55 protein-coding genes (1 of these 55 only partly in view) are annotated in these 57,671 nt (G+C 47.9%); 49 read left to right on the top strand and 6 right to left on the bottom strand.

Going from position 1 to position 57,671, the window contains the following annotated elements; genetic code table 11:
• The 3 genes from DESRU_RS15120 to DESRU_RS15110 all read left to right on the top strand — a co-directional run.
• On the top strand, positions 1-1,759 hold the 3' portion of the coding sequence (locus DESRU_RS15120) for a GAF domain-containing sensor histidine kinase (RefSeq protein ID WP_238446310.1). 215 nt of this gene lie to the left of the window's left edge; 1,759 of the gene's 1,974 nt are visible here — the last part of the coding sequence; its start codon lies beyond the left edge, outside the window; it ends in the stop codon at positions 1,757-1,759.
• A gap of 1 nt (position 1,760) precedes the next feature.
• On the top strand, positions 1,761-2,402 hold the full coding sequence (locus DESRU_RS15115; RefSeq protein ID WP_013842954.1) for a response regulator transcription factor: 642 nt from the start codon (positions 1,761-1,763) through the stop codon (positions 2,400-2,402).
• Between the two features lie 467 nt (positions 2,403-2,869).
• A complete protein-coding gene (locus DESRU_RS15110; protein WP_013842953.1) occupies positions 2,870-3,928 on the top strand; it encodes an NAD(P)-dependent alcohol dehydrogenase in 1,059 nt (352 codons plus the stop codon).
• A 318-nt stretch (positions 3,929-4,246) separates the two neighbouring features.
• Here the strand turns inward: DESRU_RS15110 and DESRU_RS15105 are convergent, their stop codons facing one another.
• Positions 4,247-4,471 (bottom strand): DUF1657 domain-containing protein, encoded by a 225-nt coding sequence (locus DESRU_RS15105; protein ID WP_013842952.1) that lies wholly within the window; start codon positions 4,469-4,471, stop codon positions 4,247-4,249.
• Between the two features lie 242 nt (positions 4,472-4,713).
• Here DESRU_RS15105 and DESRU_RS20970 point away from each other — a divergent pair, with 242 nt between their 5' ends.
• On the top strand, positions 4,714-4,872 hold the full coding sequence (locus tag DESRU_RS20970) for a hypothetical protein (RefSeq protein ID WP_013842951.1): 159 nt from the start codon (positions 4,714-4,716) through the stop codon (positions 4,870-4,872).
• Between the two features lie 76 nt (positions 4,873-4,948).
• Here the strand turns inward: DESRU_RS20970 and DESRU_RS15100 are convergent, their stop codons facing one another.
• Positions 4,949-5,194 (bottom strand): hypothetical protein, encoded by a 246-nt coding sequence (locus DESRU_RS15100; protein ID WP_013842950.1) that lies wholly within the window; start codon positions 5,192-5,194, stop codon positions 4,949-4,951.
• Positions 5,195-5,333: 139 nt separating this feature from the next.
• Between DESRU_RS15100 and DESRU_RS15095 the strand changes: the two genes are divergently transcribed.
• From DESRU_RS15095 to DESRU_RS15085, 3 genes are read left to right on the top strand one after another with little or no spacing between them, the layout of a single operon-like run.
• Positions 5,334-6,314: an acyl-CoA dehydratase activase-related protein gene (locus DESRU_RS15095; protein WP_013842949.1), complete on the top strand. Its 981-nt coding sequence runs from the start codon at positions 5,334-5,336 to the stop codon at positions 6,312-6,314.
• The gene (locus tag DESRU_RS15090; protein WP_013842948.1) at positions 6,311-7,411 is read left to right on the top strand and encodes a hypothetical protein; all 1,101 of its coding nucleotides are present in this window, start codon (positions 6,311-6,313) and stop codon (positions 7,409-7,411) included. Before DESRU_RS15095 ends, DESRU_RS15090 begins: the two co-directional genes overlap by 4 nt.
• Positions 7,411-8,397, top strand: a complete 987-nt coding sequence (locus DESRU_RS15085; RefSeq protein WP_013842947.1) for an acyl-CoA dehydratase activase — start codon at positions 7,411-7,413, stop codon at positions 8,395-8,397. Before DESRU_RS15090 ends, DESRU_RS15085 begins: the two co-directional genes overlap by 1 nt.
• Before the next feature lie 79 nt (positions 8,398-8,476).
• Here the strand turns inward: DESRU_RS15085 and DESRU_RS20610 are convergent, their stop codons facing one another.
• Both DESRU_RS20610 and DESRU_RS20605 read right to left on the bottom strand, forming a co-directional pair.
• Complete coding sequence (locus tag DESRU_RS20610; RefSeq protein ID WP_238446445.1) at positions 8,477-9,322, bottom strand: IS3 family transposase; 846 nt, start codon at positions 9,320-9,322, stop codon at positions 8,477-8,479.
• Positions 9,323-9,354: 32 nt separating this feature from the next.
• Positions 9,355-10,086, bottom strand: coding sequence for a helix-turn-helix domain-containing protein (locus tag DESRU_RS20605; RefSeq protein WP_143758798.1), 732 nt, complete (start codon positions 10,084-10,086; stop codon positions 9,355-9,357).
• 190 nt (positions 10,087-10,276) lie between these two features.
• Between DESRU_RS20605 and DESRU_RS15070 the strand changes: the two genes are divergently transcribed.
• From DESRU_RS15070 to aroH, 21 genes are all read left to right on the top strand, one after another.
• Positions 10,277-12,439, top strand: a complete 2,163-nt coding sequence (locus tag DESRU_RS15070) for a Tex family protein (protein ID WP_013842944.1) — start codon at positions 10,277-10,279, stop codon at positions 12,437-12,439.
• Between the two features lie 160 nt (positions 12,440-12,599).
• A complete protein-coding gene (locus DESRU_RS15065) occupies positions 12,600-12,857 on the top strand; it encodes a hypothetical protein (protein WP_013842943.1) in 258 nt (85 codons plus the stop codon).
• 113 nt (positions 12,858-12,970) lie between these two features.
• A complete protein-coding gene (locus DESRU_RS15060) occupies positions 12,971-13,138 on the top strand; it encodes a hypothetical protein (protein ID WP_013842942.1) in 168 nt (55 codons plus the stop codon).
• Positions 13,139-13,384: 246 nt separating this feature from the next.
• The gene (gene lysA, locus DESRU_RS15055) at positions 13,385-14,725 is read left to right on the top strand and encodes a diaminopimelate decarboxylase (protein ID WP_013842941.1); all 1,341 of its coding nucleotides are present in this window, start codon (positions 13,385-13,387) and stop codon (positions 14,723-14,725) included.
• Positions 14,726-15,012: 287 nt separating this feature from the next.
• Complete coding sequence (locus tag DESRU_RS15050; RefSeq protein WP_041275822.1) at positions 15,013-17,745, top strand: CBS domain-containing protein; 2,733 nt, start codon at positions 15,013-15,015, stop codon at positions 17,743-17,745.
• Positions 17,738-18,358 carry a site-2 protease family protein gene (locus tag DESRU_RS15045; protein WP_013842939.1) on the top strand — a complete coding sequence of 207 codons (621 nt, stop codon included), beginning with the start codon at positions 17,738-17,740 and terminating at the stop codon, positions 18,356-18,358. Before DESRU_RS15050 ends, DESRU_RS15045 begins: the two co-directional genes overlap by 8 nt.
• 22 nt (positions 18,359-18,380) lie before the next feature.
• Complete coding sequence (gene trpS / locus DESRU_RS15040) at positions 18,381-19,370, top strand: tryptophan--tRNA ligase (RefSeq protein ID WP_013842938.1); 990 nt, start codon at positions 18,381-18,383, stop codon at positions 19,368-19,370.
• A 202-nt stretch (positions 19,371-19,572) separates the two neighbouring features.
• Positions 19,573-20,328, top strand: coding sequence for a segregation and condensation protein A (locus DESRU_RS15035; RefSeq protein ID WP_013842937.1), 756 nt, complete (start codon positions 19,573-19,575; stop codon positions 20,326-20,328).
• Positions 20,325-20,870, top strand: coding sequence for an SMC-Scp complex subunit ScpB (gene scpB / locus DESRU_RS15030; protein ID WP_013842936.1), 546 nt, complete (start codon positions 20,325-20,327; stop codon positions 20,868-20,870). Before DESRU_RS15035 ends, scpB begins: the two co-directional genes overlap by 4 nt.
• A 133-nt stretch (positions 20,871-21,003) precedes the next feature.
• Entirely contained in the window at positions 21,004-21,861 is an 858-nt protein-coding gene (locus tag DESRU_RS15025; RefSeq protein WP_013842935.1) for a Gmad2 immunoglobulin-like domain-containing protein, read from the top strand.
• A 255-nt stretch (positions 21,862-22,116) separates the two neighbouring features.
• Entirely contained in the window at positions 22,117-22,812 is a 696-nt protein-coding gene (locus DESRU_RS15020) for a DUF2953 domain-containing protein (protein WP_238446309.1), read from the top strand.
• On the top strand, positions 22,748-23,170 hold the full coding sequence (gene ytfJ, locus DESRU_RS15015) for a GerW family sporulation protein (protein ID WP_081462026.1): 423 nt from the start codon (positions 22,748-22,750) through the stop codon (positions 23,168-23,170). The genes DESRU_RS15020 and ytfJ overlap by 65 nt, the downstream gene beginning before the upstream one ends.
• A 125-nt stretch (positions 23,171-23,295) precedes the next feature.
• The gene (locus DESRU_RS15010) at positions 23,296-25,044 is read left to right on the top strand and encodes an ATP-binding protein (protein WP_013842932.1); all 1,749 of its coding nucleotides are present in this window, start codon (positions 23,296-23,298) and stop codon (positions 25,042-25,044) included.
• Between the two features lie 52 nt (positions 25,045-25,096).
• Positions 25,097-25,687: a nucleoside recognition domain-containing protein gene (locus DESRU_RS15005; RefSeq protein WP_013842931.1), complete on the top strand. Its 591-nt coding sequence runs from the start codon at positions 25,097-25,099 to the stop codon at positions 25,685-25,687.
• Positions 25,688-25,691: 4 nt separating this feature from the next.
• Positions 25,692-26,222, top strand: a complete 531-nt coding sequence (locus DESRU_RS15000; RefSeq protein WP_013842930.1) for a spore maturation protein — start codon at positions 25,692-25,694, stop codon at positions 26,220-26,222.
• Between the two features lie 235 nt (positions 26,223-26,457).
• Complete coding sequence (locus DESRU_RS14995; RefSeq protein ID WP_013842929.1) at positions 26,458-27,333, top strand: pseudouridine synthase; 876 nt, start codon at positions 26,458-26,460, stop codon at positions 27,331-27,333.
• A gap of 71 nt (positions 27,334-27,404) precedes the next feature.
• A complete protein-coding gene (locus DESRU_RS14990) occupies positions 27,405-27,644 on the top strand; it encodes a hypothetical protein (protein ID WP_013842928.1) in 240 nt (79 codons plus the stop codon).
• A 65-nt stretch (positions 27,645-27,709) separates the two neighbouring features.
• Positions 27,710-28,168, top strand: a complete 459-nt coding sequence (locus DESRU_RS14985; protein ID WP_013842927.1) for a hypothetical protein — start codon at positions 27,710-27,712, stop codon at positions 28,166-28,168.
• A 56-nt stretch (positions 28,169-28,224) separates the two neighbouring features.
• Positions 28,225-28,692, top strand: coding sequence for a hypothetical protein (locus DESRU_RS14980; protein ID WP_013842926.1), 468 nt, complete (start codon positions 28,225-28,227; stop codon positions 28,690-28,692).
• A 111-nt stretch (positions 28,693-28,803) separates the two neighbouring features.
• On the top strand, positions 28,804-29,226 hold the full coding sequence (locus tag DESRU_RS14975) for a HutP family protein (RefSeq protein WP_013842925.1): 423 nt from the start codon (positions 28,804-28,806) through the stop codon (positions 29,224-29,226).
• 17 nt (positions 29,227-29,243) lie between these two features.
• A complete protein-coding gene (gene aroH, locus DESRU_RS14970) occupies positions 29,244-29,612 on the top strand; it encodes a chorismate mutase (protein ID WP_013842924.1) in 369 nt (122 codons plus the stop codon).
• Between the two features lie 798 nt (positions 29,613-30,410).
• Here aroH and DESRU_RS14965 read toward each other — a convergent pair.
• The gene (locus DESRU_RS14965; protein ID WP_013842921.1) at positions 30,411-31,595 is read right to left on the bottom strand and encodes a pyridoxal phosphate-dependent aminotransferase; all 1,185 of its coding nucleotides are present in this window, start codon (positions 31,593-31,595) and stop codon (positions 30,411-30,413) included.
• Positions 31,596-31,903: 308 nt separating this feature from the next.
• Between DESRU_RS14965 and aroF the strand changes: the two genes are divergently transcribed.
• The 15 genes from aroF (at position 31,904) to DESRU_RS14890 (ending at position 49,513) form a co-directional block, all read left to right on the top strand.
• Complete coding sequence (gene aroF / locus DESRU_RS14960) at positions 31,904-32,926, top strand: 3-deoxy-7-phosphoheptulonate synthase (protein WP_013842920.1); 1,023 nt, start codon at positions 31,904-31,906, stop codon at positions 32,924-32,926.
• 219 nt (positions 32,927-33,145) lie between these two features.
• A complete protein-coding gene (locus DESRU_RS14955) occupies positions 33,146-34,021 on the top strand; it encodes a prephenate dehydrogenase (RefSeq protein WP_013842919.1) in 876 nt (291 codons plus the stop codon).
• A 4-nt stretch (positions 34,022-34,025) separates the two neighbouring features.
• The gene (gene aroA, locus DESRU_RS14950; protein WP_013842918.1) at positions 34,026-35,315 is read left to right on the top strand and encodes a 3-phosphoshikimate 1-carboxyvinyltransferase; all 1,290 of its coding nucleotides are present in this window, start codon (positions 34,026-34,028) and stop codon (positions 35,313-35,315) included.
• A 114-nt stretch (positions 35,316-35,429) separates the two neighbouring features.
• Positions 35,430-36,110, top strand: a complete 681-nt coding sequence (gene cmk, locus DESRU_RS14945; RefSeq protein WP_013842917.1) for a (d)CMP kinase — start codon at positions 35,430-35,432, stop codon at positions 36,108-36,110.
• Between the two features lie 9 nt (positions 36,111-36,119).
• Positions 36,120-36,701, top strand: a complete 582-nt coding sequence (locus DESRU_RS14940; protein WP_013842916.1) for a lysophospholipid acyltransferase family protein — start codon at positions 36,120-36,122, stop codon at positions 36,699-36,701.
• A 39-nt stretch (positions 36,702-36,740) separates the two neighbouring features.
• Entirely contained in the window at positions 36,741-38,756 is a 2,016-nt protein-coding gene (locus DESRU_RS14935) for a bifunctional 4-hydroxy-3-methylbut-2-enyl diphosphate reductase/30S ribosomal protein S1 (RefSeq protein ID WP_013842915.1), read from the top strand.
• A gap of 318 nt (positions 38,757-39,074) precedes the next feature.
• The gene (locus DESRU_RS14930; protein WP_013842914.1) at positions 39,075-39,926 is read left to right on the top strand and encodes a hypothetical protein; all 852 of its coding nucleotides are present in this window, start codon (positions 39,075-39,077) and stop codon (positions 39,924-39,926) included.
• A 15-nt stretch (positions 39,927-39,941) separates the two neighbouring features.
• A complete protein-coding gene (locus tag DESRU_RS14925; protein WP_013842913.1) occupies positions 39,942-41,171 on the top strand; it encodes a hypothetical protein in 1,230 nt (409 codons plus the stop codon).
• A 55-nt stretch (positions 41,172-41,226) separates the two neighbouring features.
• The gene (locus tag DESRU_RS14920) at positions 41,227-42,063 is read left to right on the top strand and encodes a hypothetical protein (protein WP_013842912.1); all 837 of its coding nucleotides are present in this window, start codon (positions 41,227-41,229) and stop codon (positions 42,061-42,063) included.
• A gap of 17 nt (positions 42,064-42,080) precedes the next feature.
• Entirely contained in the window at positions 42,081-47,150 is a 5,070-nt protein-coding gene (locus DESRU_RS14915; RefSeq protein WP_041275450.1) for an RHS repeat-associated core domain-containing protein, read from the top strand.
• Complete coding sequence (locus tag DESRU_RS14910; protein ID WP_013842910.1) at positions 47,147-47,332, top strand: hypothetical protein; 186 nt, start codon at positions 47,147-47,149, stop codon at positions 47,330-47,332. Before DESRU_RS14915 ends, DESRU_RS14910 begins: the two co-directional genes overlap by 4 nt.
• Before the next feature lie 485 nt (positions 47,333-47,817).
• Positions 47,818-48,183 (top strand): hypothetical protein, encoded by a 366-nt coding sequence (locus DESRU_RS14905; protein WP_041275449.1) that lies wholly within the window; start codon positions 47,818-47,820, stop codon positions 48,181-48,183.
• A gap of 17 nt (positions 48,184-48,200) precedes the next feature.
• The gene (locus tag DESRU_RS14900) at positions 48,201-48,557 is read left to right on the top strand and encodes a hypothetical protein (protein ID WP_013842909.1); all 357 of its coding nucleotides are present in this window, start codon (positions 48,201-48,203) and stop codon (positions 48,555-48,557) included.
• A 100-nt stretch (positions 48,558-48,657) separates the two neighbouring features.
• A complete protein-coding gene (locus tag DESRU_RS14895; RefSeq protein WP_013842908.1) occupies positions 48,658-49,002 on the top strand; it encodes a S1 RNA-binding domain-containing protein in 345 nt (114 codons plus the stop codon).
• Between the two features lie 142 nt (positions 49,003-49,144).
• A complete protein-coding gene (locus DESRU_RS14890) occupies positions 49,145-49,513 on the top strand; it encodes a hypothetical protein (RefSeq protein ID WP_013842907.1) in 369 nt (122 codons plus the stop codon).
• 73 nt (positions 49,514-49,586) lie between these two features.
• Here DESRU_RS14890 and DESRU_RS14885 read toward each other — a convergent pair whose 3' ends face one another.
• Positions 49,587-50,915 (bottom strand): YeiH family protein, encoded by a 1,329-nt coding sequence (locus tag DESRU_RS14885; RefSeq protein WP_013842906.1) that lies wholly within the window; start codon positions 50,913-50,915, stop codon positions 49,587-49,589.
• Positions 50,916-51,512: 597 nt separating this feature from the next.
• On the opposite strand from DESRU_RS14885, the gene DESRU_RS14880 reads away from it, so the two are divergent.
• From DESRU_RS14880 to der, 6 genes are all read left to right on the top strand, one after another.
• Positions 51,513-52,292 (top strand): DUF1614 domain-containing protein, encoded by a 780-nt coding sequence (locus DESRU_RS14880; RefSeq protein WP_013842905.1) that lies wholly within the window; start codon positions 51,513-51,515, stop codon positions 52,290-52,292.
• Positions 52,282-53,562: a stage II sporulation protein P gene (spoIIP, locus tag DESRU_RS14875; RefSeq protein ID WP_013842904.1), complete on the top strand. Its 1,281-nt coding sequence runs from the start codon at positions 52,282-52,284 to the stop codon at positions 53,560-53,562. The genes DESRU_RS14880 and spoIIP overlap by 11 nt, the downstream gene beginning before the upstream one ends.
• A 156-nt stretch (positions 53,563-53,718) precedes the next feature.
• Complete coding sequence (locus DESRU_RS14870; RefSeq protein WP_013842903.1) at positions 53,719-54,609, top strand: YIEGIA family protein; 891 nt, start codon at positions 53,719-53,721, stop codon at positions 54,607-54,609.
• A 17-nt stretch (positions 54,610-54,626) separates the two neighbouring features.
• Positions 54,627-54,809, top strand: coding sequence for a capping complex subunit for YIEGIA (locus tag DESRU_RS14865; protein WP_013842902.1), 183 nt, complete (start codon positions 54,627-54,629; stop codon positions 54,807-54,809).
• A gap of 64 nt (positions 54,810-54,873) precedes the next feature.
• The gene (locus DESRU_RS14860; protein WP_013842901.1) at positions 54,874-56,187 is read left to right on the top strand and encodes a DUF512 domain-containing protein; all 1,314 of its coding nucleotides are present in this window, start codon (positions 54,874-54,876) and stop codon (positions 56,185-56,187) included.
• A gap of 108 nt (positions 56,188-56,295) precedes the next feature.
• Positions 56,296-57,618: a ribosome biogenesis GTPase Der gene (der, locus tag DESRU_RS14855; RefSeq protein WP_013842900.1), complete on the top strand. Its 1,323-nt coding sequence runs from the start codon at positions 56,296-56,298 to the stop codon at positions 57,616-57,618.
• Positions 57,619-57,671: the final 53 nt, after the last annotated feature.

Below are 57,671 nucleotides of genomic sequence, written 5' to 3'. Positions count from 1 at the left end.
ATCCCAGAAGGAGATCGAAGAACTCTATGAACTTCTGAAAAAAAAGGCAGATCAGACATTAGCCATTTTGGAAGTATCCAGAGCGGTAAGCAATATCCTGCCCTTTGAACAAATCTTAAAGAAGACCAATCGTTTGCTAACGCAAATTTTAGGACCGGTTAATTGCCACCTGCTGGGGGTTCAAAAGGGCAGTAAAGTCATCTTTGAAACACTGATTTCCGAATCGCCAAGGCAGAATTTCCTGTTCACCGAAGAAAGCATGGAAGAACTATGGAGCCGTTTAGCTTCGCGTAAAGCACCGGTGCGGCTTCCGGAAACCTCCGATGATAAGGGTCACTTGCTGGCGGTACCCCTTATGTCAAGGGGGAATATCAGTGGAATTCTGGTGATTAAGAGGGAGGATTTGGGGCATCCCTTTACCCGGGAGGAGGTGGAGTTATGTGTGGGAATCGCCGGTCCGGTGGCTGTGGCCATTGAAAATCGTGCTTTGGTTGAGACGCTGGAAAAAGAAAGCTTGCGGCTCAAAACCGCTCTATTATCCCTCAAAGGCATGTCCGATAACTTAGCTGTGCTGAATAAGGGGGTTGAACCGCTTCTTTTGGCCATCGGTCAAACCCTGATGCAAATAACCGATGCCAAGTATGCCATGATGATGGCCCATTCAGAAGAGTTTATCAGCATTCATATACCTGAATCCTGTGAGGAAAAAGAAATATTGGATTCATTTTTTTCCAATATGTTAGCCAAGCGGGCGGTGCTTGATTTTTCTCATCCCTATGGCATGCGCCACCTGGCTGTCAAAAGCCAGCCAAACCTTGCTTTTTTAAACCGGCGGTATGGCTTTGAGGACATTATCATTTTTCCCATGATGATTCGGAAGAAAATATTGGGCTGGTTGATACTGTTTTTCTCTAAGTATCAAGGGGATGACGTATGCCAGTCGATTCTGCAAATACTTGGCAATCAAACCGCCATCGCCTTAGAAAATGCCAAATTGTTTGAAGACATGATGAAGCTCAAGGATAAGGCCGAATCCCATTACCGGGTTGCCTGTAGGCAAAAGGAACAGTTGGAGCAAAAAAACCAGGAACTCAAAAATATGTACAATATTCTTTTCCGGGCGCGGGAAGAGCAGGCCATTTCGCTGGAAAGGAGCAGGATCGCAGGGGATTTGCATGATAACGTACTGCAAATACTTTTTGCCATCGGCTTACATTTTGAATGGTGTTTCAATGAACTTTCGTCTGAATCACCGGTATATGCAAAGCTTAAGTTTTTAGAGGACTTAGTACACAAGGCGGTTAAAGAGATTCGTAAAGTGGTAGGCGAATTTGCTTCTATGGAGGCATCCTACAGTCTGCAGGAAAGTATTGAAAGCTTAGTCCGTGACTTAAATCAGGCCGGGTCCGTAAGAATTTATGTGCAAACCTCCGGGACCATGCCTCAACTTCCCGGCGTAGTTAGAAATATTGCTTTTCGTATCGTTCAAGAGGCATTGGTCAATGCTTTAAGACATGCCTCCGCTACGGAAATTAAAATATATTTGTCCTATAAGGATCGAAGAATCGAGATCGCTGTTATGGACAATGGCGTTGGTATCTCCAAAAACTTCATGGAGACGCTGCAGGGAAAAAATAAATTTGGTTTAAAAAATATGATGCAGCGCACCGAATTCATTAATGGAACTTTAAAAATACGAAAGTTAGATCCTAAAGGGACAGAAATTTTTGCTGTAATCCCAGTAGAAGGAGCTGACTGAGATGAAAGCAATTTCCATTATTATTGTGGACGACCACGAAATCGTTCGAGAAGGTCTTAAATTAACCTTGCAAAGGGAGCCTGACTTTGATGTGATAGGGGAGGCCTCGGGAGGCAAGGAATTATTGGAGTTAATAAGAACCAAACAACCCAACGTAATCCTGCTTGATGAACGTATGCCCGAGGAAAGAGGGATTGAAATTTGCAGAACCCTTACTAAGCTATATCCGGAGATCAAAACCATCATTTTAACGGCCTACGCCGAGCAGGAGGATTATATCGTCCAAGCCATGATGGCAGGGGCGAAAGGGTTCCTTATTAAAAACGTGGAGATTTTTGCCTTGCAAAGGGCCATAAGGGCGGTGGTTCGGGGGGAAACCGTCATTGATTCACAGGTTGCTGCCTGTATCGTAAACAAGCTAAAGGATGTACCAAACCAGCATGAAACTCCTTCTCCTTTAACGGAGCAGCAAATCGCCATTGCCCGGTTTGTGGCCAAGGGTTTAACCAACCGGGAAATTGCCGAACAGTTATATCTCAGTGAGAACACCATTAAGTTTCACATACAAAATATCATGCGGAAAATGGAGGTTCATAACCGCATTGTCCTGGTGGCAAAGCTGTTAGAGAAGGGGATTATATAGTGCTAAAGGAATCCAATTGAATATTTTTAATGAATACTCAGGATATACGATATTCTGGGTTTTTTATTTAACTACCCGATCAGGTGGTACTCATTGTATACAGCATACAGGAGAAAACCATCTGTTAGGGTTATTTGTTGCCATGTAATTTTATAGTTTTTGACGGGCCAAGAACCATCTGTTCGTAGACCGGAGAACAACCCGGTAGCAGGGCGACAGGAGCGGGATACTATGGGATAATTATTATAACAGTTGGAAAATTAAGTAAATATTGCCGGTACAGACAAGAAGACATTTTTCACGTTGGTTCTAAGGACATACCCAAGGTCATTGTCAATGATGTGTTGGACAGCAGGAGCATAAGCCTTCATCAAATTGCGCTAAGAGCATTAGAACGGGGGTGGTACACGGGTATAGCTGGTTTAAGTCTCATGAAACTAGATTATAAAATATTTGGAGGTGCTTTAATGAAGGGTTTTGCGATGCTTCGTATCGGTGAGGTGGGGTGGATAGAGACTGCTAAACCGGTGGCCGGCCCCTATGATGCAATTTGCCGTCCTTTAGCTATTGCTCCTTGTACGTCGGATATTCACACGGTTTTTGAAGGTGCCATCGGGGAAAGATACAATATGATTCTAGGCCATGAAGCCGTTGGTGAAGTGGTGGAAGTAGGCAGTGAAGTAAAAGATTTTATCCCAGGGGACCGAGTAGTGGTTCCTGCCATTACCCCGGACTGGCGGACCCTTGAGGCTGCGGCAGGATTTCACCAGCATTCCGGCGGGATGTTGGCCGGTTGGAAATTCTCCAATGTCAAAGACGGTTCCATGGCTGAATTGTTCCATGTGAACGATGCGGATATGAACCTGGCCCTTTTGCCCAATGATATACTCCTTGAGACAGCGGTTATGATTCCCGATATGGTAACCACCGGTCTGCACGGGGCCGAGAATGCAGACATTCAGTTAGGCGCTGCGGTGGCTGTTGTTGGTATTGGCCCGGTAGGATTAATGGGTGTGGCCGGTGCAAAACTTAGTGGCGCAGGCCGGATTATCGCTGTAGGCAGCAGGCCCGTCTGTATAGAAGCGGCCCGCTTCTATGGAGCCACCGATATTGTAAACTACCGAGACGGTGATATTGTTGAGCAGATATTAAAACTGACAGACGGCAAGGGTGTGGATGCAACCATCATTGCCGGAGGAAAACCCGAAGTTATGGCCCAAGCGGTAAAAATAACAAAACCGGGCGGAACCATCTCTAATATTAATTATCATGGGGAAGGGGAATCTTTACCCATTCCGCGCCTTGAGTGGGGTTGCGGCATGGCTCATAAAACGATCAGAGGCGGCTTATGCCCCGGTGGACGTCGTAGAATGGAAATGTTAATTGATCTTGTAAAATATAACCGTCTTGACCCCGGCAAATTAGTAACGCACGTATTTAAAGGGATTGAAAACTGTGAAAAAGCCTTGTTACTAATGAAAGATAAGCCAAAAGATTTAATTAAGCCGGTGGTTTTAGTGGATTAATTGAAAAATAAGATGAAAATTTTCCGGAACTTGCTTCGCAGTGAGGCGCCCTCCTTGCTTATCGGATACTCCAAAAATGGAAGCATACTGAAAAGTTACAAAGAAAAATGAAACCCTCCGTTGCATCCAACGGAGGGTTTCTGAGAGGGTGATTGCGAAGAAGCCGGCTTCTAATTGTATAATATGATTTATAAATCCCGAAGGCTACAATATCGTGGGAAATTTTAGCATAGGAAATAAAAAATTTAATGGATATCTTATATGGAGCTAGAAGAACCGCCTGATCTATAGGAGCAGGCGGTTCTTCGGTGCAGAAGGCTATTGCTGTTGTTGTGGCTGACTTACTTTGTATTGAGGTTCTTCCTTTTCAATGTAATTGACCCGTCCCTGTAAGGATTCGCACATGGATTCAAGCTGTTTGTTCATATCATTGAACATTTGTTTTGCTGTTTGATCCTGTGTGTCCAGCGCAAACATTTTTAAATTTGCCGCAGCTCCTTCAAGGCTGGCCAGCGTTTGGTGCATTTTGCTTCCAACAGTCATGATGGATCCCTCCTGGAATAAATTTTAAAACCATTGTTAGCATTACCACAAATACCTGTTTTATGTTGTTTATTTTTCCAAAGTATGTATCTGGCAAAAGTGGGCAGAAAAGATTGGAGCAAGGGAAGGGGTTATTTGAGATTTAAGCTAATTATTTCAAATAAATCCGTGCAATAATTTGTCCCTTTGTACGGAAGGATAATAGCAGGATCCCAAATCTACTTTGAAGGGGGACTATCATCTTGAAAAACAAAGCTGCTAAGGGGACTTCCGCCAAAACCCCACAGGTTGGGGCCAATGTAAACGGTTCCGCAGGGAAGTACATGATGGAAGAAATGGGTGCTGAACTGGGTGTAACCGAGCAGGGTAAAGCCTCCAAAAAGAATAAGATGAAGTCCTAAGGTGAAAGGGCTGTCTCAAGGTAGGTTGCAAACCTGCCGGAGACAGCCCTTTCATTTATCTTTACAGACTAAAATTTTACTTAGGAATAAACCCGATGGGCTGCCGGCTTTGGGCGGCAGGTTTTAATTTTGCCAAGATGTAAACCTCCTGTTGCTCTGTGGGATGGTAATACATGCTGATAAAGGCATAATCCCGGGTTAACAGCCGGTTGGCTTCCTCGATGCCCAAAACCCGGATCAGTTCAACAACCCGATCCCCACTGCCCACGGAGATACCGCCGGGACTGCCTGAACTGCAGGTAGTACAGCTATTATTCATCATTCTTTTCCTCCTCTAATGTTCATCAAAGAATATATCAAAAAACATTTAGGAATATTATAGCAAATTTGCTTTGGAAAGCATATTCATTTACCATTTTGCCAATACTAGCTTATGAATGTGTTTTTGAAGGAGGGGTATTATGCCGGTCCGGGTCGGGATACCCAGGGCTTTGCTGTATTATTATTATTTTCCTTTATGGAAAAAATTTTTAGAACAACTGGGTGCGGAAGTGGTTGTTTCCGGCCGTACCACCAAAGGTATTTTAACCAGGGGCGTGCAACTTTGTGTTGATGAGGCTTGTTTGCCCATCAAGCTGGCCTTTGGGCATGTGCAGGATCTGGTGGATAAAGGGGTGGACGTCCTCTTTTTGCCCCGCATGGTCAGTGTTGCCCGGAGAGAATATATTTGTCCCAAGTTTCTAGGTTTTCCGGACATGATCCGGCAGAATGTAAGCGACCTGCCTCCTTTGATTGATACGGCGATTAATGTAAGAAACAAAGATCAGGATATTCACCGTTTTATTCATGAGGTGGGAGCTTATTTTGGAAAAGGGTCCTTACAGTCCTGGCTGGCTTACCGCAGCGCCCTGGCTACTCACAGGCAATATGTTGGGCTGCTGGAACAGGGTTTATTGCCTGAGGAAGCCTTGAGCGCCTTAAACGGGAAGACCCCGGCCCCGGGTTCCGGACAGGAGGATCTGACCGTGGCGGTGATTGGTCATCCCTATAATATTTATGATCCCTTTATCAGTATGAATATCATTCACCGGCTCAGAGAATCCGGAGCACGGGTGCTGACCGCGGATCATATCAGTGAGGAAAAGGTGAACCAGGGCGTTGGCAGGCTGCCGAAAAAGCTTTTTTGGACCCTTTCCAGGAGGGTTACCGGCGGGGCCTTGATCTTTGATCATGAACAGTCGGTGGACGGCATCATTCATGTGGCCGCCTTTGCTTGTGGGCCCGATTCCATGACCGGGGAACTCATTGAGCGGTATATCCGGCGAAACGGCAAGGTACCCTTTATGAATATCAACCTGGATGAGCATACCGGTGAAGCCGGAATTGTCACCCGCATGGAAGCCTTTTTGGATATGGTGCGCTGGAGGAGAGCGGTTGTATGAAAGTAACGTTTCCGCATATGGGTTACACTTATGTATCTCTCAAAGGAATGCTGGAATATCTGGGCATCGAAGTGATTGTGCCGCCCCCCTGCAGTAAACGGACGCTGACGCTGGGAGCCAAGCATTCTCCGGAATTTGCCTGTTTGCCTCTGAAGCTAAATATCGGAAATTTTTTAGAGGCTAAAGAATTAGGCGCGGACACCATCATGATGGCCGGTGGCTGCGGACCCTGCCGGTTTGGTTATTATGCCTATGTGGAACATGAAATATTAAAGGATCTGCAGGTGGGCTACAAGCTGGTGGTTATGGAGCCTCCGGAAAGGCATATTGGAGAACTGCTGGGGCGAATCCGGGAAATTACCGGTCAGCGTTCCTGGCTGCAGGTAATTAAGGCCATTCGCTTTGGTTATCTAAAAGCCAAGGCAGTGGATGAAATCGAAAGAATGTCCTATTATACCAGACCCCGGGAGCTAAGGACCGGGGCTACAGACCGGGCGGTGGAGCAAGGCATCCAGGAGATTGATCAGGCCAAAACACCGGAGTCCCTGGCAGCCGCCTTGAATGAAGCCAAGGCGAGGTTTTCCGCCATTTCGGTGGATAGCAACAGAACTGTCTTAAAGGTGGCTTTAATCGGTGAAATTTATACCCTCCTGGAGCCCTTTGCCAATGTCAATATTGAGCGGCATCTGGGCAGGCTGGGGGTGGAAGTGGATCGCTCCATCATGCTGAGCGAATGGATTAATGATCACCTGTTTATGGGCCTGGTAAAGAATGCACGCAGCACCGCGCGATTTAAAAAAGTCGCCCCGCCGTATTTGAACCACTTTGTGGGCGGCCATGGCGAGGAAACCGTCGGCAGCGCCGTCTGGTACGCCCAGGAGGGTTTCCACGGCGCCATTCAGGTTTTGCCCTTTACCTGTATGCCGGAAATTGTGGCCCAGAGCATCTTGCCAAAGGTCAGCGAGGATAAAGGGATGCCTTTAATGACCTTGATTATCGACGAACATGCCGGCGAGGCGGGCCTGGTTACCCGGCTGGAAGCCTTTGTGGATTTGCTTTATAGAAAGAATGAACAGAAGGAGGCTTTATTATCCTAGTGAAAGGGTATCTGGGTATTGACGTAGGATCTGTAAGTACCAATATTATTTTCATGGATGAAGAGACCCGGGTGCACGAAAGTCTGTATTTGCGCACCAACGGCCAGCCGGTGGCCACGGTACAAAAGGGCCTCAGGCAAATTCGCGAAAGGCTGCCCCAAAATACCGTCATCCGTGGTGTGGGGACTACCGGCAGCGGCCGGCAGCTCACCGGAGTGGTGGTGGGCGCCGATGCGGTGAAGAATGAAATTACCGCCCATGCGGTGGCTGCCTCTCATATGGTTCCGGGGGTTCAGACGGTTTTGGAAATCGGCGGACAGGATAGTAAGATCATTATCCTGCGCAACGGCGTGGTGGCGGACTTTGCCATGAACACCGTCTGTGCGGCGGGAACCGGAAGTTTTTTGGACCAGCAGGCCAGTCGTTTAAATATTGCCATTGAGGAATTTGGGGACTTGGCCCTGAAGGGCACCACACCGGTGCGGATTGCCGGACGCTGTGCGGTATTTGCCGAGTCGGACATGATTCACAAACAACAGATGGGTTTTAACCTGGACGATATTCTGGCCGGTCTTTGTGAGGCCCTGGTGCGGAATTATTTAAACAATGTGGGCAAAGGAAAAGAAATTTTAGCCCCGGTGGTTTTCCAGGGCGGGGTTGCAGCCAACGCCGGTATGCGCAAAGCCTTTGAACGGGCTTTGGGCCTGGAGGTTCAGATTCCCAAGCATTTCAACGTCATGGGAGCGGTGGGCTCGGCCCTGCTGGCCAGGGATGCGGTGGCCAAGGGCGTTCCTACCCGTTTTAAGGGCTTTGGCGTGGCGGATATGGAATACCGGGCCGGAACCTTTGAGTGCGACGGGTGTCCCAATCTTTGTGAAGTCCTTGAAATGAGCGAAGCAGGGAATATTATCGCCCGCTGGGGAGATCGCTGCGGCAAGTGGTCCAATGCCCTGGCCGCCGGGGAACTGGCAGGAAACTGCGGGTAAATTGAAAAGGGAAAGAGAAAGGGCTGCGGCAAAATGAACTGCCCCCCGACAAGTAGACAGGACAAAAAATAAAAATAAACTAGGCAGCCTTGGTTCGAACTTCCATCGGACTAAGGCTGTTTAACTTGGCCTGTAACCTCTCATAATTATAAAAATAGATGTAATCATCAATGTCCTTCTTAAGAGCTTCAAAGGTTTGATATTTATGTAGATAATACTTCTCACACTTAAGCGTTCCCCAGAAGCCTTCCATCGGTCCGTTATCAATACACTTGCCAACCCGAGACATACTCTGAGTTAAGCCATAAGCTTCTAGTCGTTTCTTGAAGCCCCAGGAGGTATACTGAAAACCCCGATCACTGTGAATTATGGGTGTGCTGCCGGGTGCCGCTTGAAGAGCCAAGTCCAGGGTCTCGAAAACAAGACGGTTGTTATTCGAATGGCCTAAAACATAGGATACGATGGATTTATCATGTAAATCGAGAATCGCACTGAGATACGCTTTTTGACCCTTTCCGTATTTGAATTCAGTTACATCCGTCAACCACTTTTCATTCGATTCCTCTGCTGTGAACTGGCGGTTTAAAAGATTTTCTGCGATCTGCCCAGGAGTTGATCGAATGTATTTCTTTTTCTTTCTACGGATGACGGATTGAATTCCAGCAAGCTTCATGAGGCGATAGACCCTCTTCGGGTTAATCGACTGATGGGTTTCCCGTCTTAAATTGATGGTTAATTGACGGTACCCATAAATGCCTTCAACCTTCTCGTAGAGCAGGAGCATCGCTTGCATGAGTTGCTGATTTTCTTGTTCGCGAGGACTTACTTTTCGCTTTAACCATTTGTAATAGCCTGAACGTGAAATCTGCGCCATTTCACACAATAAGACTAGACTAAAATGCTCTTCTCCTTGTACCGCTTGAATCGCGTCATAAATCTTCTGATGCCGGATTTGGCTTAAAACCTCCTCCTTTCGAGTTCCTGTAACTTTTTTAACAGGGCATTTTCTGCTCTAAGTCGCTCGTTTTCGTATTCTAGTTTTTTCATAGCAAGCCTTTGCCGATCGGTCTCACTTAATTCTTCCGGTGCTTTTTTCCGTCCCCGTCTATCCTTTAAGGCCTCTTCTCCACCTGCTTCATATTTCTTAACCCATTGATAAACCTGCTGGTATGAAACTTGATATTTCTCTGAGGTGTTTTGGTAATCATGGTTATGAGAAAGACAGTATAGGACCATCTCAATCCGTTCTTGCCAACTGGTAGTGCGCCCTTTAGTCATAGCCTTGGCTCCTTCCGATGGGTAGGATTTAAAACTGCTATGATTATTATACTTGTTAATCCACCTTGCCAGTTGTGTCCGACTTGCTATTTTATACTTATCTATAATTTGATACTGTGAGTATTCGCCCGAAAGGTAATCCTGAACGGCTTGAAGTTTAAGTTCTGGTGAATATTTATTAAAATGGGTTTTTATTTCTAGCCCTTCATATCCGTACAATTCATAACGATGTCGCCATTTAACCAAGGTAGTCACACTAATATCATATTTTTTAGCTATCTCTACACAGGTAGCCTGACCTGTTTCAAGTTCCTGTAGTATTGCTATCTCTGCTGCTTTGTATTGATTTATTTTTGACATTAAAATGCTCCCCTCATGATAGCCGGTTTTTTTATTTAACCTGTCTACCATATGGGGAGCATATCAAAAAAACCGGAATGGTTGAATTGCGCAGCCCTTTATTTTTGACTTTGCGCAGAATTTTTCGCTAGTAAGGGCTTAATGAATCGGCGGAGTATTTCCTTACAGAAGAAGGAAGGTTTTGGCAGGACGTCGAAAAAATTTACCTTACCACAAATAAAAGGACAGGGGAAAGATATGAATGCAGAATGATTCAAGCATGTTCAGGCAAATCGCCCGGGAACTGGCAGTGGGCTTGGGGCAGGTTGAACAAACGGCCCGGCTTTTGGATGAGGGAAACACCATTCCCTTCATTGCCCGCTATCGCAAAGAAGTAACCGGAGAACTGGATGAGGTGCAGATTCGTAAAATAGACGAAAGGCTTACCTCCCTCCGCAACCTGGCGAAACGGAAGGAAGAGGTTATTCATTCCATTGAGGAGCAAGGCAAGCTGACCCTTGAGTTAAAGGAAGCCATTCTGGCTGCGGAAACGGTTACGGCAGTGGAGGACCTGTATCAGCCTTACCGGCCTAAGCGGAAAACCCGGGCCAGCGTGGCCAGGGAACAGGGGTTGGAGCCGCTGGCCCAGTGGCTGCTCACGGTGCAGGAAGGGGCGCTTCCTCTGCAGGAAGCCCAATCTTATATCCAGGCCGACCTGGGTGTGGGCAGTGCCGAAGAGGCCCTGCAGGGGGCCATGGACATTATTGCGGAAATGGTTTCCGATGAGCCGGAAACCCGGGGCTGGGTCCGGGAGATTACCTTTCAGCGGGGGGAATTGGTTACCGAGGTTAAGGACGAGAGCAAGGATCCCCGGGGGGTTTACCGCATGTATTACGAGCACCGGGAACCGGTTAAATCCGTTCCGCCCCACCGGGCGCTGGCCATTAACCGGGGTGAAAGGGAAGAGGTTTTAAAGGTAAGGCTGGAAGTAACTGAGGAAATGATCCTGGGACGTCTTAACCAACGCTGGATACCGGCCCGTTCGGGAGCCGCGGAAGTATTGCAGGAAGCGGTCAAGGACGGTTACCGCAGACTGCTGGCCCCGTCCCTGGAACGGGATATTCGCAATCGTTTAACCGAAGCCGGGGAGGAACAGGCCATCAATGTATTTTCCAAAAATCTGCGGCAGTTGCTGCTGCAGCCGCCGGTTAAAGGGAAAGTGGTGCTGGGATTGGATCCGGCTTACCGAACCGGCTGCAAGTGGGCGGTGGTGGACGATACCGGGAAAATGCTGGAGGTGGGGGTTTTTTATCCCACTCCCCCGCAAAAGAAGATTGTTGAAGCCAGCCGCGAAGTCAGCCGTCTGGTAAGTCAATACGGCGTGGATATTATCGCCATTGGCAACGGCACCGCTTCCCGGGAAACAGAACAATTTGTGGCGGATTTAATCCGTCAGGAAGGCTGGCAGCAGATTCAGTATATTATTGTCAATGAGGCCGGAGCCAGCGTCTATTCCGCTTCGGAACTGGCAGCCAAAGAATTCCCCGGGCTGGATGTGGCCCAGCGCAGTGCCGCTTCCATTGCCCGGCGTCTGCAGGACCCTTTGGCCGAACTGGTAAAGATTGAACCCCGCTCCATTGGAGTCGGGCAGTATCAGCATGATGTGGCGCCTAAAAAACTGGAAGACAGCCTTAAAGGAGTGGTTGAATCGGCCGTTAACCTGGTGGGGGTTGATTTGAACACCGCTTCCCCGTCTCTTTTATCCTACGTTTCGGGAATCAATGCCGCGGTGGCGGTGAATATTGTTAAATACCGGGAAGAAAACGGCAGCTTTAGTGAACGAACCCAACTCAAAAAAGTACCCCGACTAGGTCCCAAAGCCTTTGAACAAAGCGTTGGTTTTTTGCGTATTCCGGAGGGCGCCAAGCCCTTAGACCGGACGGGAATCCATCCTGAATCCTACCCGGTGGTAAAGAAGCTGCTGCGCCAAATCGGTCTCCGTGAACAGGATATCGGAACGCCGGAAATCCGCGAGCAACTGTCCCGGGTTAATTGCGAAGAAATGGCAGAGGCGCTGGAAACAGGGGCGCCGACCCTGCGGGATATTATTGACGGGCTGCTGCGGCCCGGAAGAGATCCCCGGGAAGATCTGCCGGGCCCCCTTTTCCGGACGGATATTTTAAAAATTGAGGATTTAAAATGCGGCATGGAATTGAAAGGAACCGTACGGAACGTAGTGGATTTTGGAGTTTTTGTGGACATCGGTTTAAAAAATGACGGTATGGTTCACCGCTCAGAACTGGGGAACTCTCGGTTCCGGCATCCCCTGGATGTGGTCTCGGTGGGCGATGTGGTGGATGTTCGCGTTTTGTCCGTGGATGTAGAGCGGGGGCGGGTGGCCTTAACCATGAAGAAGGAGTCCTAAACTCGGTTCCTGGAGTTTATTTTCTTCACCAAAAGCCAGTATAAAATTATATTACAAAAATGACTTTTAAATATACTTAAAATATTAGCGAAATTTTTGTATAATATAATAAAAGATTTTGCTTGTAACTGGCTGGAGTTGAAGAAAGGGACGTGTTTTTGTGGCGGACCGCAGGGAATTGTTATGGAGAATTGAACGGGCCGTGCTTTCCATGCAGGCTCTTGGTTATAGTGCTGAACAAATAGAAAAAATACTAAAGGATGTTTTTCAACATCGCCCCCAGGCTCAGTATTCCAATCAAGAACTGCTGCCTATGGTCCGGGAATTGGAGAAACGGGTATCCCAGGCCAAGCGATGGATTTTATACTTTAATAGCGGAACCTGCAACTTAAAACCGGTGGAGAGTTATAAACAATAGCCATAGGCATTTTTTACCCTGTATTAAATTACCTATTGAATTCTTACCCTTTCCGGTGTAAAATTAAGAGCCTGGGTCCTCACAAAACCCAGTGTGGAGAGGGGTGTTTTTTTATGTCTTCCGACAATAAGATTCACGACTATGTTCTATCTCCTGAGGAACTAAAAGAACTTTGGGCTAAATACGGCAAACCCGGTGAGATTGCTCCTGGCACAAAAGCGACTAAAAAACGTAACCATAGAAACCAACCGGCCAACACTGAAAAAGAAAAAGTAAATTAAAAGTTCCCTGCTGCTTCGGCGGCAGGGAACTTTTAATGTTATTCAAGTATACAGCATTCATCCTGGAGGCCGGCTTGACCCCTATTTTTTCGCCATGTTATAATTTACCCAGTGTAAAATCGGCGACCCAAGAAATGCTTGCGGTCGCTTTTCATAACTTTGTAAAGAAACTGCCATAATTAGGAAGACCGGATAATGAACAAATAGTACCATGTTTATCGTAATATGGTTTAGGAGGAGAATTTTATGAAATTACAGGGCACAATGAAAGTGAATAAAAACGGTCATCTTGAAATTGGCGGTTGTGATACGGTGGAGCTGGCGAAGAGGTTCGGAACCCCCCTTTATGTCATCGACGAGGCGCTGTTCAGGCAAAATTGCCGGGCCTATTACCGGGCCTTTACCGAAGAACATGGTGTGGAAGTGATTTATGCCAGTAAAACTCTTTCCAATCTTGCGGTTTGCCATATGGTGGAGCAGGAAGGGTTAGGATTGGATGTGGTCTCCGGCGGTGAACTCTATACCGCGGCCACAGCGCGCTTCCCCATGGGGCGTGTCTACTTTCATGGCAATAATAAGTCTACGGAGGAATTGCGGCTGGCCCTGGAATACAAAGTAGGCCGCATCGTGGTGGATAATTTTTATGAACTGGAACGATTGAATGAACTGGCCGGTGAGGCGCAGACCCGGGCGAAAATTATCCTGCGTTTAAGTCCCGGCGTAGAGGCTCATACCCACGAGTACATTAAAACCGGGCAGATTGATTCCAAGTTTGGTTTGGTCATTGAAAACGGTTCCGCCATGGCGGGCGTGAAGTATTGCCTGGAACTTCCCCATATTGAATTAAAGGGCTTTCACTGCCATATCGGGTCTCAGATTTTTGAACTGGACTCCTACGCCCATGCGGCCGAGACCATGATGGACTTTATACACACCGTCTACCGGGAAACCGATTACCTGGCGGAAGAACTGAACCTGGGCGGGGGACTGGGAATTTATTATTTTAACGGCGACCAGCCCCGGCCGGTTAAGGAATACGCCGATGTGATGATGAGAGCCCTGCAGGAAAGGGCGGCATCCTATGACCTGCCGGTTCCCCGGGTGATTGTGGAACCGGGAAGATCTATCTCCGGGCCCGCCGGAAGCACCCTTTATACCGTGGGAGCCATCAAGGATATTCCGGGAATTCGCAAATATGTTGCCGTAGACGGGGGCATGGGAGATAATCCTCGTCCGGCCCTTTATCAATCCAAGTATGAGGCCTATATCGCCAACCGCATGCTGGAAGAAGTAGAAGAAAAGGTTTCCATCGCCGGCAAGTGCTGCGAGTCCGGAGACATGTTAATCTGGGATATTGAGCTGCCCGCCCCTCAAGCCGGGGATCTCTTGGTGGTAGCCAGTACCGGAGCTTATAATTATTCCATGTCCATGAATTACAACCGGCTGCCTCGCCCGGCCATGGTGCTGGTGTCCGAAGGCAAGGCCGATGTGATTGTCAAACGGGAAGACTATACCGATTTAATCCGCAACGACGTGATTCCCGAACGTTTGCGCAGTTCGGTGATGAAACTGGCCTCCTCCCGGTAAGAATCCCGGGACTGGGGAAAAAGGAAGAAACTTATATGAACATAACGGGGGTTGTTGACAAAGAAACACAGTTTCCTTTGGCAACAACCCCTTATTTTTTAGAAATAATGAACACGGATAATACGGATTCTATGAGCCGGTTGTTTGTTTTGTTGTCTGCCTATTCTTTTGGCGCGCTTTTCTTGCTGTTTCGGGCTGTGCGCCCGCGAAGTATTTTTTATTTTTATGGCATATGTTATAATTTAATGTATTTATTGGTTTTAGAACTTGATTTGGGGGTAAATGGATTGGAGATTATAACGGCGCATGTCAATACGGATCTGGACGGTTTAGCCTCCATGGTTGCTGCCCAAAAGCTTTATCCCGGAGCGGCGCTGGTCTTCCCGGGAAAGCTTTCCCGGAATGTGGAGGAATTTTTAGCCCTGCATAAGGACACCCTCAAGCATATTCGTACCATCAAAGACATTAATATCGACCAAGTCAAGCGGTTGATTATGGTGGATACCAAGAGTCCCGGCAGAGTTTCCAAGTTAAAGGAATTGTTTAACCGTCCCCAGGTGGAGGTCCATATCTTTGATCATCATCCCAGAGCAGAAGGGGATGTAAAGGGCAAGGTGGAGGTTGTGGAGCCCATTGGGGCCTGTACAACTCTGTTAATTGAGCGTATCCGGTCCAAAGGCTTGGAGATCACTCCCCTGGAAGCCACCATCATGGCCCTGGGGATTTACGAGGATACCGGCTGCCTGGTGTTTACCAACACCACCCCCAGAGATATCCGGGCCGCCGCCTTTTTGCTGGAACAAGGAGCCAATCTGGCGGTGGTGGCGGACTTTTTAGGCCGCCCCCTGACTCCGGACCAAAAGGCCCTGCTGAAAAAGCTGTTGGTTTCGGCTGAGCATCATCATATTAACGGCAATAAAATTTTGATTGCCCGGGGCAATGTAGATGAATTTATTGGCGGACTGAATCTGCTGACTCATAAATTGGCTGAGATCGAGCAAATTGATGCGGTCTTTACCATTGTGGAAATGGAAGACCGGATTCACATGGTGGGGCGCTGCGCCCTCAAGGAAAAGATCAACTGCAAGGAAGTAATGGAGTGTTTTGGCGGTGGGGGCCACCCTGCGGCCGCTTCCGCTACGGTGAAAGATCAAACGGTGGATGAAGTTGCCGCCAGCCTGCTGGAAATTATTAAAGAAAGAGTCCGGCCGCCCCTGACCGTGCGAGATATTATGTCCAGCCCCGTAAAAATGGTCTTTCCGGAGACCACCATTGAAGAGGCGGGTAAAATTATGCTCCGCTATGGGCATACCGGCCTGCCGGTTATTAAAGACGGCAAACTGGTAGGCGTCATCTCCCGCCGGGATGTGGAGAAAGCCACCCATCACGGTCTGGGCCACGCTCCTGTTAAGGGGTATATGACGGTGAACGTGATTACCGTGGATGGCGGCATGAATATTAATGAAGTACAGGAATTGATGATTGAAAAGGATATCGGCCGGCTGCCGGTGGTGGAAGGAGACCGGGTGGTGGGCATTATCTCCAGAACCGATGTCCTGCAAACCCTCCATGAAGGTTTTAAAGGACGTTATACCACCACCTATACCAATCAGAAAAAATATACCGCAGCCAGTACCAACATTCGTCCCGACATGCACCGGGTGCTGCCTCAGCGCATTTTGAACATCCTGACCCGGGCCGGAGAGACGGCCCGGAGCATGGGTTATCAGGTTTATGCCGTGGGCGGACTGGTAAGGGATGTTTTGCTCAAGGTAGAAAACCTGGATGTGGACCTGGTGGTGGAGGGCAAGGGCATTGAGCTGGCCCATAAACTGGCTGAAACCATCGGGGGCCGGGTGCGGGCCCATGAAAAGTTCGGCACCGCCGAGATTGTTTTTCAGGACGGATATTGGGTGGATGTCGTGACCGCCCGGGTAGAATATTACGAATATCCCGCAGCGCTGCCCCAGGTGGAACAATCTTCTCTTAAACATGATCTGTACCGCCGGGATTTTACCATTAACGCCATGGCCGTGGCCTTGAACCCGGAACGCTTCGGAGAACTGGTGGATTATTTTAACGGCCGGGAGGATCTGCAGATCGGGGCGGTGCGGGTGCTGCATAACCTCAGTTTTATTGAGGACCCTACCCGCATTTTGCGGGCCATCCGTTTTGAACAGCGCTATGATATGGCCATTGAACCCCAGACCCTCCGTCTGATTAAAGAGGCGGTGCGGGAAAAGGTGCTGGCCCGGTTGTCCACCGAGCGCATGTGGGGGGAATTAAAGAGTATTCTGGAGGAAGCGGACCCGGAAGACATGATGGACCGTATGTCCGAATTGGGTGTCTGGGACTATCTTTTCCCTGAGATCACCTTCTGGGAGGTACAGCCCGTTATCAGTGAAATGCCCCAGGCCCTGATGATTTTACGCAATTGGGGCTGGGCGGAACCCGCTGAAAGATGGCTGCCTTACTTTCTGGCCATCCTCCATTGGACTACCCAAGAGACAGCCTTTGAAATCTGCCAGCGTTATTTCCTGGGACGAAGGCAAACCGACAAAGTGCTGGATGTCATTGCCCACTGGCGGAGGGCCCTGAAAAGCCTGTCCGCCACCGGGGATGTTCCCCTTTCGGAACTGACTAAAAGTGTGCAGACCCTGCCCCGGGAAGCCTACCCGTTGTTTCTAACCCTGCTGGAAGATAAGAACGCCATCCGGCGTTTCCGGCTGGTGATGGAATCGGTGCATAAAAATAAACCTTCCGTAAATGGTAAAGATATCCGAGCCATGGGTTTCCAGCCGGGACCCATGTACCGGCGGGCCTTGGATGCCGTCTGGCGGGCGAGATTGGACGGCCTGGTGCAAACCAGGGAGGAAGAACTGGAATACGCGCGCAATTATCTAATACAGCATAACGCCCCCAAAATTGAGCCCAAGAAACCCAAAGGAAACAATGCCCAAGAAAACCGGACGGTTTTTCGTAATAACGGTAAAACGAAAGGGACGAAGCCCCGTGTTTGATTTTTCTGTAGGGAGTATTATTGCAAAGGTTATTATTATTTTAATCGCTTTGCCTTTGCATGAATTTGCCCATGCGGCCGTAGCCTTTAAACTGGGGGATAATACCGCCCGGGACGAAGGCAGGCTGAGCGTAAATCCCATCCGGCATCTGGACCCTCTGGGTACCATTTTGTTGATGGTGGCGGGTTTTGGCTGGGCCAAACCGGTGCCCGTAAATCCCTGGCATTTTAAAAACCGTAAACAGGGAATGATGCTGGTTTCCCTGGCAGGGCCCCTAAGCAATCTCTCCCTGGCGGTACTGGCGGTGATTGTTCTGGGCTTTCTAAAACCCTCCGGGAATACCCTGTTTATTTTTTACAATTTTATTTATATCAATGTGCTGCTGGCTGTGTTTAACTTTTTACCCATTCCGCCTTTGGACGGCTCAAAAATCCTGGCCGGTATTTTACCCGGCCGTCAGCAGTGGCTCTACCAATTGGAGCAATATGGCACACCCATCCTGTTCTTATTAATTTTCCTGGGCATTCTCAGCCCGGTATTACGATTTTTTATTGATCCCATTATGAATTTATTAAATTTACTGGCCATGCTGGTGGCCGGCTTTTCATCATAACAGGTTTAAAAGGAGAAAGGACATGACGAAAAAAGGAACCATTTTAAGCGGTATGCGTCCCACCGGTCGCTTGCATCTGGGCCATCACAGCGTGCTGAATAACTGGGTACAATTGCAGGACCTCTATCATTGCTTTTTTATGGTGGCGGACTGGCACGCTCTCACCACCGGCTGGGAGGAGGCCAAAGAAATCCGGCCCAATACCCGGGAAATGGTAGCCGACTGGCTGGCTGCGGGCCTTGACCCGGAAAAAAGTGTGATTTTCAGTCAATCCGAGGTTCAAGAGCATGCGGAGCTGCACCTTTTATTTTCCATGATCATGCCCTTATCCTGGCTGGAGCGGGTGCCTACCTATAAAGATCAGATTAAAAAGCTGGGGGAAATGGGCAAGGATATCAACACTTACGGTTTCCTGGGCTATCCCTTGCTGCAGGCGGCGGATATTTTAGTTTATAAGGCCAATGCGGTGCCGGTGGGAGAAGACCAACTGCCCCATGTGGAGTTGACCCGGGAAACGGCCCGGCGTTTTAATCATCTCTTCAAACCGGTATTTCCGGAGCCCCAGGGGATTATCAACCGGGAACTGGCTGTTTTGCCCGGTCTTGACGGGGCAAAAATGAGCAAAAGTTATCATAATTATATTTCCATGGGAGCGGATCCCGACGAGATTAAGAAAAGCGTGAACCAGATGATTACCGACCCCAACCGCATCCGCAAGACCGATCGGGGCAATCCCGAGGTTTGTGTGGTGCACAAGTTCCACCGGATTTATAACGGTCAACTGCTGGAGGGCATTGAGGCGGACTGCCGGTCCGGAAGCATGGGCTGTGTGGCCTGTAAAAAGCAGTTATCCGCAGTTTTGGATCAGGAGCTGGGACCCATTCGTGAACGCAGGGAAAAGGTGCTGTCTCAAAAGGGTTACATTGAAGAAGTGCTAAAGGACGGAGCCGAAAGAGCCCGGACGGCTGCCGGAGCCACCCTGCAGGAGGTCCGGAAAGCAATCTTTGGCTAGTGGGCATTCCTGAATGGTCCTGTTGCTAGCCTCAAGGTAGTGCTTAAGGGGTCCTGTTGTTAGCCTTTAGGTGTAATGCTCTCAGGTCCTGTAGAGGTTATATAGGACCTGAGAGCAAGACAGAATAAGCTAACAACAGGACCCCAAAGAAAAACCCTTGAGGCAAAAAGAAAAACCCTTGAGGCGAAGGACGGATGAGTTAATGTATGCGGTGAAGCTCTCAGCCTTTGAAGGCCCCCTGGATCTTTTGCTGCACCTGATTGACAAAGATCAGGTAAATATTTATGACATACCCATTGCCCAAATTACCTCCCAGTACTTAACCTATTTAGGCCAAATGGAGCAGTTGGATATGGATGTAGCCAGCGAATTTTTAGTGATGGCCGCCACCCTTCTATCCATTAAAGCCAGGATGCTCCTGCCGCGTTCCGGCGGTCCTGAAGCGGAAACGGAGGACGGGCCGGACCCCAGAGAGGAATTGGTATTGAGGCTTCTGGAGTACCGCAAGTTTAAAGAAGTGGCTTCCTACCTGAGGACCCAGGAAAGGCAGGTAGGCAGGATCTACGTTCGCAATAATTCCATTGAGATGTACCAGCATTTGTTTAAACCTAAAGACCCCCTGGGCGGGTTATCCATGGACAATCTGTTTCAGGCCCTGCAAAAGGTTTTGCAGCGGGCGGGGGTTCAATTATCCATTCCGGGAGAAATCACCCGTGAAGAGATTCAGGTACCCGATAAAATGCGTCAACTGCAGGCGATGCTGGTATTATATCCCCAGGGTCTTTCCTTTTCCAAAATCTTTCAGGGGGAAAGTAACCGTACGGAGATCATCGTGACTTTCCTGGCTATTTTGGAGCTGTTAAGGATGGGCCAGATCCGGGCGGTTCAACAGGAACCCGGCGGTGACATCATAATTTTCCGCCAGGATAAAGGGCTTTCTGAGGAGGCGTACGATTGACGGTATTATTTAGAGACCAAGTGAAGGCAGCCCTGGAAGTGATGCTTTTTGTAGCCAGTGAACCCCTGACGGTGCAAACCCTGGCCCGCATCGCCGAGGTAGAACCGGCTGACGCGGAGGAATTGCTGCAGGAGTTGGCGGCAGAATACGCTGGCAGACCGGGAGGTTTAAAACTGGCGGAAGTGGCCGGAACCTGGCAGATGTGTACCCGGTCGGAATATGCTCCCTATGTGGAGCGGTTATACCGCCAGCGGGGCAGTACAGGCCTGTCCCAGGCAGGAGTGGAAACCCTGGCCATCATTGCCTATCGCCAGCCCATTACCCGGGCGGAGATCGAGATGATCCGCGGAGTGAAGGTGGATTCACCCATTAATACTCTGCTGGAGCGGAATTTAATCGAAGAAAAGGGACGCCGGGAGGGACCGGGCCGGGCGGTGCTCTATGGCACAACCTTGGAGTTTTTAAAATATTTTGGCTTAAAGGATATCAGCCAGCTTCCATCCCTGGAAGAATTTCTAGTAGAAGGGATCGAGCCGGAATAAAGGGTATTTGTCCTCACAGACCGTGGACAAATACCCTGTTTTTCTTTAAAGCAGGTCTGCAAAGTTTGGCTTAATACGCATATTTCTCCAAAAATTGTTAAAAATATAGTAAAAACCTTTTGGAGGGATTGCCATGCGCCGAGGTCAAATTTTTTTGTGTTTAATGCTTGTTCTCTTAGTACCCCTTGGATGTACTGCGGCCAAAAAGCCGGACGTTCAAACGCAGCCCAAAACCATTATTGTACCCGAGGTTTCCAAAATTTCTTTTCAAATGGTTGAGTTTGAAAAGGCTCCGGAAATTGTACAAGCCCTGGCAAAAAACCTGAATGAAAAGCATTTTGCCACCTGGACCGCTGTGAACGGAACCAATTATATAGTTGTCAGCCAGGATCAATTGCCCGCCGGCAACAGCGTACAGATCTCTGAAATTGAACGGAGGGTTCCGGCCAATGATTTTGATTGGGTCAATGTCCGCTTAAAATATTTGTCCGGTGTTTCCTCCGAGCAGAAAAACAGCACGGCCAAACCGCTGGTAGCCTCTTTTACTCTGGACAGAACGGTGAAAGCCCTTGGGTTTGAAATTGCCAAAGAAGCTGCCAAGGCTCCCGCGCCGGTGGCACCGGCTCCCGCGGCACCGAAGAATACAGGAGCCGCAAGCACTCCGGTAACGGAAAAAGGACTGAAATTAGATGCTCCCAAAGCGGGCGATCAAATAAAGAGCCCGCTGCAGATTTCCGGCAGTGCCGGTGGGGTGGACGGCACGGTCCGGGTTCGCCTGAAAGGCGCTAACGGCATGACCCTGGTGGAAAAGCCCCTGCAACCGGTGGGGGGGAATTTTAACACCACCATCAATTTTACTTCTCCGGTCCGTGAGGAAAAGGGAACGGTGGAAGCCTTTGTAACCGGGGAAGACGGTTTGGAAAAGGATAATGTTTCTGTTCCGGTAACCATCCTGCCTGCGAATACCCCGGAAACCCCTGGAGCGCCCTAAGACTTCGGGGTTGGGCTTCAGGGGTCTGGTTGTTAGACTAAAAAGTAATTATCCGGGGTCCTGCTGCTGGCTTTAAGGGCATTCCTGACAGGTCCTGTTAATAGGCCGTTAAAAAACAGGACCCTTTGAAATACAGTAATAGGCTAACAACAGGACCAGGAGAAATACTGCAGAGGCTACCAGCCAGCCCCGAGGAATGCAGCATAGCCGGAAAGGAGTGACCAAAGTCTGTTAACTGTTTATTTGTTGTTGGGCTTGGGGCTGTTGCTGGCTTTGGTGCTCCTGTCAAAGATAAAGGTTCATCTGAAATATTTTCGCCAAGAGGAAGATGATACCGTCAGTCTGGAGTTTTTTCTTTTTGCCGGGCTGATCCATTACAAATTAGAACTTCCGGTGCTCATCTTTCAAAAGGAGAAGTCCGGGGTTTCGCTGAAAACCCGTACAGAATTGGAAACCGGCGGAAAAGCCTCCCGGGAAATCGCCGGGAAGCCCGGAGAGTTTAAAATAGAAAGCCTGGAAGAAGCCATTGCTAAATTTCGTGAATGGTGGCTTTTGCTGCAGAATATCAAAAACGATATTGAACGGTTTCTGCGTCGCATCCATTTGCAGCGTTTTTTCTGGACCATCCGCATTGGCACGCCGGACGCTGCAGCCACCGGGTTGTTAACCGGCCTGATTTGGGCTGCCATGGGCGGAATAACGGCTTATCTTTTTCACCGGGTCTCCGCCAAAGGAGAAAAACCGGTGCTAAAAGTGGAACCTGACTTTAGAAAACAAGGTTTTTCAACCTCTTTTGACTGCATATTTAAAATTCGAGTTGGTCATATTATGGTTACAGGCATAAAAATTTTGATAAAAATGGTATATAGACGGGGGGTGAAACACTTTGGCAGAGCATCCCATAGCAGATCTGATGAAAACTGCCATGGAGAGTATCAAGGAAATGGTTGATGTTAATACAGTGGTGGGTGATCCCGTGGAGACACCCGACGGCAGCGTCATTATTCCTATATCCAGAGTGGCCTGCGGCTTTGCCGCCGGTGGCGGGGAATATGGAGCCAATGGCAGTGTAAGAAAAGAAGGAGAGGGACCCAGTTCTCCCTTTGGAGGGGGAAGTGGTGCCGGGGTATCCGTACAGCCCATGGGCTTTTTAGTGGTAGGGAACGGTCAGATACGCCTGCTACCTGTAGACGACAATCATGCCCTATTCGACCGGCTGATCGATGTGGCGCCCCAAATGCTGAATCAAATTCAGGGTATGTTTAACCGGGACCATACGGCAACCGTGCAAAATCAACCAATTGTATAAAAGTTTTGATAATGATAAAAGTGGGGCAACCCACTTTTTATTTTTTTCGAAATTTCTTAAAGGGGAATTGTATATTATGTCGAAAATATCCATAAGTTCCTAAATATAGGTGGAGGTTTTTTAAAATGAAAGAGTTGGACAAACTAGTCTCGGTTCCTCATCTTAATCAGTCTTTACTATATACGAAATGGAAGAGCTTTGTTAGTGGAATACCTGTTGATTCTAATAAGATATTCACAGAGACTTATAAAGCTTGGCAACGGTGCGTTAATTATAATATTAACCCCTATGCCTTTAAAGACTTAAAAAGATTAACCCATGAAGAACTGTATGAGAAAAAACGCCAACTCCAAGATGTCCTTTCACTGCTGGAACACCACTTTTCAACGATTAAAACCACTGTCAGCACCCACAGTTCAAATTATTTCATTTGTGTGTCAGACCAGGACGGCCATCTGCTGGAAGTTCAGGCGGATAAAGAAACAGAAGCGGCAGGCCTGCCCTTTCCTTTCTTTCCCGGCATATGTGCGGCTGAAGATCAAATAGGCAACACGGCCATTGGCACCGTGCTGGTTACCAAGACCCCTTTGGCAATCATTGGCCCGGAGCACTTCGTACAGGCCTTCCACCGCTGGTCCTGCGTAGGGGCGCCGATTTTTGGCGCCAACGGGGAGGTCATTGCCGTGCTCACGGTGGGCACTCCCTGCGGTTTTGAAAGTCCCTATACCTTTAGTTTGCTGGCGGCGGCGGCCAAGGCGGTGGAAGCCGGATTAAAGCAAGCGATGATGGAAAAACAACTTCAGGAAGTTAGAAAAAATCTGAGTCAAGTGATTCAGCAGAGTGAAATTATCTTTAACGATATGTCACAAGGGGTTTTAATCTTAAATAAGGACTGTACCGTGGTCTTTTTCAATAAAGCGGCGGAAAAAATATGGGACCTGTCTGCCGAGCAGATTGTGGGGGGGCCGGTGCAAGCCTTTTACCACACTTGCCCCCTGGGGACTCCCATCTTGATCCGCACCATTCAGGAAGGAAAAGCTTTTGCCAATATTGATTGCACTTGTAGCAACGGTCCCCGGGAAAAGAACCTGCTGGTCAATACCAGTGTAATCTACGATGAAAATAATGAGGTTAGCGGCGCCATTGGCATTTATACGGATGTAACGGAAATACGCCGCCAGGATGCACGGATGAGAGAACAGGAAAAACTGGCGGTGGTGGGACAAATGGCCGCCGGAATGGCCCATGAAATCCGCAACCCCCTGACCTCTGTACGGGGTTTTGCCCAGTTGATTAAAGAACGAATGGGTGACGAGCAGATTCCTTTTAATGAATATATGGAAATTATGATTCAGGAGATCGACCAGGCAGACAGTGTAATTAATAATTTTCTTCAGTTGGCCAGGCCCGCACCGGCCCAAAAGCAGCTTTGCTCGGCTAACGAATTGGTTTTAAATTTTGCCCGTATCTTTGAGTCCCAGGCCTTTCTGCAGGGGACCAAAGTAAAAACCGACCTCCAGAGTATCCCTTCCACCGTAATGGATGTAAACCAAATAAAACAGGTGCTGCTGAACCTGTCGCAAAATGCCCTGCAGGCCCTAAAGCAAGGAGGCACTCTTACACTGGCCACCCGATATGACCCGAAGGAAAATGTAATTTGTATTCAAGTCATTGATGATGGCCCGGGAATTCCGCCGGAGGACCTGGATAAGATCGGAACCCCTTTTTTCACCACCAAGGATAAAGGAACCGGGCTGGGTCTCTCCATTTCCTACAGCATTGTGGACCGGCACCGGGGACGGCTGGAGGTAACCAGCAAAGAAGGAGAGGGAACCTGCTTCTCCGTTTGTCTGCCGGTGGACCAGCAGTTCTAATGGGACATCCCCCCTCATAATATCAGGAGTAAGAGGACAAGGGGGGAGAACATTGGTAAACTATGTTTGGTTGAGTATGATGGTATTTGGAATTCTTGTGGCCGGTGCCCAGGGACATATTGAAGTGGTTACCAAAGCCGCCCTGGATGGAGCTCAGGTGGCTGTAAAGACTTCGCTGAGCCTCATTGCCATTATCACCTTCTGGCTTGGTATCATGAAATTGGCTGAAGCAGCCGGATTAATTCAGGCTTTGGCCCGGTTGGTTAGACCGGTCACGGCTTTTTTGTTTCCCAGTGTGCCCAAGGACCACCCTGCTATGGGGGCTATTGTCATGAACCTGAGCGCAAATATTCTGGGTCTGGGAAATGCGGCTACGCCCATGGGCCTGATTGCCATGCAGGAACTGCAGAAACTGAATAAACAGCGTCCTGATACCGCATCCGAGGCCATGTGCACTTTTCTAGCCATCAACACCGGGTGCATCACCTTAATCCCCACCACCATCATTGGTATCCGCCTGCTGTATGGGAGCCAAGATCCTACCGCGGTTGTGGGGACAACCATCTTTGCCACTCTCTGCGGCATGACCGTGGCCATTTTGGCCGACCGGATTCTGCGCAGCCTGTATAGAAACAGGGGGTGAAGACATGTACGAGGTGATTAATGAGATTTCCCGCTGGGCCATTCCGTTGATGCTGCTGCTGATTCCCCTGGCGGCTTTTTTTAAAAAAGTGCCGGTGTTTGAGACTTTTGTGGAAGGTGCTGAGGCCGGATTTTCTACAGCTATAAAAACCATTCCCTTTCTTACCGCCATGCTGGTGGCAGTGAGCGTTTTTCGTGCTTCCGGAGCCATGGAGTTGTTAACTTCCACCCTCTCAACCCTTCTGGACGTGGTGGGGATTCCCGCTGAAATTATTCCCCATGCCATTATGCGTCCCCTCTCCGGAGGAGCTGCCCTGGGGATCGCCACGGAGTTAATTAAGACCCATGGACCCGACAGCTTTGTGGGACGGCTGGTTTCCACCATGCAGGGCAGCAGTGACACCACCTTTTATGTCTTAACCTTATATTTCGGTTCGGTGGGCATACGAAAATACCGCTATGCGGTTGCTTCCGGCCTAGCCGCGGATTTTACCACCCTGGTGGCGTCGATTCTTATTTGCCACATGATGTTTTAGATTGACTGAAGGGCTTGACTTAAGGGACATCTTTAAGGATCCTGTTGTTGGACTTAAAGGAAATGCCTTAGGGTCCTGTGGAGAGACTGCAAGACCCTAAAATAGTGCTTATGAGGCCAGCAACAAGACCTGATAGAATGTCAGAATAAGGCTAAAATGGACTTTGGCCGTCCGGGTATGATAAGCTTAAGTGTGGCTTTAAAAATTGCGCTGCAAAAGGGGATTAAACAGAACCATGGAAGAAAGGCTGCAAAAGGTACTGGCCAAGGCGGGGATGGCTTCCCGCCGTCATTCCGAAGAATTGATTTTGAACGGAAAAGTAAAAGTGAATGGTAAAGTGATAACGGAATTGGGAACCAAGGTGAATGCCGCCAAGGATGTGATTGAAGTGTCCGGGAAGGTAATCCCTCCCCCGGAGAGAAAAGTGTATTATCTTTTAAATAAACCAAGGGGTTACGTGACCACCCTTAAGGATGAAAGGGGCCGCAAAACCGTAATGGATCTCCTGGAGGGCATTCCCCAGAGGGTCTACCCTGTGGGGCGGCTGGATTATGACTCCGAGGGGCTGCTGTTATTGACCAACGACGGGGAATTAACCCAGGCTTTTACCCATCCCAAACACCGGGTGAAGAAAACCTATATGGCCAGGGTGGAAGGAATTCCTGAGCCGGAAAAACTGGAGTCTTTAACCAAGGGAATCCAACTGGAGGATGGGCTTACGGCTCCGGCGGAAGTGAGGCTGACCAATATTCTGGATAACAGGGCCCTATTGGAAATCCGCATTCACGAAGGAAGAAACCGCCAGGTTAGACGGATGTGCGAACAGATTGGCCATCCGGTGGTGCGCCTGCGCAGGGTGCAAATGGGCCCGCTGGTTTTGGGGGACCTGAAGCCGGGTCAATACCGGCCTTTAACTCATAACGAGCTGCGGGAAGTTATGGCGCTGGCCGGGATAAAGGCGGAGTCTGCCCCTTTAGGGAAGGGGATCAGGACCTTCACCGGAGTCTCCGGGGATCGGAGAAAGAAGGCTGGGGCTGCTAAAAGTACCAGAGGTCCCCGGTTCGATAAAGGAACTGCAGGAAAAACAGGTCCTCGTCAGAGGTTTAAATAAGCCGGGCATAGGGAAGCTCCTTTAAGGCAATATTATCAGCAGAATGAAATGATATTGTCGGAGGAATCGTTATGCCTTATTGTGCCAATTGTGGAAATCATCAGAGCCTTGCCAGCAGCAAAATCCCGCCCAGTTCGGATACCGCTGCAGCTCCTCCCTACGGTTTATTCGGTAATTTTAGCCCGGAAGGTCAATTAATCACCATGGAATGTCAAGGGGCCAGTCTGGACGACGCCCAGGAAGCCTTTGAAGATCCCAAGACCTATTTTGATCGTTGTCCTATCTGTGGTTCTTCAGAAATCTATTGGTAAATGTTTGCAGGATTTTTCCTCGCTGAATCGAATTTATGGTTAAGCAAAGGCGAGGAGGTATTCCATTGAATCTGCCCAGTGAAGAGCTATCCTACCGGCCGATAAAGGTTAAGGTTCGACTTGATTTTAAAGGAGTTGGCAAACCGGGCCGGCTTTTATTTGGAGGAAAACCCAGCGATAAAGCTGCCGAAGATATAAGGGAACAGCAGGTGGCCATCTTTAGAAATGTACCCATTCAAGGGATTCAAATCGAGGATATTGATGTAAGTTCCGAAGTTTATGTGGTCCAGGACGAGCTGCTGAACAGCGAAGCGGCCTATGCCCCGGTGCTGCTGGTGATCCGGGCGGAAACCCTGGAAGACGTGGTTCGCTTTATTGCCAGAGATGATTTTCGGAAAATAGAGATTGTAGAGCCTGCCAATCTGGTCCTTACACGCTACGATGTGGAAAGGCTGCTGTTTCGGGTGGCGGAAGAAATGAGAGTGTACCGGACTTTATTGGACAGAAAATATAACAGCCGCTAGCGGCAGGAATTAATTACCATGTCACCGCATATAGTAGCACAGTAGGAGGCGGTGATATGAATAACTTTAACAGCCTGTGGCTGCGGGTAAACAAAGTTAGCAAATATTTATTTGGCTTTATGATAACAGCCTTTTTACTGATGGTTATTTATCAATCCTTCATTGCGCCTTCTCCTTTAAGGAAGGTGGTCCTTCGAGTGGGCTCGGATGCAGAGACCGTTTTAAGTCATGATCCCTTACCGGAGAATACACTGGTCCTTCAATTAGTTAATTTCTCAACCCTGCCTAAAGCCAAGGTATTGGTAAACGGTCAAATGAAAGGAGATTTTTCTCATCCTTATGTCACGGTTCCGGTGGAAAACGGAGATGTGGTGGAGGTGGATACCACCTTTTACCAGCATTCGGTTCGTATAAGAATCGCGGATGTGTCCAGCCGGGTGCTTTGGCCCCGGAAAGGTACGGAAACAGTGGGTAAGCAAACGGTTATTCTTTTGGATAAAATAAAATTGTCCCATCAGAAATAGGCAACATTGCAATTGAACCACGATTATAATATAATCAAAACAATCCTACAGGGATAAAATATGGTAATAGTACTCCGGTAGGAGTGCTATTTTTGTTAAGGAGTGTTATGCTTGATTCTCCACGGGAGCAGGAAAGTAGCCAGAGTGGCCATTGAAATGGCCATGACAGAGACCAGAGACCAAGAAAAAGAATATAAAAACAAATTTTTAAACGATGGAATCCGCACAGCGGCCGTGGATTACGGCGGAGATTTTATTTCTTCCGTCAACCGGATCATTGAAAGGGCGGTTGTGGCAGCCAAAAGAGAAGGGGTTATTAAAGAAGTTCATGCGGATGAGGGTGCGGTGGCCGGGGCCACCCGGGAAGCCCTGTCGATGATTATGCAGAAGGCTGTAGGATTAAATGTAGGTGGCAAAATCGGTATCGCCCGCCAGGCAGATCACATCAGTGTTGCGGTTTTCTTTGGAGTAGGGTTGCTGCATCTGGATGAGGTTGCCATTGGTTTGGGTCACCGTGCAGTATCAAGTCTATAAAAATGGAGGTTGGTAGGATGGGGACCGTGGTCAGGGGAATACGGGGTGCTATTACGGTAGAACGGAATGAAAGTCAGCAAATATTAGAAGCAACGCAAGAACTGCTGGAAAAAATTGTGCAGGAAAACCACTTAGATACCGAGGATATCTGCAGTGCCTTTTTTACTGTAACCCAGGATCTGGACACAGAGTTCCCGGCGAAGGCCGCCCGGGCCCTGGGCTGGACTTCAGTGCCCTTAATGTGCACCTCGGAAGTAAATGTGGCAGGGGCCTTGCCGAAATGTATTCGTGTACTGATACATATAAATACCGGCAGGTCCCAATCGGAGATCAAACATGTTTATTTAGGCCGGGCAGTTCAATTAAGGCCTGATTTAGTGGGCTAAGCAAGAAAGGTCCGGGGTTTTTAAACCCCGGACCTTTCTTGCTTAGCGACTACTTACTGATCTGCACCGTAGAAACTGTTTCCGCAACTGCAAAGCAGAAGCAGGATGATCAGGATGCAAAAAAGGGAGCTGTTGCCGCCGCAACCACCTACGTTGTAACCCATTGTATAACCTCCTCCAATTAAAATATTTGTTGTTATCAAGCAACCCTAAGTTTTATTTTTTTAAGCCATAGAAACCGTTACCGAAGAACAATAAAATTAAACTTAATGATCCATTCACTGCGCAGCCTCTGCCATTTGAATCAAGCGTTATAATCCCTTGAAGGATGGATTATTTTTCTGCACTGTAGCCGTAAAAACCGTTACTGAAGAAAAGCAGAATCAGGATTAAGAATACAATAAAAACAAAATTGTTATTGTATCCGCCTCCGTAATAATCTCCCATGATAAATCCTCCTTTGCATTTTTTTGATTTACCCTCGTTTCATAATACGGCAGGTGCCTTTTAGGTGTTACAAAAAACTTGTGAATATGATCTTAGAAAAATAAGGTTTATGTCTTTTATGATGCTGATATAGAGTCAATTTATATTACCATTATTTTCCATTCCGGGACGCCAATATTAGAATAGGCAGGGATCATGAGTCCATTGCAGTGTATGATGATAAGCTGCTGAATGATCGGGAGCATTTATGGGGACAAACAAAAAACCGGACCCGACGGCAGCGGGTTCGGTTTTCTTGCTTGCAAAGTATTTAATTTGAAGGACTGAAACAAAGGGGAAGTCGCTTTCCCATTAGATACCAAGTTCCTTGGCCAGGGTTGTCCAGGCGGGCAGGGATTTTTTAATAATTTCGGCATCAATACAATAGGCCAGCCTGAAATAGCCCGGACATCCGAAGCCGCTGCCGGGGACTACCAGCAGGTTATGGGCCAGGGCCCTTTGAGTAAACTCAATATCGTCCGGCAGGGGGGATTTCGGGAAGAGATAGAAGGCGCCCTGGGGCTTAACCATTTCAAAACCCAGAGAGGTTAGATGATGGTATAAGAGGTCCCGTTTTTCCTGATACTCCGCAATATCAACGGATTCCCGCTGCAGTCCGGCTACTAAACGCTGCATTAAAGCAGGGGCGTTGACAAAGCCCAGAGTCCGGTTACAAAAGACAAGCCCTTCGATGAGCTGGTCCACCCCGTTGATGTTGGGATTCACCGCCACGTAACCGATGCGTTCACCGGGCAGAGCCAGGTCCTTACTGTGCGAGGTAACCAGCAGGGCATTGGTAATATAGCGAAAAACCGAGGGAACCTGAATACCGTCAAAAACAATTTTGGAGTAGGGTTCATCGGACAACACAAAGATGGCACGTCCGGTTTCCCGGGATTTTCTTTCCACCAATTGGTTTAGCGAGGCCAATATTTCAGGGGGGTAAACCACTCCGGTGGGATTATTGGGAGAGTTTATAATAATAGCTCTGGTTTTTGGCCCCATGGCGGCTTCCAGCGCCTCCAGGTCCGGCAAAAAGCCGGTTGTGGTGGGCACAACTTTTAATACGCCGCCATGGTTATCTGCGTAAAATCCGTATTCAACAAAATAAGGCGCTAAAGCAATCACTTCGTCCCCGGGATTTAGTATGGCTTTGAGAATGATGTTTAGGCCGCCGCCGGCCCCAACGGTCATAATCACATGATTGGCATTAAAGGAAAGTCCGGACTGTTCCGTAAGAACCTCCGCAATGGCCTGGCGGGTTTCGGGGTAACCGGCGTTGCTCATATAGCGGTGCATGCCGGGCAGGGGATTGAAGGCCAGCTTTTTTAATTCCTCATGAAATTTCTCCGGGGGCTCCACAGAAGGATTTCCCAGAGTAAAGTCAAAGACTTTGTCTGCCCCGTGAATTTTACGCAGGCGGTCTCCTTCCTCGAACATTTTCCGTATCCAGGAAGACCGGCTTAAAAAGGAAGCCACTTTATCAGATAGGACCATTGTTTAACTCCTTTCATTGGGGTTTCCTATCTATTGTAACATTCCCCTGGTAAAAAACACAAAAAAATCACCGATTTTTCAAAGGATCATTGCCATTTGACCGGGGTGATGATAACATGGAATTTGTAGAATGGTTGGCAATGGTGTTTTTTATTCCCAGAGTAAAAAGTAGAACGGAAGAATGGTAAGGAGGGATGGCTGTGCCTGTTTTTAAGGACTAAGGCACCTTTCTTGGGTGTCTTTTTGTTGTTGATGGATATATTATGGTAGATAGATGATAGCAATTGGTTTATCAAGGAGGAACAACAATGATTATTGTCATGAGCCCTAAAGCGGATGAAAATAAAACGGATGCAGTTTTGGAAAGATTGAAGCGGGCAGGTTTTCAAATCCACCTGTCCCAGGGAGTGGAAAGAACCATCATTGGTGCCATTAGAGATCGAACCCGCATGGGCGATCTGGCTTTGGCAGCCATGCCGGGAGTTGAGAGCGTGGTCCCCATTTTACAACCCTACAAACTGGCCAGCAGGGCCTTTAAAGAAGAAGGAACCATTGTCAGAGTGGGGGATATTGCCATTGGGGGCGAGGAAATTCATGTCATGGCCGGGCCTTGTGCCGTAGAAAGCCGGGAACAGTTGTTGGAAGCAGCCCGGCTGGTCAAAGAGGCCGGGGCCACCCTGCTGCGCGGGGGCGCTTTTAAACCTCGCACCTCGCCCTATTCCTTCCAGGGCTTGGAGGAAGAAGGGCTAAAACTTTTGGCTGAGGCCAGGGAAAAAACCGGCTTGAAAGTTGTAACCGAGGTGATGGATGCCAGCACCCTGCCCATGATTGCGGAGTATGCGGATATTTTGCAAATTGGCACCCGGAATATGCAAAATTTCTTCCTGCTGCGGGAAGTGGCCAAAGTGGATAAGCCGGTTTTGTTGAAACGGGGAGTTTCGGCCACCATTGAAGAATGGTTGATGGCGGCGGAGTATATTATGGCCGGGGGCAACTATAATGTCATTTTGTGCGAAAGAGGCATTCGGACCTACGAAAGCTTTACCCGCAATACGCTGGACCTGGCGGCCATACCGGTGGTAAAACACCTTTCCCACCTGCCCATTATCGTGGATCCCAGCCATGCCATTGGTAAATGGCGGTTTGTGCCGCCCATGGCTGCGGCAGCGGTGGCAGCCGGTGCGGACGGCTTATTGATTGAAGTTCACCCCAACCCTGCCGAAGCCCTTTGTGACGGGCCTCAGTCCCTAACACCCACCAACTTCCAGTCCCTGATGCAGGATCTGAAATCCGTGGCCGGGGTTTTTGGTCGAAAAGTGGGAGGAAACTAGCCTGAAGGGTATTTCTTTAGGGTCCTGTTGTTCGTTCCAGGGAAGTATTCCTTTGGGGTCCCGTCGTTCGTAGGAATGCATTTCTTTTGGGTCAAGACCAACACTCAAGAAGAATGGCCTGAATTACGAACGACAGGACCCGGGGAAATGCCAATTAGGCGAACAACGGGACCTCAGAGAAAAACAGTATGAGGCGAGACCTTCCTAGGAGGTTTTTCTTTGTTCAATAAAGTTGTGATTGCCGGGGTCGGGTTAATCGGAGGGTCCCTGGGGCTGGCCATGATCCGGAGAAATCTGGCCCGGGAAGTGGTCGGCGTTGATCCGGCGGCTGAGAATCTGGCTCTGGCTGAAAGGCTGGGAGCCGTTCACCGGGCCGGCGTGCTGGCAGAGGTCCTGCCGGGTGCCGAGCTTTTTATACTGGCCGCGCCCATAGGTGTGACACTGGGTGTGTTAGAAATGGCCATTCCCTACCTTACGTCGGGAACCATTGTAACCGATGTGGGAAGCGTCAAAGGGCGGCTGCTGGAGCGTGCCCGCAAGATGGTGCCTGAAGGGGTCTATCTGGTGGGGGGACATCCTATGGCGGGCCTGGAGGTGGCCGGGGTTGCCGGAGCCCGGGAGGATTTATTTGAAGGAGCTTCCTATGTTTTAACCCCGGATCCCCATACCCATCCCCTGGTTTTAGACAAGTTAAAAAAACTGATTCAAGGCATCGGTGCCAACCCGGTGGAAATGGCGGCGGGGGATCATGACCGGGCGGTGGCGGCCATCAGCCATTTACCCCATCTCCTGGCCGCCACCCTGGTGAATACCGTCACGGCGGAGCCGAACCCGGACCAATTGTTGAAGCTGGCCGGCGGCGGGTTCCGGGACACCACCCGCATTGCTGCCTCCAATGCCTCCATGTGGCGGGATATCCTGCTGACCAACCGGGACAGGGTTCTGGAAACCCTGCGGCAGTTCCGCGGACAACTGGAGGAGATGGAGCAGGCCATTGAAAATTTTGATTCGCAACAGCTTGTATACGGGCTGGAACGAGCCCGGAATGTCCGGGCCGCCTTGCCCGAAAATAGAACATATTTGAAAAAGCGGTGAGAAGATGGAATTAATCGTTAATCCGGTTAAAAAATTATCGGGAGAAATTTCTGTCCCCGGGGACAAGTCCGTTTCCCACCGGGCCGTGATGCTTGGCGCCCTGGCTCGGGGAACCACCGAAGTGGAAAACTTTCTTATGGGCGAGGATTGTCTTGCTACGGTAAAATGTTTCGGGGCCTTGGGCGTTCAGATAAAAGGTCCGGATAAGGGCCGTCTGACCATTCAGGGAGTTGGACTGGAGGGGCTGAAGGAACCGGCCGATGTACTGGATGCCGGAAACTCCGGAACCACTACCCGTCTGCTGTTGGGAATTCTGGCGGGACAGCCTTTTTGCAGTATCCTGACCGGAGACGGTTCCCTGCGCAATCGCCCCATGGCCCGGGTAACCAAACCTCTTTCCGACATGGGAGCCAGCTTTCTGGGGCGGCAAGAAAACCGTTTTCTGCCTCTGGCCGTGCGGGGAGGAACTCTAAAACCCATTGCTTTTCAGTCCCCTGTGGCCAGCGCCCAGATCAAATCGGCCGTGCTGCTGGCGGGACTTTTTGCGGAAGGGGAAACAACCGTGACCGAGCCGGCGCCTTCCCGGGATCATACCGAGCGCATGCTTGAGAGTTTTGGCGTGCAGCTTTTGCGCACCGGAAACACCGTCACCCTGCAGGGGCGGCCCCAGCTTAGGGGGAACAAAGTGAGGGTTCCCGGCGATATTTCTTCCGCCGCCTTTCCCCTGGTGGCGGCGGCAATCCTGCCAGGGTCGGACATTACGGTTACCGGCGTAGGCATTAACCCCACCCGGGATGGCCTGCTGGAGGTGCTCCGGAAGATGGGGGCCAATCTGGAGCTGCTGAATATTCGGATGCAAAGCGGGGAACCGGTGGCAGATATCCGGGTCCGGGGAACGGGTTTAAAAGGGACCGAAATTTCCGGAGAACTGATCCCCCGGCTGATTGATGAAATCCCCGTACTGGCGGTGGCCGCGGCTTACGCCGAAGGAACCACCGTGATTAAGGATGCGGCAGAGCTCAAGGTAAAGGAAAGCAACCGTATTGCCACAGTGGCCGAAGAACTCAAGAAGTTTGGGGCCGATATCGAAGAACTTCCGGACGGATTGATCGTCCAAGGAGGAAAACCCCTGCAGGGAACGGTAGCCCAAAGCTACGGAGACCACCGGATTGCCATGGCCATGGCGGTGGCCGGGTTAGGCGCTTCCCGTCCCACCACTATTGAAGGGGCCCATTGTGTTGATGTAAGCTTTCCGGGCTTTGCCCATGCATTAAAATTTTTAGCGGTAGAATAATACAGCCGGGAGAGTATTTTCCTCTCCTGGCTTTTTTCTTTAAAATAAAGGAATTTCTAGCCCGATGTCGAAAATCCTATAGGTATTTTAGGTTTACTGCGGGGGTTTTGCTTCTTGTATAATAAATTGGATAAATTAAGCGTAGCCATTGACGGACCTGCGGGGGCGGGAAAAAGCACGGTGGCTAAACAGGTGGCCAACCGGTTAAACCTGGTGTATATCGATACCGGAGCTATGTACCGGGCCGTGACTCTCAAGGCTTTGCGCGGGGAAGTGGATTTGGACCGGCAGGAGGAGTTAACCGGATTAGCCCGGCAGTCCAGGATTGATTTGGTGGGGGCCACCCCCCAAAGAGTCTTTTTGGATGGCGAGGACGTGACCGAAGAAATACGGACTCCCGAAGTATCCCGCAGTGTCTCTTTGGTTGCCATGGTACCGGGCGTAAGAGAAGTTTTGGTGGAGCAACAGCGGAGGTTGGCCGAGGAAACCGGTGTTGTGATGGATGGGCGTGATATTGGCACCGTTGTGTTGCCCCGGGCCCAGGCGAAGTTTTTTCTCACGGCCTCTGCAGAGGAACGAGCCCGCAGACGGGCAAAGGAATTAATGGATAAAGGTTATACCATCGACATAACCGCATTAACCGAGGAAATTCGGGAAAGAGATCAACTGGACAGCAACCGGACGGTGTCCCCGCTGGTTCCCGCCGGAGACGCCATCATTATTGACAGTTCCGGTATGACCGTGGAGGAAGTGGTTCATCGAATTGTTGCTGAGATTAAGCAAGGGGAATTGTAGGAGGTTGCCATGATATACTCTTTTCTCTGGAGGGTGATCCGGCTGATCCTTCTCATTTGGCGTAGATGGCAGGTGATTGGGGTTGAGCATCTGCCTCAGCGGGGAGGGGTGGTGGTTGTCAGCAACCACGTCAGCAACCTGGATCCCGTTGTGGTGGGGTGCGCCTTAACCAGACCCATTCATTTTATGGCCAAGATAGAGTTGTTTAAAATTAGTATTATCGGCTGGTTTTTAAGACAATTAAAATCCTTTCCAATACACCGGGATAAATCGGATCGGCAGGCGATCCGGACAGCACTGGAATTACTTCAGTCCGGAGAGGTGCTGGGGATATTCCCCGAAGGCACCAGGAGCAAATCCGGCGAATTGCAAAAGCCTCATATTGGGGCCGCCCTGCTGGCGGTTAAGGCCGATGTTCCCATACTCCCGATAGCGCTTAAAGGCACAAAGGGGTTTTTTACTAAAATTGTTGTTTTGGTGGGTGAACCCATTTATCTGCCGGAGGTGTGGCATAACCGGCCCGGGAAAGAAGAACTGGAGAAGTTAAGCGAGCAGGCAATGGGACAAGTCGCCGCTTTATTGAATAAATAAGCTGATCAAAAATCATTGCTCAAGATAGAAGGTGATCTTTTGGAGGTCAGGTTAGCCAGCAAAGCGGGGTTCTGCTATGGAGTTAAACGAGCCATTGAACTGGCTTTAACCACTGCAGAGGAGAATGAAGGTCCAATATATACCCTGGGGCCCCTTATTCATAATCCTCAGGTGGTGAAGGACCTGGCTAACAGGGGAATTAAAGAAATTACCGTATTGCCACAAAACGAGGGAGGCACCGTGATTATTCGTTCCCACGGTGTGGGCCCCGACATATTGCAGGAAGCACAGGAAAAAGACGTAAGAATTATGGATGCAACCTGTCCCTTTGTTGCCCGGGCCCAAAGATATGCCCGGGAAATGGCTGAGCAGGGTCTGCCGGTCTATATCCTGGGGGATCCGGGCCATCCGGAGGTCCAGGGAATTCTGGGCTGGACAAAGGGGAAAGGCATCGTAATTGAAGGTGCTGAAGAGATCAATCCGGTGGAGGATCATCGGGTTGGCCTGGTAGCCCAGACAACACAACCACTGGCGAACTATCAGGCGGTGGTTGAAGCTCTTCAAAAACAGGGGCTGCAAGTGGACGCGCGCAACACCATTTGTCATGCCACGGGGGAACGCCAGCAGGCTGCTCTGGAGCTGGCTAAAACGGTGGACGTGATGATTGTGGTCGGCGGCAAAGAAAGCGCCAATACCAAAAAATTGGCCAGAATTTGTCAGGAAACCGGCACCCCTACCTATCATGTGGAATCAGCCCAAGAACTACAGGAAGATTGGTTCAGGGAAGCTGGAACTTGTGGGCTGACAGCGGGTGCTTCAACACCTGACGCAATTATAGAGGAGGTAAAAAGAAGGATGAACGAAATGGACCAGATGAATGGCGAGGAAGCCATGCAGGATGCGATGGAGGTAAAATCTCCCCGGGCCGGAGAGTTGGTTAAGGGAGTGGTTGTCCAGATAGGAATGGACGAAGTCATGGTGGATGTGGGGGCTAAATCCGAAGGGGTTGTTCCCCGCAAAGAACTGGCCTGCTATGGTGTAGATAATCCCCAGGATGTTGTTAAGGTGGGGGATGAGATAGAATGCGTGGTTATTAAATCCGAAGACAATGAAGGCCGGTTAATCCTATCCAAAGAACGGGCCGATGCTGAAAAGGCCTGGGGCGGCCTGGAAGAAGCCATGGAAAAGGGCACCATTATCCAGGGAACGGTCCGTGAGGTGGTCAAAGGCGGATTGCTGGTGGATGTAGGGGTTCGCGCCTTTATGCCGGCTTCTCTGGTGGACCGCGGGTATGTTGAAGATCTTTCCAAATACCTGAATGAGAAAATCAGCGTTCGGGTGATTGAAATGAATAAACAACGCAAAAAGGTTGTCATCTCCCGGAAAGCGGTTCTGGAAGAAGAATATGCCCGCAAGCGGGAAGAGCTTTTGGAGACCCTGGAAGAAGGTCAAACCGTTAAAGGGATTGTACGCCGGTTGACCCAGTTTGGCGCCTTTGTGGACCTGGGCGGACTGGACGGCCTGCTGCATATTTCCGAAATGAGCTGGCATCGTATTAACCACCCCTCGGAAGTCGTTAAGGCTGGCGATGAGCTGGAAGTAATGGTGTTGAAAGTGGACCGGGAAAATGAAAAAATTTCCCTGGGGCTGAAACAAATTCTGCCCAATCCCTGGGATAACATTGAAGAGAAGTATCCCGTGGACAAAGTCTTTCCGGCCAAAGTGGTTCGCCTGGCCTCTTTTGGCGCCTTTGTTCAATTGGAGCCGGGGGTTGAGGGACTGGTTCACATTTCTCACCTGGCGGACCGTCATGTGGCCAAGCCCGATGAGGTAGTCCGCGAAGGAGAAGAGGTTAATGTGAAGGTCCTCAGTGTGGATCCTGTGGAAAAACGCATCCGTCTTTCCATTCGCGAGGTGAACAGTGAAGGCCGCCCGGCCCGGGAGCCCCGCCAGAACAAGCAGGAAACAGCACCGATTGTTGAAGAGAACAAAGAAGAAAACGGACCCACCCTGGGAGATGTTTTTGGCGACATGTTTAAACAGGAAGAAAAGTAAAAATGTAATCAGTAATGAGAACCGGCAGCCGGAAACGGCAGCCGGTTTCTTTTTGTTGAAACAACTGATCTCCCAAAATATAAAAATATTTTTGTGATAACTATATAGGCAACTTAGGGTAAGATTCAGGCATAATAGGGAATTGATCTAGTGAAAGATTATATTATTTGTATAATAAGTAAATAATATAAATTTTTTGTATATTATCTAGTTTAAAAATAGGATAAATTGTCGATTTTTTGTTCTAATTATATCTCAAAGGAGGGATGCATGAGGGAGTAGTTGTAAAAAATTTTAACTTTGTAAGGAGGGGTTTAAATGAGAAAAGGATTATTAAGTATTTTATTGATTTTATCTCTGGTTTTTCAATTAATAAGTCTTCCTTGTATGGGGCTAGCATCTTTAGATGATAGTACTCAAGTAGACTTACAGGAAGAGAGTGTCATTGACAGTTCCACAGAAAATAAAGACTTAGAAGTAGAAACTGATTTAGAGCCTCCAAGTATGGATCCTTTAAGTAACTTAATAGATGAAACTGACGGGATATTATCCGAACCCATGGCAGTCCCCCGCGCAACAGAAGAAGAGACAGAGAAGTCGACTGCAGACTTGGGCACGTTACCGGTCCAGCCAACCACGTCTTTTTCAATTAAATATAAGGATATTAAACTTTTGGATTTGAGCAAGAAACTTCTTAGATTGAAAGAATACGCCATAAGAGAAGGGAATATCCCTTTGGCAAAACAAATTGAGCAAAAATATAACGATTTGCTCATTGTCAATTTAGAGTTACATCAACTACCAGAGGAGTTTGAGCTTGTTAAAGAAGTGAATATGACTGAGGAGACTAACTTTGAGTATAGTAAAAATGATTTGACAATGGAAGACATGGATTCATCTCAGCTTTTCGAGAAATCATCAAGCGTTGTTGAAGAAGTTTATATGTCTGAGGAAGAAAAGACTGAGAAAAGTGAAAATGATGAAACTATTGAGAATCTACAGTCATTGGGTGTTTCAGAAGAAATCGTACCTGAGCAAAGTCAGAAGGATGATGTTTCTATCGAGAATCCGCAATTTTCATCGTCAATTTCAGACGAATCTCAGAGCGTTACTGAAGAGGTCTACGGATCATTAGAGACAAAAATTAATGAATATTTTCAAGACAAGTAATATGACTTTAATAAATTGGAAGCTGTATATCATTATTGGATTGAAGAATTCCTACAGCAGCTTTCAAATGAAGGGGTTGAAGGTGAAAGGCTCTATCAAGCCAATGAGGTAGGCATACAATCTACAATGGATCTTTTATTAAATACACCCATTGATGTAAATCTGCCTGCAGGTCAGAGTCAAGTTTATCGGTTTACTCCGACAAACACAGGAACTCATAAAATTTTTACCGGCCCATACGGGGGCACTGGGAGTTCAAACGATACAGTACTTGAACTGTATTCTGATGCTAACCTTACACAGCGAATTGCCTACAATGATGATGCAAATGGAACATCTTTTTCCGAGATTATACTGGGCCTTACGTCTGGCGTCAGTTATTACGTTAAATTAAGAACCTATAGTGCCAGTGATGCTGTCCATGCCAGGTTAACGGCAACCTATGTCTATGTTTCACCTGTGACAATTTCCTTAAATACACCGATTGATGTGGATATACCGCAGGGAGAATATAAAGTATATAAATTTACACCCAGTACACCGGATTTCTATCGAATTTTTACCGATTACTACGGCGGTTCAAGCAGTAACGGTTCCGGCGATACCGTTTTATATCTTTACAGTGATGAGAATTTAACCAAGCTGATTGGAGCCAATGATGATTATAACGGAACATCTTTCTCCGAGATAAAGCGAGAGATGCCTGCTGGGACAAGCTATTACATCAAATTAATGGGATATAACGGGGAACGTGTTCGAACAAGAATTACTGTTACAAAGGCTGTCCGAAATTTCGTAGATCTGCAAATGAACAATCCCATCGATGTGTCCATACCGGTATATGAATATGGGTACTATCGATTTACTCCGGCCGCTTCGGGTAATTATCGCATTTACACCGGCCTTTACGGAGGAACAGGTCAGCAATATGACACCGTACTTTATCTGTACAGTGATGCCACTCTATTAAATCGACTAACCTATAATGATGATGCGAACAGTACTCCCTACTCTGAAATTAAGTGGGAGATGAAAGCGGGGGTAACTTATTACATTAAGTTGGGCGGATATGCCGGAGGTAGTGTAAAGGCGCGATTATCAGTTGGGCAGTTAAACAGTTCATATGAATATGGGTATGACGACGACGGACGGCTTGTAAATGTTCTCCAAAACGGGATTCCTGTTTTTCAATTAGTCTACGATAACAATGGGAACCTGCTGTCTAAAAGAAGACCGTCCCAATAACAAGCAACGTTTTTATGGTTATAAAAAATGAACAGCATATAGGGGAGGATATAAAATGCAAAAGAAAAAAATATTGGCACTTATTTTGTGCTTTAGTTTTATTTTGTCCAGTATGAGTTTTCTGTCAATAGGAATTGCCGGTGAGTTTATGAAAAAGGCAAACCTGTCGGACAGTCCTTTATTAAAAAGCACTCCTGGGAAGCAAGTGGTAAAAGAATTGAATAGAGGTATTGATAGTCCTATGGGTGACATTCTGCTGGAAATCACTAATGGAGATGGAGTGCTGTATCAAGGGCAGAGAGAATCCTTAGAAAGCGGCGATGCTTTCAAAGAAGACACCTATCACATTGAAGGTGAAGAATTGGCAAACCTGATACAAGAAGGTTACTCCGTATCAGATATTTTTAAAGCGGATGAACTAGCCAACAAGATTCATGAAGAGCCGAAAAATTTATTGAAAAGGAAAAAAGAACTTGATAAAAACTGGGAGGAAGTCGAGAAAAAGCTTTTTACGGAGAGGGCAGAAAAATTTATTACTAAATTTAAAAGCAAATATCCAAAAGAATCTAAACAGCTTGAAGATCAAGGCTTCTCTGAAGAAGAACAATTTACACTACTTGCCATGTATGACCAGCAGATGGTTTCCTCCATTGAAGAATTAACGAAGTCTTATAAGCAAAACGGGGAAGAAGGGTTAAAAAATATTATTAAAAACCCCAGGCTGCACGGAAAGATTTCTAAAGAGAAAATGGACAAGTATGGCTTAACGGAACAGGATACGAAAGGGTTATCCGAAGATATGATCGAGAAAATGGAGATGATCTCCCAAGAAGTAAACGTTCCGGTAAAAGAATTAATTAAAGGGTATCACGCAGAAATAAATCGGAAATAGGAGGTGAGCGTGGAGTGATGAATAAACTGTTAAAAGGTATAAAAACGGTATTTTTTAGCCTTCTCATTGTAATTTTAATCAGCCAAACGGCTTATGCCAGTGTAAATATACAGCAATTAGAAGGGGTTATTAATGGACTGGTAACACCTCAGCAGGTAAATGAAGTAAAAAAACCCCAGCTTAACGACAGGAACAACACAACTGAGCTGGTGGATCCTATGACAGGGTCACTAACTCTGAAACAAACGGATGTAACCTTGCCCGGAAAAGACGGGTTGGATCTTTCTATTGCCAGGATCTATAATTCTTCCCAGGCAGAGATTGGAACCAAACGGGTCAAAGTGACTTCTTCATCCGAGTCGTGGACAGAGTCTTACTCGGCCTATTATGCAGATATTACCACCTATGACAAAATTAATAAAAGATGGGGAACCAAGACGGTTGGACCTTATTCCACCTCCTCACAGGCTGTTTCTGTAGCAGAATCATATTTAAACGATACATCCAATCCCAATATCTATTATTATAGTTACAGAATTTACTATAACAGCCAGGTTATCTACTATGAAAGCTACACGGTTACAACTCAAAACTATCCGGATAAATACAATTATCTAAGATCCAGATACGATATCGGTAATGGCTGGTCCCTGGCCTTCCCATCCGTACAAATTGAAGAAAACAACGGGTCGAAAGAGCTATTCTTTCATGATGGAACAGGAGCGACCTACCGTGTAAGAATGACTCCGGACACAACAGACAGCAACCTGGAAAATTATCAGGGAAAAGATGTTCAATTTCTCCAGGACAATGCCTCATACAGTAACGGTCAAGTGTCCTCTCAATATGTATTTGTTAATTCAGACCAGCGAAAAACCTATTTCGCTGCGGATGGGAGAATCATTGGGGTTAAAGACCGGTTTGGTAATCAAATTAAATTTACCCATATTAACCGTTCGATCCATGGCGTGAATTACCCGTTTATATCACAGATTGTTGATAGTATTGGCAGAACCATAGATTTTACCTATGAGAACACCATTAATACCAGCGAATCGGAAAATATCTTTATCAAAGTAAATGATCCCGCTAAGAGTAAAAATCTATCTATTAAATATAATAAACAAAGAATTGTAGTTAACCGAGTGGATACCGGACAAACATGGTATGATGTGCGTCTCTACAGCGTCACAGACCCTGAAGGATTTGAAACGAAATACAATTATGACTTCCCTGAGACAAAATTTATGTATACCACCAAAAATCTGTCTTCATCCCAGGCTTATACCACTTTGGCCTGGTTGAAAGATGTATGGTATCCCCATTCAAAAAGTACCTATAACTATGAAGGTCCTGTTTTACGGAACCTGGGACCCGATGGCGCCTATCAAGGATATCGGGTGAAATCACGTTACGACCAGGAACGGAGGTATGACCCCAATACCGGTCAGGCATCTACCAGCGGGGACCTTAATCACATTGATTACCAGTATGTAAACGACTATACCGGATATCCCACTTATCCCTGGGATGAAGCACTGCCGGAAAGTTATCAGTTTAGCTCAGAAGCCACCGCCGCCGGGACGAGCTTAAAATCCAAGGCCGTTTTTAACGGTGCCAAACAGAAACTACGAACAGAAACAACGGCTAGCAACGGAGAAAAGAAAATCATTTCTCATTTAGCCTATGATGCAAACTATAAATTCAAACCAACCAGAACGGAAATTGCCGAATACTCCAGCGGCGGCACTTCCAATAAGCTTTATATCGACCAGACCTATAATGATTGGGGAGGATTAAGCAGCGAAACCCAACCTTTAACCCAAGAGCAATTGAATAATCCTTCCATTAAAGCATTATACACCACGACCTATCAATACCATCCCACTTATAAATTTCTTACTGAAAGAAAATGGTATCAAAATACTTCAACCTTACGAACCGAAACAACAATCTTTAATGATCTGGGAAGAATTCTGACTGCGACCAATCCCAACGGTGAAACCACCAATTATGCCTACAGCAATACCTCCGAGGGAGATCAAGTCACAATTACCAAGAGTCTGGAAAACGGTAAAACCGCTAGAACCATAATGATTTATGGAACTGAAGCCAAATTGGCCTTCCCGACTATAATTAAGGAATTTTATACCGACGCCGGTGGCAGCAGCAAAGAAACAAAGACTACCAGAACCTATAATTTATTACTTGGATTGCCTCAAACGGAAACAGACAATGACGGTAAAACCACAACCTACACCTACGATAATCTTGCCCGGGTAACATCCATAAAACTTCCCAACTACAGCACGGTTGATTCAAATTCCGATAAGAAGACATACGAAGTAGAACAGAAATTTGAATATGATTATGCTACTTCTGCTTTCTTTGACGCAACCAACAAAAATCTTATCGGTACCGGAATCACCTCCTATACTCTCTACAAAGATCTTGCCACCGGAACAACCAACAAGTATGATGAACTTGAGACTTTCTATGACGGCTTTGGCAACCTGCGCCTGCAGGATTTGTGGGATTATCAAAGGGGCGCCTGGGTGATACAAAGCCAGTACCACTATGACGATCTGACCCGTCCCAACTATGTTGTGGATGCCGAAGGAAACAGCAGCACCTATGCCTATAACCCCTGGGGTGGACTATATAGAACGGTTGATCCCCTGGGCAATGTCTATCAAACGGATTATGAACTGATTCCCAGAAAACAAACCAGCTACTTTATGGCTAATGGCACCACTACCAAGCAGAATGTAGTGGAAACCTACCTGGATCAATGGGGACAAGTAATCCAAAAGAAAGCCTTCCCATCCTGGCCCAATACCGTCGGTGCCATTTCGGAAAACTATACTTACGATATTGCCGGCAATATTCTGACCCATACCGACCCGAATAATGGTACCACCACTTATTCCTATGATAAGCTGGACCGGTTGCAGCAAATTAGAGATCCGTTAAATCAAGTTACCGAATATGGATATACCGCCCTGGGCGAACTGAGAACCATTAAACAAACCGATGGGACAAAAAGCTGGGTAACCTCCAGGGAATACGATGAATTGGCACGGCTAACCAAGAAGATCGCTCCCTCTTCGGCAGCAGAGCCTTTCGCGTACAATGCGCTAGGGTTGCTGGAGCAAAGAAAGGATTTAAACCAAAATACCTTCCACTACACCTACGATGCCCATTGGCGGGAAATAACCAAAAACGGCCCGACTTCATCCTTTGCCTATACCTATTACAATCCGCTGGGCGTATCCTGGATTGAACAGTTGAGCAATTCCCAGCTAGTCCGTCTGCAGGGATTTAACTACAATCCAAAGGGACAAATAGATTATTCCGTTCTTTACAATGAAGTGTATGAACACAAAACCTATTTTTCCTATGATAAAGTAGGGAACCTGACCGGCGTACAAGACCCGTTCTCCCATACGACACTCTATGGATACAACAAGAACCGCTTAACCAGGGTACAAACCAACGGCAGCGCCTCCAGCAACACATCGGACGAAGTCAATGCAAAATATGAATATTATCCCAACGGAATGTTAAAATCTGTCACCTATCCGAAACTAAAGGACGGCAGCTACCTAAAAACCAGTTACGAATACAATGATCTTAACCGACTAACCAAATTGACCAGCACCAAAGGGGCTCAGACTCTTTCCCAGTACGCCTACTCCTATGATAATAACGGCAATATTACCGGCATTACCGATGCTTTGGGAACGACAACTTACATCTATGACAAGTTGGACCGCTTAATAGAGATTCAACGGCCGGATGGAAAGATCACCCAATATGCCTATGATGTCCGAGGCAATCGCAGTACCGTTAAAAACGACACCTGGTCCATCAACCTGGAAAACACTGACTATGCCTACAACGAATGGGATCAGTTGACTAGTGTGCAGACCGGAACCAACGCAGCCGCCTTCCAATATGGACCCACCGGTCTGAGAACCAAAAAAGTGACGCCTACAGAAACCACACGTTACCACTACAACAACCAAGGTGAAGTTATTGCCGAATCCGACGCATCCAATACCCTGACGGCCAACTACGTTTGGGGACCGGACCGTGTACTGGTGAAAAAGGAACCCAATGGAAAAGAATACTATTACCTTTATAACGGCCACGGCGATGTCAGCCAGATCATAGACTCCGACGGGAATATTGTCAACGAATACCGTTATGATGAATGGGGGAATATCCTAAGCCAAACTGAACAAGTAAAGAACCCGTTCAAATATGCGGGGGAAATCTATGATGCGGAAACCGGTTTGTACTACCTGAGGGCTCGCTACTATGACCCCAGCATTGGGCGGTTTATCAACAAGGACAGCTATGAGGGCGATATCGTTAATCCTTTAACCTTTAACCTCTATGCTTACTGTGCCAATAACCCCCTCCTTTATATCGACCCAAGCGGTCATAAATATGTATATAATCGATTTGGAGAGATCATTGGAACCAACGTCGGAGATGATTACACCGACTACAGCCAAGCAGCAACCAATACCTCGGGCGGTGGAGACCGGGTTTACAAACCATGGAATGGGGGGACTGGGTCAAGCGGGACAGGAAGTGTTAACTCATCATCTTCTGTTACGAAGTCCAGCTCAGATATTTCGAGATACAGCTCTGGAAAGGTGGCTGCTACATTAATTGGTCCTTTACCCGATGCAAAACCGGAACTTCTATTACTATTTCCTGGAGGGAACTTTGCTAATCTTATTAAGGGGGCGGGTTCTGCCGCTAATACTGTGGCTAACTTAGGAAAGTCTTATGGTAAATTTGGAACTGTCGTTAAAAATCCTGGTATTAAGATAACTGACTTCTCAACACATGGAGTTAACCAAGCTATAACACGTGGTGTTACTACAAACATAATTAAAAGGACTATAGATAATCCAACTGTTGTATTATCTCAGCGTGGTGGAAATGCTTTCGCATACGTTTCACGTGATGCAGTTGTTGTCGTTGATAAAGCTGGAAAAATTATTACAACATATGGTAAAAATCACTTTGATACAATAGTCAATCAAGTATTAAAGGAGGCAATGAAATGACAGAAAAATATTTCTGCCCCTTATTGAATAAAGAGATTGAAGAAGGAAAATGTGTAGAAATTAACTATGAGTTAATTAAGGCTAAAAAAGAGGAGTATTTAATCGAAATTAAAAAAATACTTAGAAAATCAAATAACGAAATTGAAAAGATATGTGAAGCTTGTGTAAATTATCCTTTATAAAATATAGAAAAGGACGTTCCTTTTCTGAAGTGACCCCAAAAAGTTAGACAATATTTTTAATTAAGCAGCTGGCAGGGCTTGCTGTCTGTGAAGCGCAGGCGGTAAGCCCTTAAGCTTTGCCTTGCTGCGGTGGTTATTGGAGGGGGATATGTCAATCCTTTATCCTTTAACCTCTATGCCTATTGTGCCAATAACCCTCTTCTTTATATCGACCCAAGCGGTCATAAATATATAATCGATTTGGAGAGATCATTGGGACCAACGTAGGGGATGATTACACCGATTACAGCCAGGCAGCAACCAATACCTCGGGCGGTGGAGACAGGGTCTACAAACCATGGAATGGGGGGACTGGGTCAAGCGGGACAGGAAGTGTTAACTCATCATCTTCTGTTACGAAGTCCAGCTCAGATATTTCGAGATACAGCTCTGGAAAACTGGCTGCTACATTAATTGGTCCTCCACCCGATGCGGAACCAGAACTGTTGTTACTGTTTCCCGCAGGGAGCATTAATAATATCGTTTCAAAAATATTGGGGAAAGGGGCAAGTAAACTTGCAACAAGCGCAAATTATAGGAGCCTATATTTAGAAAAGTTCCCAGGTTTACCAAAAGGATGGCAGGTACATCATACTTTGCCACAAAAGTATCAGGCCATTATGAGCAAAGCAGGGATCAATATACATGAGGTTACTTATCTAAAGGGAGTAGACCCTAAGATACACTCCAAAATAACAAACGAGTGGGCTAAATGGGAAAAAGGTTTAGGGAGAACCCCAACAGCTAAGGAGATTCAAAACTTTGCAAAAAATATAAACGAAAGATATGGGCAGTATTGGTTCAAAGAATAAAGGAAGGTGAATAGTTAGTGTATAAAAGACAGCTATTGCTGGAACAATTAAAAACCATCAAAGACTATTGGGTTTATACAGGTAGAGATAGTCTTGAAAAAAATTCTGACCTTATCTGGTCAGACGTAGAAGAACAATACCGTATTTTACAAGAAAGAATTAGTTCTAGGGAAGAGAAGGATGCTTTTATGGTTGTGCTAGATGAGCTTATCAAAGGAACTATTCACTCTATCTTGGTTATGATAGATGGTGGTGATGATCTTGCTAACAAATTTACTATTGATTTAGTGGATCAAGAGACAAAAGAATCATTAAAAGGCAGAACCGCCCTTCACGAAGAATTTTACAGTTATTTGATAAATGTAGAAGAATAAACCATTTCGGATGAGACTATCTTATTTAAAAACAGGTTGAAACTCTCGAAGCCCTCTTATGGTAGAATAATTAAAATAATTACTGTAAGAGGGCTTTTTTATGCGTAACGGTGACAAAGGGGCGGTCATAGTTGGCGCCTTTGTTCAATTGGAGCCGGGGGTTGAGGGACTGGTTCACATTTCTCACCTGGCGGACCGTCATGTGGCTAAGCCCGATGAGGTGGTCCGCGAAGGCGAAGAGGTTAATGTGAAGGTCCTCAGTGTGGATCCTGTGGAAAAACGCATCCGTCTTTCCATTCGCGAGGTGAACAGTGAAGGCCGCCCGGCCCGGGAGCCCCGCCAGAACAAGCAGGAAACAGCACCGGTTGTTGAAGAGAACAAAGAAGAAAACGGACCCACCCTGGGAGATGTCTTTGGCGACATGTTTAAACAGGAAGAAAAATAAAACTTTAATAAAGAAGCCGGCAGCCGGAAACGGCAGCCGGCTTCTTTTACTTCGCTTATTTAGAAATAGGTCCTAAAACAAATAAAAAGCCCTTAAAAGGGTGTATAATTAAAAAAGAACATTCAACAAAGGGAGATTTGCCGTGCATAAGGATAACATCACCTGCATCCAATTGGTTCGTTTCTTTTTTGACTTTTACGAAAAAAGGGAATGGAAACCCGGGGAAAAGCCGCCCCTTAAGGCTGTGGCCGGAGCAAAGGAAGTGACGCCGGAGGCCCTGCGCAATCTGGGTGAGTTTTTAGCTTCCCGGCTGGACCGCATTGCGGCCATGATGGAGATATTGACAACAGCCCATAGTGACTGGGCCGTTACGGGTAAAAAGGATCAGGTTATTATGGAAACCGAATCCCTGGATTTCAATGAGGCCATTGCTTTGTTAAAGGAAAAGGGCTTTCGGGATGATGAATATGTGTTAAAGGTTGAATACAACCGTAAATGGGGTATGCTTTAAACCGTTATAAACAACGTTATACTTTATAAACACAGACCCCCCGGGGATAACTCCCCGGGGGGTCTGTGTTTCGTTATTGTACAGACATCCAATAGCTGCCAAAAACCAGTACGGATAAGATGTAACCCAAAGGCACGTTAATCAGTACACCGGTGGTAAAGGCGGCAAAGGGTCTCCAGCCAACGGCGGTCAGCTCTCTGAAGCGGGTGGTGAGGCCGATGGCGAAGAAACAGAAGATAAAGGCCCAGGTTCGCAAGGTCTTCAAGGGTTTAATAACGCTGTCGGTAATGGCCTTGGCGCTATCGGCATCCACGGAGGTAATAACCAGCGTTACCAAAGCGGAGGCGATAAAGAAGCCAATCACAAACTTGGGGAACCGATACCAAATTTCTTTGGCATCCGGCTTGGTTCCGTCTTCGCGCTTTTCCCATTTAGTAATGGAGATCAGGGCCAGGATAAAACACCAGATACCCACAAACATATCCCGGCCAACCACCTTCATTAAAGTAAAGGTTGCAATAGCCTGTTCGTTGATGGCAGCCGCCGCAGCAATGCCCGCCGCATCGGCAAACTCCGAAGTTCCGATCCAGGCTCCGGCGGGCCCGGAGGGAATGTCAAAGATTTTAATGAGAATCGGCAGTGAATAAATCATAATAATAGCCCAAACAACCACCAGGGAAATGGAAACCGACACGTGCTGCTTTTCCGCTTTAACAGCACCTCCAATGGCGATGGAAGCCGATACGCCGCAAATGGAGCCGCCGGCGCCCAGAGTAGCCGCAAATCGCCGGTCCAGGCCAAAGAGGCGGGTGCCGGCCCAATAGATGGTCAGGAAGGTGGTTACCGCAATCAGGGTTGCTTGTCCAAAGGCCAAGGGACCGGCTTGAACAATTAAGGTAAAGGGGAGGGTGGCGCCCAACAATACAATACCCACTTTTACATAGAATTCTGTTCGCAAGGCGGCCTCCAGCCATCTGGGAATGGGCAGGGTATTGCTGATGATCATTCCTACGCCCAGGGCCACCAGAGGTGCTTCCAAATTGTATTTCACCGCCATGTCCCAGGCGCCAAAAACAGAAATAATGACGCTCATAACAAAGACAAAGGTAAAGCCCGGAATAAACTGATTTAATGGATGGCCTAAAATTTTAACGGCTAAAGAAAAAATCGCCAGGAATACCAGAAATAACAGCACGTAAGAGCCGAATTTTTCACCCAGGTGTGCTAAAACAGTACTAAATTCCGACCATTCCGGAACACTCACGGCAATGGTTTTAATGGAATTGCCTGCAGACCATAGTAGAATGGCAATAATTACAAGCCCAAGTCCCAGCCACACAGCCCACCAATCTTCCTTTTTATATAGGTCGGACCACCCACCGCTGGGTTTTGTGTCAGCCATTTTTTACTCCTCCTTTTATTCTGTCAGAGGGTACGGTCTTTACAGAAGAGTACCACAGAGACAAGAAAAAATCTGATCTTGTGGCAAGCTTGTCACTTTTCCGTTGCAACTTAAGTAAAACACCCGGGGTAATAAAATTTGTTTCGAATTCGAAACTGCTAGCGATTATAGTTATAGCACTGGCTTTGAAGTTTATTTGTCGTTTGAATGACAAATAAATTATCATTGAAATGACAAATTTTTTGCTCAAATGGTTGTTAATATCGGATATTTAGAGAATAGAAGGTATTTTGAGTGATTTTGAAAAAATAATTTTAGCACTGCAAGGATTCATTTTGACACAAAGAGTTCAATTTTTTAATAATTCAAAATTTTGATAAAAACCATTGAAGATCACTTCTTCTTGAGAAATTTATATGGAAAGCCCGAGGATGGAAATTAATCTATCCTCGGGTTTTTCAGGTCCCTGAAAAAACGATTTTTGTTTAATTGATCGCCGCTTGGTAAATCTCTCCGGCCGGTTCTATCCCTAACTGCATAATTTAACTACCCGGGGGAAATCTATCTTAGGAAATAATTTTAAGAGGAGGTAAGGGGATGGACGGTTTTCCTATAGGACTTATTGTCTTGATTGTTGTTTCTTTGCTGGTTTTCTTCGGATTTGCCCAAAGGGCTTTGGACCGTATGCGGTTGTCCGATAAAGGAACCCTGGCGGTGATCCTGGCTTTGATTGTGGGGAGCTTCATTAATATTCCCATTCCCGGCACACCGGTGCCTCTGGAGATTAATGTGGGTGGCGCCTTGGTGCCGGTGGTGTTGGTGGTCTACCTTTTGGTCAAGGCAGGTACCGGCAAGGAAGTTAGCAGAGCACTCATTGCTTCTGCTTTAACAGGAATTGCCATCTGGTTTATCGGTTCCCGGATGATGACCGGATTGCCCGAACCCGCCGGCCACTTTGGTTTTATTGATGTCATTTATGTTTATCCCATCGTAGCGGCGGTCATTGCCTATGCCGTAGGGCGTTCCCGGAGAAGCGCCTTTATCGGGGCTACGCTGGGCGTGATACTGGCAGATGTGGCCAATTACTTTTATTATGTACAAAACAATGCCACCAATGTCACCAAGAGCATTGGCGGTGCCGGGGCCTTTGATTCCATTGTTATCTCAGGAATACTGGCGATCCTGCTGGCAGACATCATCGGTGAGGCCAGAGAAAGGTTGCAGGGCGGCCCAAGCTCCGAAGGGAAGCCGGATGCTCTTGTGGCCGGACTAAGGAAACCGGGTTTCAAGCAAAAGGAACGGGACGAAAAGAAAGCGGATGGCTGGGAAGACCGTAAAGATAAGGCACGGGAGGAGGGAGACCGTAGTGAGATCTAAAATATTTATTTTTACTTTGGGTATCGGCATGATGATGATGGGTCTGGGAGTGATCAATTATCTGACTGCCGGATCCGCTGTTGCGCCGGCCTGGAACGAGGCTGCGGTGGTATCTCAGGAAGATGTGGACCATGTGGTTGGCACCGCTGTAAAAATTGCGGATGAGAAAGGAAACGTGATTAGTCAGGTATGCCGGGGGGTGGTTGCCGGGGATGAAATTATTAATTCCGAAGGAAACCATTATCGCATAACCAGGGTGGACAAAGATAAAGCCTTTGCCAAGTCCCTGGGTGTGGATAAGGATTTCCTGGCCTGGAATGACTTCTTGACCGACGACCGTTTGGCCATGGCGGCTGCCACACGCAAGCAGGGGACGGTGGGCGTTTACCATACCCACACCGATGAAGCTTATGTTCCCACCGACGGTACGGAAAGTGTTCCCTTTAAAGGAGGCATCTATGATGTGGGCAAAACCCTGGTGCAGAGGCTGAGGGAGAAAAACGGCACCGAGGTTGCTTATGACAAGACACCCCACGATCCCCACGACAATGCCGCTTACCAGAGATCCCGCCGTACGGCTATGAATTTGCTGAAGCAAAACCCCATGGCCCTCATTGATGTACACCGGGACGGCATTCCTGATCCGGATTACTACCGGGCCAATGTTTCCAATGAAGACGTAAGCAAACTACGAATTGTAGTGGGGCGGCAAAATCCCAATATGCAGGCAAACCTTGATTTCGCCAGAAAAATGATGGCCTACGCCAATAAGGTTCATCCCAAAATTGTGAAGGAAATTTTTATGGCTAAGGGCAACTACAATCAGGACCTGATGCCCACCGCCATCTTGATTGAAGCAGGAACCCACACCAATACCAAAGAGGAGGCCGAAAGGGGTGTAGCCCTTTTTGCCGATGCGGTTCCCGCAGTGCTGGGGATACAGGGAGGACCCACCGCCCCTACCGGCCAGGGACCCACTGTAACCCCTGGTGGAGGGGCGACCGGTTCCGGAGCATGGAAGGCCGTGGGTTGGATTGTGGGTCTGTCACTGCTGCTGGGAGGAGGGTTTATGCTGATGAGTTCCGGAAGCTTAAAGGGACTTCGCGAGGGACTGGCGGGTTTTGGCAAGGAGTTTACCAATTACCTGGGTCCTATTAAAAAACGGCTGGTACGGAAGCCATTGCCCGGGAAAGGCAGAGCCGGGAAAAAATCCACTGAGGAGGCCAATCAGGCCGCTATTGACCACAGGAATGATGTTACCGAGGATTAAAGGACCAAGAACCTGGCTTCCGTCAGCCTTATCATACCGGCGGAAGCCATGGTTTCCTTTACCGGCTTATTCTAATCATTTTTGGACGGTAAGATAAAAACTGCCGCCTTCCCAGGGAGGCGGCAGTTTTTATCCCCTTATTAAGGAGGCAGAAGGATGGACTCATACCCCTCTGTTATGGTTGTGGCAATTGCTGCGGGCATTATTACCCGGCTGGCTCTGCTGCGGGTGGACTACCGGCAGTTTCCCGGCTATCCCCATGGCTTTGTGACCCATCTTTCCCTGGGTTTTATTGCGGCGGCCCTGGGGAGCATTGCCGTTCCGGCCCTGGTTAAACCGGATTACGCCGCCTTCACCTTTCTGGCCCTGGCCGCCCAGCAGTTCCGGGAGATTCGCAATATGGAAAGACAAACCCTGGAGAGCCTGGAAGAAAGCGAGCTGGTTCAACGAGGAAAGGATTACATTGAAGGAATTGCCCGCACCTTTGAGGCCAGAAACTATTTAGTAATGGGAACTTCCTTCGCCACCGCTTTAATAACGCAGTATCTTGGTCTTTGGGCCGGGATCATCGGGGGCTTTTTGCTGATTCTAATCAGCCTGCTTCTGAAAACCGGAGATAACATCGGGAATATTTGTGAAGTGGTTCCAGCCAGACTCTATTTTAAGGGAACCATTTTATACGTTGAAGAGATCAGCATTATGTCCGTCGGTTTAAAAGAGAGGCGGGAGAAAATTGTTAAGGAAGGGCTGGGGGTCTTAATAAAGCCTAAAAATGATGACGCCCGGGCTACGATTCACGATATGGGGCAACGGTTGGCCATCGCCCATACATCGGCCACCATTCTTGGCACTAAAAAGGATATTGATCTGCCGGAGTTTACCCCCATGCTAAGAAAGGATCCGGATACCGGACAGGTAGGCTTTTATATAATACCCAACGAGCCGGACATGAAGGCTTTAATTGAGGCGGTTAAGCGAACTCCGGTTTTGGAAAGCGCCTCATCCAGGCCCCTGAAATCCAAGCCGGGCCGTTATGCATCCGATTAAAGAGAGGTGACGCAGGAATGGGCAAAGCTACCATTGCAGCGGCAGTTACCATTGCGCCCGATTTTGTGAGCGGCGATGTGCCGATTATGATCGCCAGGGATGAAGAGGAGCGGGAAAAATTAGCCAGTCACCTGGCCAATATTTTAAAGGCCACGGTCCACGACTTGGAAAACGGCACCTACCTGATCGTCCAGCACTAATTTCTTGACGAAAGGTTGGCAGATGGTGGATAATTGATGAAGTACAGCCATAGGGAGACAAAAAATGAAAGACCCAAAAGGATTATCCATTGATGCCGTTGAACCCCAAAGCATTGCCGAAGAACTGGGAATTCAACCGGGGGACAAGCTCCTGACCATTAACGACCAACCGGTCCGGGATGTTTTGGACTACCGTTTTTTAAGTTTTGCTGAAGAAATATTGGTTAAGATTATTACCCGCCAGGGTGAAGTATGGGAGTTTGAAATCGAGAAAGACGCTGAGGAAGGTCTGGGGTTAGATTTTGGCGAGAACTCCTTTGGACCTACCCGGCGCTGTCATAATCGCTGCCTCTTTTGCTTTGTGGATCAGATGGCCCCGGCCATGCGTAAGACCTTGTACGTCAAGGACGATGATTATCGTCTTTCTTTTTGGCAGGGGAACTTTGTTTCCCTGACCAATGTGAGGGATCCGGAACTGCAAAGAATCATCCAGCAGAAATTAAGCCCTCTCTATATATCGGTTCATACCACCAACCCGGAACTGCGCTGCCGGATGCTGAACAACCGGCATGCCGGTAAAATTATGGAGCAGCTTCAGCAGTTGGCCCAGGCGGGGATTACCATGCATACCCAGATGGTATTGTGTCCGGGGATCAATGACGGCCAAGAACTGGAAAGGAGCATCCGGGATCTGTCGGGCCTCTGGCCCCAGGTGCATTCCCTGGCGGCTGTGCCGGTGGGGGTAACCAAATACCGGGACGGACTGTTTCATCTGAGACCTTTCAGCCCGAAAGAGGCCGGGGACGTGGTGGCCATCATTGAAAATTACCAGCGCCGGTTTATGGAGCGGTGGGATTACCCCTTTGTTTATGCTTCCGATGAATTTTACCTGTTGGCAGGGAAACCCATTCCCCTTGCCGAAAGGTATGCTGATTTCCCACAAACGGAAAACGGAGTGGGTTTGTCCAGACTGTTTTTGGATGAATGGGATGCCCTTGAGCCGGAACTTCCCTCAAGGATGGAACCCTCCCGGAGCATCACCATGGTCACCGGGGTGTCCGGGTCCTTGATTATGAAGCCGGTGGTTGAGCGGTTAAACCGGATTCAGGGCTTGCAGATCAGTTTGGAAGTGATTGCCAATTCCTTTTTTGGACAAACCGTAACGGTGACCGGCCTCTTAACCGGGCAGGATATCATTAAGGCTTTAAAGGGAAAAGAGCTGGGGGATCTTTTAATTTTGCCCTCGGTGATGCTGCGCCAGGGAGAAGAAGTATTTCTGGACGACTTTACGGTAACCCAGGTTTCCCAGGAACTGCAGATGCCCATCGAGGTGGTGGAAGGTCCCAGGGAGATGGTGGAAATCCTCTGCCAAGATTAAAGGTGTAAAAAACCGGTGAAACTTTAAGAAAGGCATAGCCTCAAAAGCTTATTTGTCAGGCAACGTAAGTTAACATAATATGAATTTGTAAGAGAAGGGGGAAAACCCTTGCCAAAACCCATTGTAGCTATTGTAGGGAGACCCAATGTAGGGAAATCCAGTTTGTTTAACCGCATTGTAGGAGCCCGTATTGCCATTGTGGAAGATATGCCCGGAGTAACCCGGGACCGCCTGTATCAGGATGCCGAGTGGCAGGGTCGCGAGTTTACCTTGGTGGATACCGGTGGTTTGGATTTTGCTGAAGACGTGATCACGGCACAAATCAGAAAACAAGCTGAGCTGGCCATCAAAGAAGCAGACGCCATCCTTTTCCTGGTGGATGCCAGGGAGGGTTTAACCAGTATTGACCAGGAAGTGGCCGGAGTGCTCCGCAGGACCGATAAGCCGGTGCTGCTGGTAGCTAACAAAGTAGAACAGTTTGATCAGTCCAAAATCTCCTATTTTGATTTTTACCAGTTGGGACTGGGAGACCCCATTCCTGTTTCCGCTGCCGAGGGTTTAAATACCGGAGATCTGCTGGATCAACTGATAACCCTGCTGCCCCAGCCCGACGAAGATCCTTACCCGCCGGACACCATACGCATTGCTGTGATTGGCCGGCCCAACGTAGGTAAGTCCTCCCTGGTAAACGCCATTTTAGGCGAGGAGCGAGTGATCGTGAGCAGTATACCCGGAACCACCCGGGATGCCATTGACACGCCCTTTGAACGCGGCGGCAAGAATTATGTCATCATTGATACCGCGGGAATGAGAAGACGCAAAAAGATTGATTTACCCACCGAAAGATATAGTGTGGTTCGGGCCCTGAGGGCTGTGGACCGCTGCGACGTCACCCTGATGCTCATTGACGCTACCGAAGGTGTGGCGGAACAGGACAAGAAAATTGTAGGCTATGCCCATGAAAAAGGGAAAGCCATTATTCTGGTGGCGAACAAATGGGATCTCATTGAAAAAGATGACAAGACCATGAATAAATTTGAGAGAAAGTTCCGGGAAGAGCTGCCCTTTCTGAGCTACAGCCCCATTCTTTATATCTCGGCCCTTACCGGACAGCGACTGCCGAAGGTGCTGGAGATGGTTGATTTTGTGGTGGAGCAGGCCAGCAAACGGGTGCCCACAGCGGATCTGAACAACCTGATCCGGGAGGCTACCCAGGCCACGCCGCCACCGGCCGATAAGCACCGCCGGTTAAAAATATTTTACGCTACCCAGGGAGGGGTCAAACCTCCGACCTTTATCCTGTTCGTGAATGACCCGGAGCTAATGCACTTTTCTTACCAGCGCTACTTGGAAAACCAGGTTCGCTCCACCTACGGTTTTGAGGGGACCCCTGTGAGATTCTTTCTGCGCAGAAGGGAAGCCAAGGATTAACCCGGTGCGGATGAATTCAATCCGCGCTGCTGTTGAGTTGGAGGAGTTTGTTT

It is taken from the genome of Desulforamulus ruminis DSM 2154 (assembly GCF_000215085.1).
GTDB classification, from domain to species: Bacteria; Bacillota; Desulfotomaculia; order Desulfotomaculales; family Desulfotomaculaceae; genus Desulfotomaculum; species Desulfotomaculum ruminis.
This window is presented reverse-complemented; position numbering and strand designations above follow the sequence as displayed.

Excerpts from the sequence above, each read along its gene's own strand:
- DESRU_RS14940 (WP_013842916.1), top strand. The coding sequence starts at position 36,120 with ATGATATACTCTTTTCTCTGGAGGGTGATCCGGCTGATCCTTCTCATT.
- DESRU_RS14870 (WP_013842903.1), top strand. The coding sequence starts at position 53,719 with ATGGACTCATACCCCTCTGTTATGGTTGTGGCAATTGCTGCGGGCATT.
- DESRU_RS14980 (WP_013842926.1), top strand. The coding sequence starts at position 28,225 with ATGAATAACTTTAACAGCCTGTGGCTGCGGGTAAACAAAGTTAGCAAA.
- DESRU_RS14995 (WP_013842929.1), top strand. The coding sequence starts at position 26,458 with ATGGAAGAAAGGCTGCAAAAGGTACTGGCCAAGGCGGGGATGGCTTCC.
- lysA (WP_013842941.1), top strand. The coding sequence starts at position 13,385 with ATGAAATTACAGGGCACAATGAAAGTGAATAAAAACGGTCATCTTGAA.
- aroH (WP_013842924.1), top strand. The coding sequence starts at position 29,244 with ATGGGGACCGTGGTCAGGGGAATACGGGGTGCTATTACGGTAGAACGG.
- DESRU_RS14895 (WP_013842908.1), top strand. The coding sequence starts at position 48,658 with ATGCGTAACGGTGACAAAGGGGCGGTCATAGTTGGCGCCTTTGTTCAA.
- DESRU_RS15000 (WP_013842930.1), top strand. The coding sequence starts at position 25,692 with ATGTACGAGGTGATTAATGAGATTTCCCGCTGGGCCATTCCGTTGATG.
- DESRU_RS15025 (WP_013842935.1), top strand. The coding sequence starts at position 21,004 with ATGCGCCGAGGTCAAATTTTTTTGTGTTTAATGCTTGTTCTCTTAGTA.
- aroA (WP_013842918.1), top strand. The coding sequence starts at position 34,026 with ATGGAATTAATCGTTAATCCGGTTAAAAAATTATCGGGAGAAATTTCT.
- DESRU_RS15105 (WP_013842952.1), bottom strand. The coding sequence starts at position 4,471 with ATGACTGTTGGAAGCAAAATGCACCAAACGCTGGCCAGCCTTGAAGGA.
- DESRU_RS14910 (WP_013842910.1), top strand. The coding sequence starts at position 47,147 with ATGACAGAAAAATATTTCTGCCCCTTATTGAATAAAGAGATTGAAGAA.
- DESRU_RS14865 (WP_013842902.1), top strand. The coding sequence starts at position 54,627 with ATGGGCAAAGCTACCATTGCAGCGGCAGTTACCATTGCGCCCGATTTT.
- DESRU_RS14915 (WP_041275450.1), top strand. The coding sequence starts at position 42,081 with ATGAATAAACTGTTAAAAGGTATAAAAACGGTATTTTTTAGCCTTCTC.
- DESRU_RS15090 (WP_013842948.1), top strand. The coding sequence starts at position 6,311 with ATGAAAGTAACGTTTCCGCATATGGGTTACACTTATGTATCTCTCAAA.
- DESRU_RS20605 (WP_143758798.1), bottom strand. The coding sequence starts at position 10,086 with ATGGTAGACAGGTTAAATAAAAAAACCGGCTATCATGAGGGGAGCATT.
- DESRU_RS15095 (WP_013842949.1), top strand. The coding sequence starts at position 5,334 with ATGCCGGTCCGGGTCGGGATACCCAGGGCTTTGCTGTATTATTATTAT.
- DESRU_RS15100 (WP_013842950.1), bottom strand. The coding sequence starts at position 5,194 with ATGATGAATAATAGCTGTACTACCTGCAGTTCAGGCAGTCCCGGCGGT.
- DESRU_RS15115 (WP_013842954.1), top strand. The coding sequence starts at position 1,761 with ATGAAAGCAATTTCCATTATTATTGTGGACGACCACGAAATCGTTCGA.
- DESRU_RS15035 (WP_013842937.1), top strand. The coding sequence starts at position 19,573 with ATGTATGCGGTGAAGCTCTCAGCCTTTGAAGGCCCCCTGGATCTTTTG.
- aroF (WP_013842920.1), top strand. The coding sequence starts at position 31,904 with ATGATTATTGTCATGAGCCCTAAAGCGGATGAAAATAAAACGGATGCA.
- DESRU_RS14965 (WP_013842921.1), bottom strand. The coding sequence starts at position 31,595 with ATGGTCCTATCTGATAAAGTGGCTTCCTTTTTAAGCCGGTCTTCCTGG.
- DESRU_RS14920 (WP_013842912.1), top strand. The coding sequence starts at position 41,227 with ATGCAAAAGAAAAAAATATTGGCACTTATTTTGTGCTTTAGTTTTATT.
- DESRU_RS15010 (WP_013842932.1), top strand. The coding sequence starts at position 23,296 with ATGAAAGAGTTGGACAAACTAGTCTCGGTTCCTCATCTTAATCAGTCT.
- DESRU_RS15110 (WP_013842953.1), top strand. The coding sequence starts at position 2,870 with ATGAAGGGTTTTGCGATGCTTCGTATCGGTGAGGTGGGGTGGATAGAG.
- DESRU_RS15070 (WP_013842944.1), top strand. The coding sequence starts at position 10,277 with ATGCAGAATGATTCAAGCATGTTCAGGCAAATCGCCCGGGAACTGGCA.
- DESRU_RS14860 (WP_013842901.1), top strand. The coding sequence starts at position 54,874 with ATGAAAGACCCAAAAGGATTATCCATTGATGCCGTTGAACCCCAAAGC.
- DESRU_RS15060 (WP_013842942.1), top strand. The coding sequence starts at position 12,971 with ATGTCTTCCGACAATAAGATTCACGACTATGTTCTATCTCCTGAGGAA.
- DESRU_RS14990 (WP_013842928.1), top strand. The coding sequence starts at position 27,405 with ATGCCTTATTGTGCCAATTGTGGAAATCATCAGAGCCTTGCCAGCAGC.
- trpS (WP_013842938.1), top strand. The coding sequence starts at position 18,381 with ATGACGAAAAAAGGAACCATTTTAAGCGGTATGCGTCCCACCGGTCGC.
- DESRU_RS14930 (WP_013842914.1), top strand. The coding sequence starts at position 39,075 with ATGAGAAAAGGATTATTAAGTATTTTATTGATTTTATCTCTGGTTTTT.
- DESRU_RS14880 (WP_013842905.1), top strand. The coding sequence starts at position 51,513 with ATGGACGGTTTTCCTATAGGACTTATTGTCTTGATTGTTGTTTCTTTG.
- DESRU_RS14885 (WP_013842906.1), bottom strand. The coding sequence starts at position 50,915 with ATGGCTGACACAAAACCCAGCGGTGGGTGGTCCGACCTATATAAAAAG.